The following is a 57,671-nucleotide window of genomic DNA, read 5'->3' as shown; positions in this document are numbered from 1 at the left end:
CGGCAGAACGCCTGGCCGGCACTGACTCTGGGAGCCATCGCACTGGGCATCAGCCTGTTCGCAATTTCCTTCTATTCCGTGCTGACGATTAAGGAAATTCAACTGAACCGGCGGCAGTCAAACTTCGTTGACAGTGTCACTCACGAATTGAAAACGCCCATCGCCGCATTGCGGTTGTACCTGGATACTCTGCAGATGCGGCAGTTGACGGACGACGACCGCAGCGAGTTCTACGGCACAATGAATACGGAGCTGGAGCGGCTTGACCAGATGATTAGCCAGTTGCTGGAAGTCGGCCGCCTGGATGCTCTTGGCAGCCAGACCGATCCCGAACACGTCGACCTGACAAAGCTGCTGCGAAATGCCGCCGAAGCCGCATGCGCCCGACACAAGTGCGATCCGGCCGAAGTGTTCACCTTCGACCTGGCTCCCGTTGCAATGCACAGTCGGCGGATGGTGCTGGAAATGATCTTCGGGAACATTATCGACAACGCCGTCAAATACGGTGGCGAACCGCCGGCAGTGACGGTGACGTCGCTGCCTCGCGGACGCGATCGCGTGGTTGTCCGAATTCGGGACCAGGGATCCGGAATCCCCGACGAACTGCGGACACGGATCTTTCAGATGTTCTTCCGGGGCAACGACGAACTTCAGCGAACACGCAAGGGCACCGGTCTGGGACTGTACATCGTCAAGACGCTGGTCGGGATTCAGAAGGGACGCGTGACGGTCCATGACGGCCCCGGCGGCGTCGGCACTGTATTCGAAGTCGTGCTGCCGGGACGAGCGGTCGTGGCGCAGGATCCGGCCGGCGCGTTGCAGCCGTCGACCGGAAAACTTTCATTACAGCAGGAGCCGGGAAGAGCAGTCGGAGCGGCACAGAAATGAGAATTCTGGTGGTCGAGGATGAGTCCTCAATGTCTCGCGGCCTGCGGTTCAATTTTGAACAGGAAGGCTATCAGGTTGATGTCGCCGAAGATGGCCCGACAGCGCTCAAGCTTCACGAAAACGCCAACCCGCCGTATGACCTGATCGTTCTCGATCTGATGCTGCCGGAAATGAGCGGCTATGAAATCTGCCGCAATCTTCGCCGGACGGACGAAGACGTCCCTATCCTGGCTCTCACGGCAAGAACGCTGGCCGAAGACAAAACGCAGGCATTCGACTGCGGTGTCGATCAGTACATGACAAAGCCCTTCGCGCTGCCCGAACTGCTCAGCCGGGTTCGCAATCTGCTGGACCGCCGGCGCCGCTCGGCACTGAAAGGTGCCTCCGTGCGGCGGGCGGACGACACCGACCGGTTCGGCACCGTCACCGTGGACTTTGACCGCTTTGAACTTCGCAACGGCGAATCCACACACACGCTGACGACGCGCGAACAGGAGCTGCTGCGTTATTTCCTGCAGCATGACGGTGTCGTGCTGTCTCGCAGCCGGCTGCAAACGGAAGTGTGGCGGGATTCCGCTGAAATCTCCAGCCGATCCATCGACAACTTTGTGATGCGGCTGCGAAAGATGATCGAACTGGACTCGGCAAATCCCCGCCACCTGCTGTCCATCCGCGGGACCGGCTACCGGTTCGTCCGCGAACCCGACGATAGCGAACCCGATTCGTCCTCCACGCGATCGACATGAATCGAAGCCCCGGATCGCTGTCCGGTTCTCTGTCGCACAGAATTCGATGCCAGCAGATGCTCTCGTCGTCCTACCTGGTCGTGAGAGCCTCTGATCGCCAGGGCTCGCACCACGATCGCGCGGTGTGCAACTCGCCAGTCGTGATTCCATTGAAGCACGGTTGGTAGAGATTCGCAGCTAAGAGCCCGCCCGCGTCATCGGTGGACGGAGCGGCACACGTCCGCGTTCGCTGCGTTTGTCGGCGGCGTGCGGTGATGAGCGCGGACTGACGTCGCGCAGGTCGCCCGGGGGAAAATGGGCAGCCGATGCTGGCGAACGGGTGGCTTGCGCGGACGGTGGGTTCCCGCCACCCGACGACTCGAGTGCAGGCTGCGCGTGAATGACGGAATTCTGCTGACTGCATCTTCTGCGGCCGGCGGTGGTGAGCGCGGACTGACGTCGCGCGGCTCGCCGGGGGGAGAGGTTCGGGGTTGGGGGGCGCGTGAAAAAAGCGGTCACTCTGCGAAGGGGGCTGAATGACCGCTTTGGGGAAAATGTCTGGCAGAGAATGCGTGTTTGTGAGTTTTGGTGCCCGAAGCTGTGGTTTGATGGACGGTCGGGATGATCTGCCGGAGCAGATTCATCATCGGAGACATCATTTCTGACGTTTCCGACGCCGGTCACCGAGGTGGCCGGCCGGCCGTGATTTATCCTTAGAAAGGAGGTGATCCAGCCGCAGGTTCCCCTACGGCTACCTTGTTACGACTTAGTCCCAATCACGAAGTTCGCCCTAGGCACCTGCCTCTCCGAAGAGTTAGCACAGCGACTTTAGGCGCCCCCCGCTTTCGTGGCTTGACGGGCGGTGTGTACAAGGCTCAGGAACATATTCACCGCAGTATAGCTGACCTGCGATTACTAGCGATTCCAGCTTCATGCAGGCGAGTTGCAGCCTGCAATCCGAACTGAGCAACACTTTTTGAGATTAGCTCCCCCTCGCGGGTTGGCTGCCCTTTGTATGTTGCATTGTATGACGTGTGCAGCCCTGGACATAAAGGCCATGATGACTTGACGTCGTCCCCGCCTTCCTCCGGTTTGACACCGGCGGTCTCCTTAGAGTCCCCAACTGAATGCTGGCAACTAAGGACAAGGGTTGCGCTCGTTAAGCGACTTAACGCGACGTCTCACGACACGAGCTGACGACAGCCATGCAGCACCTGTGCACGTTCCACCCGAAGGCGTGGCTCTGCTTTCACAGAGTTAATCCGTGCATGTCAAGTCCAGGATAAGGTTCTTCGCGTTGCCTCGAATTAAGCCACATCATCCACCGCTTGTGTGAGCCCCCGTCAATTCCTTTGAGTTTCAGCCTTGCGACCATACTCCCCAGGCGGAGCACTTAATGCTTTCGCTACGGCAAAAAGAAGCGAACTTCCTCTCGCCCAGTGCTCATCGTTTACAGCCAGGACTACCGGGGTATCTAATCCCGTTCGCTACCCTGGCTTTCGTGCCTCAGCGTCAGTCATCCCCCAGTATGCCGCCTTCGCCACTGGTGTTCCTGCCAATATCAACGCATTTCACCGCTCCACTGGCAGTTCCGCATACCCCTGGAATACTCAAGTTAACCAGTTTCAAGCGCCGTGCCACAGTTGAGCTCTGGCATTTCACACCTGACTTGATTAACCGCCTACGCACCCTTTAAGCCCAGTGATTCCGAATAACGTTCGCACAGTACGTGTTACCGCGGCTGCTGGCACGTACTTAGCCCGTGCTTCCTTTGAGGCTCTGTCAACTTCGGAGGAGAACCTCCAAAGATTTCATCCCCTCTGACAGCGGTTTACAACCCAAGGGCCTTCATCCCGCACGCGGCGTCGCTCCGTCAGACTTTCGTCCATTGCGGAAGATTCTCGACTGCAGCCACCCGTAGGTGTCCGGACAGTGTCTCAGTTCCGGTCGTGGGGGCCATGCTCTCACACCCCCTAGACATCTTTGCCTTGGTAGGCCATTACCCCACCAACAAGCTAATATCACGTAAGCCGCTCCTGAAGCGGAATCACACCTTTGCTCCTCGGAGATCATCGGGCATTACCCACAGTTTCCCATGGCTATTCCCGACTTCAGGGTACGTACCTACGCATTACTACGCCGTTTGCCGCTTTCCTTTGATCTCTTCGGCCGAAGCCTCCAATCACAAATTCTCGCTCGACTTGCATGCCTAATCCACGCCGCCAACGTTCATTCTGAGCCAGGATCAAACCCTTCAGAAATATGCTTTAACCACAGCACCACCAGACCATCACGCCCGCAAAGCAGACGCTCACGCCTGCAAAACAAACGCAACAGCCCTTCGGCCGTGCCACAGCAATCAGCAAGAAAAGAGTGATACCTGTTTGCCGTTCCGGTCAAAGAACGGCCAACCAGCTCCGTTAGCCAAAACTCACAGACTCACATTCTCTGCCAAATTGTCAAAGATCGACGCGCTGGATACGTGGCCGGAGCCCTTCAGTCGCGTTCGACTGGACGTAACCAAAGCGGTGCGCCTGAGTTCAGGCGAGCGGGGAAGTTTATCGACGGGGAATTGGCTGTCAAGGTCTCAGCCGCCGTTATTCGAAACTTCTGTTCGGGATCCCTCTCGTCGTCGCACGGTCGAAGCCTCCGACGCTCCGGTCCGGTCGAAAAAGCAGTCCAGCGACAGCCACAGAGACCGGGCAAATCGAAAGAAAACCAGCGGAAACACGACGCAAAACGACAGCAACACGGGCAGCAGGAATTCTTTGGGAACTCGGTACACGAACCGCAGGACCACGAATGCTGCCGTCGACAGGCCCGCGGTCACAGCGTAGTTGATGTAGGTGGATCCCAGGAAGTATCCGGGAGCACGCTCAAACGTGAAGCCGCAGTTTTCGCATTCCGAATGCATCCGGAACCAGCCGCGGAACAGCCGGCCTTTCGCACAGATCGGGCAGCGCAGCCGGATTCCCCGCGACACGGCCTGCTCAATGCTGAGCTGCGGAATCTGGCGAGGCTCATCGGGGGAAGCAGTCATGTGAAATCTCGCTGGTTGGGAAAGCATCCGCTGCGTCGTTGACGATTCGGATCAAACAACGGAGGGTCGGCACCGAATACGGACGGCTCAAGCGCTGGCCACCACATCGGCGTCACTTTTTGAGAGCGGAATTCGTGAGGATGGGCAGGTCGTGGAAAAGGCCTGCCGGCAGTCTGCCGACGGTTTTCAGCCGCCTGCCGACATCCCATGCGGAATTCCCGACGGCCCGTCTATGAATACACCGTCAGCGGATCTGATTCCATTCGGCTGGCAAATGATTCGATTTCGGGAAACCTGTGACCAATGACTTCCGCCAGACGTTCCACGGCGGGCCGTTCGCTGGAATAATGGCCGACGAGGACAAGATTGACGCCGGCTGCCCGGGCTTCCAGCGCGGAATGAAAACGAGCCTCGCCGGTGACGAACGTGTCGCATCCCAGCCGAACCGCGTCCCGGAGAAACTCGGCCGCCGACCCGCACGCGACGGCAACGGTTGAGACAGACGATTCCCGTTCGCCGGAGAACTCCAGATACTCCGCTCCGCAGACTTGCTTCACGCAGCTCAGGAATTCGTCCAGCGAGGTGTCGGCATCCAGCTTTCCCCACCGGCCGCCGCCGAGCCCCGCGACGGAAGCGGATTCGCGAATCGCCTGGATCTGCCGCAACCCGAAGGATTCGGCCAGTTGCTGATTAATCCCTTCCGCGGCGCTGTCGAAGCGTGTGTGAGGGCTAAAGACGGCGATTCCGGCTTCGATCAGCGTCAGCAGCACGTCGCCGTCCGCGGTGTCCGATGTCACTTGCCGGGTGGCTCGAAACATGACCGGGTGATGTGTGACGACTAACTGCGCTCGCTCCTGAACCGCTTCCGCCGCGACGTCCGAGGTCAGCGTCAGACACGTCATCACTCGATCCACGCTCGCTGTACGACGGCCGACCAAAAGACCTGCGTTGTCCCAGTCTTCCGCAAGTTCCGCGGGAGCGAATTCGTCGAGAAAGCGGATGATTTCGGCAACTGTGAGCACGATGGGAGTCTCGCTATCATGGGTGACGGGCAATCAGCCGGTTGAATTCCGTGTCACGAAACAACAGGTTCGGAACGGCGACAACCGAAGCTGCCTGTCGTCGGCAACGATCGACTGGTGGAGGTTGACAATTCAGGCTGAGCACTTCGATCTTGGTCATCAAGTTTCAGGAATTTCTCGGATCATGTCACTTCGACTGGCGGTTGCAACGGAAGATTTCGGCGCGTCGCTTCGGAGAGCGATCGTCCAGGCAGCAAAGGCGCAGGTTCGCGGAATCCGCCTGAATGCTCGCACCGAGGTCAACCCGAAACACACCACCGATTCCGCATTGCGGCAACTGGCGCATTATGTCGGTGAGCAGCAGATGCAGATTGCCGGGCTGATCTGTCCGACGAAGCATGCGTTGAGCGACCCGGAATTCCTGGAAGAGCGGCTGGACCTGATCCGCCGAGCGATGGCGCTGGCGCGAAAGCTGAACACCGTCGAACTGCTGATTCGATGCGGAAGAATCCCTGATCCGGAAACGTCGGAAGAACGCGAACCGCTGCCGTCGAATTCCGATGTCGAAAGTCTGGCCAACCCGTTTTCGTTTGCCGGTTCGACGGGCAGAAGCACGAAGACGGTCGCTTCGTCATCGCAGAAGTTTGCGATGCTGTCGGAAATCGTCAGCGATCTGGCTCGGCACGGAAATCACGTCGGCTGCGTGCCGCACCTGCAGTTTGCGGCGTACGATGTGGCGCTGATCCGAAAGCTGCTGGCATCCGTGAACACCGGACCGGTTGCGATCGCGTTTGATCCGGCGACCGCAGTAATGACGGGAAGCGACGTGGTTACGGCTTTTCGTGATCTTTACAACGATGTCGGCTATATTCGAGCTCGCGACGCCATCCGCGACGTTGATGGAGCCGGCGTTGAAGTTCCCGTCGGTGACGGCAATGTCGACTGGACGGAGTTTCTGCCGACGCTGGCGGAAGCCGATTTCTCCGGCTGGGTCTGCGTCGAACGGACTGGCGGCGACGACCGTGCCAACGACGTGCTGGCCGGTGTCGCGAGAATGAAGAAGCTGATTCCGCAGGCGGGGAGTTGAGAGCTGAGAGACCAGAGTTGAGAGCTGAGGGTTTGGTGGTCTTGGGATGAGTAAGAATCCGTTTCTTGCGATGGCTGTGCTGGTGTCCGCCACGGCGGCTCTGGCGGGAGTCATGCTGTTGTCCGGGAAGGACGATGCGTCGTCGGCATCCGCGATTGCGCGCGCCAACGACGCTGATTCTTCTGACAATGACAACGCCGGCGAGGTGACCGGCGGCAACGGCGGAGCGGCGTCTTCCGGTACTGAATCGTCGGTCTCCCCCGAATCCTGGGCGACTCGCAATGTCTATCTTCCGCCGAATCCGGAACCGGACATTGATCGGGAGGCTCTGGCAAGGCAGACCGAGTCTCTGAAACGCGCTGTGCCGAAAGCCGTCACCGAGTCGCTGGTGACGGAACAGCCTTCCGTTGACGATCCTTCGCGGCTGGACGGCATGGTCTGGATTCCCGGCGGAGTGTTCGTCATGGGAAACGACTTCGGTCCGCCGGATGAAGCTCCTCGTCACGCCGTCGCACTTGACGGGTTCTGGATGGATTCACACGAAGTCACAAACCGGCAGTTTCAGGCATTCGTCGACGCGACCGGATACGTGACAACCGCCGAACAGCCGCCGACATTTCGCAGCATCCGGCCCGGTTCCCCGATGCAAAACGCGGCCATCCTGGAGGAATACAACCAGCCCGGTTCCATCTGCAGTCTGCAGATCAACAGCGAAGCCGACATCGACCCGGTCAAGGGACCCTATAGTTGGTGGGACTATGTCGTCGGAGCCGACTGGAAGCATCCGCTCGGGCCGAAAGACAGCATTGACGACTTCATGGATCACCCGGTTGTCCACGTCAGTTGGCTGGACGCGAAGGCGTACTGCGACTGGGCCGGGAAGTCACTGCCGACGGAGGCTCAATGGGAATATGCGTCTCGCGGCGGTCACGAAGGCCGAGTCTATCCGTGGGGCAATACTCGCAACCCGGATGGCACCTGGCTGCACAACATCTGGCAGGGCAATTTTCCGCTGGAAAACACTCTGGCCGACGGCTTCGAACGTACGTCTCCCGTGGGCCGGTTTCCCGCCAACGATTTCGGACTGTTCGATATGTCCGGCAACGTCTGGGAATGGTGTGCCGACTACTATCAGCCGGACTACTACTTCAACAGCCCGATCAAAAATCCGCCCGGTCCGAAGGACAGCTTTGATCCTCAGGAACCGGACTACATCAAGCGCGTCCAGCGAGGCGGCAGTTTTATGTGCAGCGAACAATACTGCATCGGCTACCGTGTCGCATCACGAATGAAAGGCGAAGAAGATACGGGCGCGTTTCATACAGGATTTCGGTGCGTCGTGAATGTCGGTTCCGACAGCCCCGACCGGTAGTGATGCGCTGGGCTCGACGCGCCGAAGGCCGACACGCGACCGATGCGCGGGAGGGCGCATGTCCGGGAGGGCGAGGCTCCTGCCGAGCCGCGCGAGCCAAAGGACGTCGATGGTCGCAGCGGCTCGGCGGGAGCCTCGCCCTCCCGATGGTTGCGACATGCACCGCATGATGGCGGTAGCGCGTTCGATAACGCTTTCCGACGGCGGCGCCGCACAACTTCTGCGAAGATGTGGTACCCGGATTGGTCGGCGTTATTCGCGGCGAGTTCCTCCCGGCTGTTCGAACGCAGCCGGCTGAACCTGTGAGTCCTTGATTCCCGAACTTCCGCGCATGGCACCACGGATACCCAGCAACTCGGGATGACGCGCGACTTTGTCACTGAACACCTGCAGGTCCGCCACAACCGGTTGCAGATTCTGCAGCAGCGCCGCCAGCGACGATGCGGTGGAATTCAGGTTGCGGTACATCGCCGGATCGGTGATGAGTTTCTTCAGCGTTCCGTCATTCTGATTCATCAACTGAGTGATCACGGCCAGTTCGCGGGTCATCGTCTGAATGTTGGCCATCGACTGATTCAGCTGGGTCACCAGCGATTCACTTTGAGCCGCCAGTGGCCGAGTCGCGGTGTTGAGATTCGCGACGGTTGTGTCGACCTGCTGAACGACGCCGTTGACGGCTCGCAGCGTCGACTGAGTTTCGTTCAGCAGCTCCGGCAGCGCGACCAGCGTTCGCTGCAACTGCTGTTGATAGCGAGGATCGTTCAGCAGTCCTCCCGCAGCAGCCAGTGTGTCTTCGGCGGTTTTCATTGTGCGAGTAAACTGTTCCAGTGCAACGGCCGACTGTTCCAGCGTGCTCACGCCGCCAGGCCCGGACGATTCCAGAATGCGGTTCAGGTTGTGAGCCAGCCGGCCCCATTCCCGTCCCGTCGTTTCAAAGGAATGCAGCGTGGCCGACAGGCGGTCTTCGAGTCGTGAAATTGATTCGCCGGGGTCGCCGACGGAATTGCCGACGATCCGGCTGCCGTTCTGAATCGGCGTCGCGGAATGTCCCGGCGAGATTTCGATCGATCCGTCGCCCAACAGCGATCGCTGGACCTGCGCGACCGAATCGTCCGGAAACGTGTACCCGGCGTTCACCAGCGTCTGCACCAGAACGCCGCGGCCTTCGGGCAACAGAGTCACCTTTTCCACATGACCAATCCGCAGGCCGCTCATCTTTAGCGCCGTGTCGGGGACGATTCCGGCAGCGGTCGGCAAAATGATTCCGATGCGAGTTCCTGATTTCCAGGACCGCCCGATCGCTCCGAACTGAAACACCATGATGACAATGGCCACCATCGCGGCGACGACCATCAGGCCAACTCGAAATTCCTGCCTGCGTTCATCCATGATTCTGAATTCCCTGGCTGGCCTAGTTACGATCCGGCAGTCTTCAATCTCGTGTCGCGAGCCGGTGTGAAGACGACGTGGCGTGTCGCCGGAGCGTGTCTTCGCGGCTGGCCGCAACGCCGCTGGTTTCGATCGAACAGCACTATGCGGCTCGCACGTCGCTGAGTTCTTCGGCGACAAACTCTCTCACTCGCGGGTCATCACATTCGGCCAGCTCCGTTACGGTGCCGTCAAAGATCAATTGCCGGTCATCGGGCTGCAGTCGCCGCAGCGGGTAAAGCATCACGACGCGATCAGCAACTCGCCGCACGGTTCTCAGATCGTGAGTCACGATGATGCCCGCGACGCCGCGGTTTCGTCTTACGGATTCGATCAGATCATCAATGCGGCGACTGGTGACAGGGTCCAGCCCCGTCGTCGGTTCGTCGTAAAACATCACGTCCGGGCTGAGTGCCAGCGCTCGAGCCAGCCCGACTCGCTTCTGCATCCCGCCGGAAATTTCCGACGGCCGTTTCCGGGCGACATCCTCCTGAAGACCGACTTCCCGCAGTCGTTCGAAAACGACGTCGCGGATTTCGTCGCGGCTGAACCGCTGGTTTTCCTGAATTCCAAACGCCACGTTTTCGAAAATGTTCAGGCTGTCAAACAGCGCGGCTCCCTGAAACAGGTAACCCAGCCGAAGCTGCTGCTGCAGCCGTTCGCCCGGCGGAATGGCGGTCACGTCGCGGCCAAACCATTCCACACTTCCCGACGTCTGACGAATGAGCTGCATCATGACTTTCATCGTCACGCTTTTTCCACAACCACTTTCGCCGATGATTGCCAGAGTTTCGCCGGCGGAAATCCCCAGCGTCAGATCTTTCAGGACGTGCTGCGACCCGAACCGGCAGCCGACGTTCAACAACCGGATGACGTCGTCATCGCCTCGCGTCACCGCGGAAGCCGCCGTTTCGGATGTTCGATTCGCTTGCATGACTTCCCGGTCATTCACCACATCCAGCGGCTGCCGCCGCAGGACTCTTTCCCCCCGTTCGCAATATCTTCACCCTCCCGCACCCTCCCCGCACCTTCACCCTCCCGCGCCGCGGGAGGGTCGATGTCGCACCGCCGTTCAGGCGATGCGACGAGGGAGGGCCGACCGCGCAACCTTCCGCCCGACGCGAAGCCGCCTGCGTCGTGAGCTCCCTGTGTTTGATCCGCTGAACGCGAATCAAACAGCGACCCTCCCGCGGCAGCGGAGGGTGAAGGTGTCTGGTCGATCCTCAACGAAATCCTCCGCACGCAAGGGAGACCGTCTGAGGCCAGATCAGGTAGTACGTGCTGTTCAGCAGCACTGTTAGAACGAAGTCCATTCCCAGAATGGCGATGAACGACAGGACGAACGCTTCGGTCGCCGCGCGGCCGACTCCTTCGGCGCCCGCTCGGCAGTGAAAGCCGCGGTGGCAGGCAATGATCGCGATGCTGCAGCCAAAGAAGATGCTCTTCACCAGCCCGGCCGACACGTCCCAGCCGGTGACGTAGTTTTCCGCATACAGCCAATAGCGATAGCTGTTCACACCCAGCACATGAGTACTGAACGCCCAGCCGGAAATGATGCCGACGGCATCAGCGAAGGCCGTCAGCAGCGGAATCAGGCACACGCACGCCAGAAACCTCGGGACGACCAGGTATCGGATGGGTTCGGAACCGAGAGCCGTGATGGCGCTGATCTGTTCGGTGACGCGCATCGTCCCGAGTTCCGCGGCCATGGACGACCCGACTCGCCCGGCCAGCATCGTCGCGGCCAGCACCGGTCCCAGTTCCGACACAAGCGTCATGGTAATAATGGCGCCCAGTCGCGATTCCATGTGCATCATTTTGAATTGTGTGTGCGTCTGGACGGCCAGCACCATTCCAATGAACGTCCCGGTAATCAGCACTACGGGGACACTGCGAACACCGACCTCATACAGAATCGGCAGCAGCACGCGCCGCGACGGTAACCCGCGCATGACGCCGTGCAGGATCTGCGAAAAGAAGATTCCCACCGCGCCGAATCCGGAAACCGCCGCAATCACGGCACGCCCCAGCAGGCTGATCGGATTTGGAATGGTTGCCGAAGTCATCAGGCCAGCGTCCTTGCTTCGCCCAGTGTATTTCAGACGGGCAAAATGCGGCGAGACCAATTCGCAAACCGCAGAACGGCGGGCATTTCGAGCAAACGCACGCGAAGTCGCTCAGGCCGCGGCTGCGTCCTCGGGGTCTCTCCGTGCTGCCGGTCCGGGAGTGGTTCAGCTCAGACTTCGACCAGTTCACGGACGTCTGCCAGGACCCTGTCGGCATCGGTGTCGGACGGTGTTGACTGCTTCAGACGTCGGATCATCCGATTAAATGTGTCCGGCACTTCGTCGCACAAGTCGCCGTCCCGAAACTTCAAGTCCGGAACATTCTCTTCGCCGTCGGCGTGGCGCTGCATTGTCATCGTCAGGCGGTAAATGGGCCCGGCCACTCGGTTGCTGAACCGCAGCATGTCGCGCACAAAGATCGGCAGCATGCAAAACAGTGCCAGCAGCGTCGGAGCACTGTTTTCCCAGCAGGCCGCGAGATTCGCGCGAAAGCCGGCGTACGGATCAGAAACGTACTGTCCGATCAGCCCCAGCATGCCGGCGGCAAACAGGAACATCGCCGCATGCAGCAGCGTGCGAGACGCAATCGCCCACTGCAGCTTTGTCAGGATTACCAGCCTAACACGCTTGTGTTTCACGTCTTTCATAACGACCTCGGTCCGCGGAAATCTTTCATGCATGTGATGGTGGCGTCACAGCAAAGCCTGCTGCAGCAATTTGTGGATTGCGTCCTGAGTCCCGTAATTTCTTCGAAGAACTCGTAAACGCCCATTCGGCGTGTGACGGTTGTTGCACATCCGCCCGAACGCATGTTCCGTCACCGTTCACACATTGACGGCCGGTTTTTCCAAGACCTGCAATCCGTCAATTCAGGCGTGGATAAACGTGGCACGCACCTTGCGATCAATGTCATCGGCGATGGCTGTTCGCCCGGCGTGCCCACGGCCCGGTTTCGGAGAAACCGGGCGACGGCAGGGAACTCGTCAACGGTTGCCCGCACACGACACGCGGTGATTGTTTGGAAGCCGCCGTTTCCAATTGACCACACGCCGTCAACTTTGGAATTCGGAAAACCCGCGGTTAGGACATTTCTGGCAACGTCGAACGCAAGACGGTGCATTTCACGGTCCAGGGTTGATTGAACATTCGCCGAAGTCTCGGCACCAACGGTTTCAGCGCCAACGGGAAAAGAAAATGAAACTCATTCGAAGGCACCGCAGTTCACAATCCCGCAATGAAGATCGCCGAGGCGCTGCGATGGTGGAGATGGCCGTCTGTTTTCCGGTGTTCATGCTCATGCTGCTGGGCATTATCGAATTCGGCCGCGCTCTGATGGTCTCCCAGCTTCTGACAAGTGCCGCTCGCCAGGGATGCCGCGAGGCAATCATCGATGGCGCGACGAATAACAGTGTTACCAGCGACATCAGGACGGCCGTTGTCAATACGGTCGGCTGCCGGCCGGAGGATGTGGGAATCGAGATTGTGGTCACATCTGTTGCTGATGACTCCGAAGTTCCGCTGCTGGCGGACGCAGAGCAGCGCGACCTGGTGGAAGTGGAAATCAGCATCGCGTTCAACGCGGTGAGTCTGACTTCGGGCAAGTTTCTCGCCGGACAAATGCTGCGAGGACGATGCTCGATGAGAAAGGAGTGACGCCGCCCCGGCAGCCCTCTGACCGTCCGACCTTCCGCTCACTTTCACACCTTCCAGTTGTTTACGGGGAACCTGCAATGAACACAAGATCTGCCATCGGTCAGTCCTTTGCCGTCATTTTTGCGTTGGCGCTGGCAGTGCTGCCTGCGTGCGCCGTTGCGCAGGAAGCGCCGACAATTGTTCGCATCGAAGAAGACTGGGTGGCGTATATTCGCAACCCGGATGCCGCTGTCACGGCGCCGCAGATCGTGAATGTCATTTCCCCGGCAGCGACAACCGACGCCGCGTTCGGAATTATTGAACTGAATCACGCCAGTCAGCCCGACTTCCAGAGCGGAGGTTTCCAGGTTCAGAGCTGGGTTGGTTCGACTCGCAACGAATTCGTGTTCTCGTCATTCAATGCGCCGCTGATGCATGCATACGACAAGCTGACGTACACCGTGTCGATGGAGATTGCGGACGGCCAAATTGCGTTCGGACTGAAGGATGGCCGGTCACGCACGTGGGGACGATTCGCGCAGACGGCTGTTCGCGCGCGCTGTCCCGCGGAAGGTGTTACGCTGGCGGACTATGATCCGCAGTTTTCGGTCGACAATACCAGCATCAATGTCGGTGCACACCGCGTTGAAGTGCTGTATCAGACGGAGACCCGGTACTACTCCGCAAGCGGCCTGGAAAGCACGGACACCACGGACCGTGTAATTCACAGATTCCGTGAACTGGTGCAGTATGTCTCACTGGAGGAATACGAACAGAATGCGGACAACTACAACATTGAAATCACGGAATAGAATCTTCTGCCCGAACGGTCTGACGTATTAGAGAACGTCAACCTGCCCTTCGTGATGAGAGCCGTTGGTTGTTGCGGATCAATGGCACTCTGATCCCCTCCTCCCCGCCGCACTCTTCACCTGGTGACATCCTGACTCGGTAATTACCGGAGGACGCGAACGATGAAAAAACTGAATGCCATCCGATGCTGTGAACACGGCCCGACACAATCCAGAAAAGGCGCCGTGATGGTGTTTGCCGCGGCGATGCTGATTGTTGTCATTGCGTTTGCCGCCTTCACGGTTGACTTTGGAATGGTGACATTGACCAAGGGACAGATGCAGAACGCAGCCGACTCCGCGGCGCACGCCGCTGTATTGGAAGTTTCGCGAGCCTACGGACCGGGAGCCGAAATGACGCAGTCCCAGGCGGAAAACATCGCCCGTCAACGAGCGGTCGAGATGGTCAGTCGATTTCGCACGGGTGATGTGGAATCCACTGTTGCCGACGAAGTCCGTGACGTGCGAGTCGGTCGCAGGTCGTGGGACGACGCAGCCCAGGAGTGGGTTCAGGAGTGGGGAGTCAGCCCTTACAACATGGTCGAAGTCACCGTGCGGCGAACCAACGCCGAAACAACCTCACTTCCCATGACATTCGCGAGGATCCTGGGACGTGACAACTTTGAACTGACCACAACCTCCGTTGCCGCCATGTATCCTGGCGTCGGGTTTGTGCTGAATCCCAACCCTGATCCACCACCACACAGCGATCCGCCGAACGACTGCATTGATATTCTGCCGATCGCTCTTGACCTGGAGTCCTGGACGAACCTGCTGGATCAGCACTATCACGGCACGAATCACGGCTACGACGATGACTATTCCTGGTCGAACTCCAATGGCGTGAATCACTGCCGGGGTGACGGAATACCGGAAATCAACATCTATCCTGACCTGAACAGCGGTCTGGCGCCAGGAAACCGCGGCACGGTCGACCTGGGTTCTGCCAACAACAGCACGAACGACATCAAGCGACAGATCATCCACGGCCTGAATGCCTACGACATGTCGTTCTTCCCGAACAACAGGATTGAGTTCGATGCCAACGGAGCACTCTATCTGAACGGTGACACGGGCATCAGCGCCGGCATCGAAGATGCGCTGCAGTCCATCATCGGCCAGGTGCGAGCAATTCCGATCTTTATTGAAGTGACCGGACAGGGAAACAACGCAACGTACACGATTGTGAAGTTCGTCGGGATTCGGATCATTGACGTCAAGTTGAGCGGCGGTCCCAACAAGCGGCACCTGACTGTTCAGCCTGCTGTGTTTTCCGATTCGCACGTGCTGCGCGGCAACGTGGACGTCAATGTCGATTCGATCCTCAGCCAGCCGGTCGTCATTCACTGACGAGATTTTCGAAAGCGCCGCGTCACTCACTCGTCGGTCGTGGCACGAATTCAGATCGTCGCACAGCGGAAGCAAACATTGTCCGCGAGCGGTGGACGACAATGGCTCGTGATGCATTGAACACACAGGGGCACAGAGGCGCGGAGAGGCGGGAAGCTTCGCGGCCCCTGCGTCCCGGTGTTTTTATGTCGCGAGCGGGGAAAAAACGAGGCATTCAGGTTCGCACCGTAAGGCGATCGGCAGATGAGAATTTACCTATGCAGAACGGTATTACTTAACCCTCCCGTAGAACGGAGGGTCGCCGATCGAATGCCGTTCAGGCGTTCGATCGCGGGGAGGGCCATGCACGGGAACTCCCGGTTGCGCGGACGCCTCCCCGCTTGATCGCCTGCACGGCGATCGACTTCGACCCTCCCGTTGAAACGGGAGGGTATGTTCTCATCGGCCGCAGGCTAAGAGTTGCGAAGAGCATCAGTATCCGCCGCGGCCAGAATGTCCTTCCGCGGCGGCACTGACGCAGCAGGCACTGCGTTTCACCATGCGAAAGCCAGCATGTTGGAATTTGTTGAGCCAGACGACCGGCGACGAACATCTCGAGGGCTGCGGTGGCTGAGCCACATACGTCCCGCGATCAGCTGCTCGTCGCGTTTCACGCATATCGAAATCATTGCGTCGTCCAGCTAGAATCCGACCTGACGTGACTGGTTCCCGCCAGGCGGCAACCAGTCACCGTCTGCGGCTGTGCATCGGGCGCGTAGCCGGCGGACGCGCGATCCGTCGCCGGACACCGGTCGTGAAGTCTGCCCCTGTACCTCGTGCGACGCGTACCGGAATGTTTCCCCTTGCCTCAAGACGGATTGTTGTCAATGAAATTCTGTCACACGCAATCTTTGCGGAAGTACCCGGCGGTCGGGTTGATGCTGGTCGTTGTGACATTCAGCGGCTGCCGCGATCCGATTGCCGAAAGCAGTCCTTCGATTCCGCAATGGATGCAGGAACGGATTACGCAACTGCAGCAGGAACGCGATTCCAATGTCCCGGCGTTTGCTCAGCGAGCGACGTATGACGGCAGGACTGTCTACTACACCTCAGCCGCCGTTCCGGACGGATTCGGGTCGCTGTATGACGAAGACGGCACGCTGCTGGGACATCCCGATGGAGGCCTGAACGGAAAGGGCGACGGGCGCTGCAGTGACTACTTTGAAGCCGCGACGAATGTGACAACGATCTGGAAGGCGGGTCCCTGAACGTACGGCGACGGAATGCAACACCGCAGGACGGCAACGAGCGGCGGTGCGACGCAAGTGCAACCTCTGCCGGCGTCATCGATGGTCGCGCCGGTGTCAGCCGGAACTACAGCCTGCCTGTCGACTGAGTGTTTTCGAAAAACCTGTCGACAGGCTGTGAACCAAACCGAGCTGTAGTCAACGGTCGAGCGGCGCGGTACGATCTGACACTTCCCGCCTGTTTCTCCGTGCCTCCTCCGGAGCCTGCCATGCTGACGATTCGCGGTGCCGCACGTCGCACCTGCTGCGGACCGACGCGACGAGACATTCTGACCGTCGGCGGAACCGGACTGCTGGGTCTGTCACTTCCACAGTTGTTTGCCGCGGACGAAGCCAACAGCGGCCGTGCCGCGCGAGCCAGATCGGTCATCTTTCTGATGCTGTTCGGCGGGCCGAGTCAGTTGGAAACGTTCGACATGAAGCCGGAGGCACCGGAGGCGATCCGCGGGCCGTTCAAGCCGATCGCGTCTCGCACGCCGGGTCTGCTGATCAGTGAGCATCTGCCCGGAATCGCGAATGTGTCGGATCGAATTGCCGTGATCCGCACGATGTCGCATTCGTTCAACGACCACAGCGGAGGCGGCCATTATCTGCAGACCGGCAAGCGCTGGCATATTCCCGTCGGCGGCGGCTTTTCGCCGACTCCCGATGACTGGCCGTCGATGGGATCGATCGTTGAATACCTGGATCAGCAGCGCAACGGAATGAGTTCTCCGCTGCCGGCCTACATGGTCGTCCCGAATTCGCTCGGGCGGCTGCAGGAACAGGGTCAGTACCCGCGCCCCGGTGAACATGCCGGCTGGCTCGGGCATCGCTACAACCCGCTGACGACTCAGATCGACAAACAGTCACTGACCGACAATCCGTATTGGCGCGACTGCAGCGACGAGGAACTGACGTTCGAAATCGCGGGGATGGCGGGACGGGAAGGGATCACGATCGACCGGCTGCGTTCTCGCGAATCCCTGCTGTCGCAGTTCGACATCGCTCACCGAAAGCTGGAATCCGCGCGAGCGACTTCCGGGTACGACGCGTTCCGGCAGCGAGCGTTCGCACTGGTGACGTCCGGACGCACGCGCGATGCGCTCGACATTCGCGGCGAACAGGATGAATTGCGAGACAGCTACGGTCGGCATTTGTTCGGTCAGTCCTGCCTGATGGCTCGGCGACTGATCGAAGCCGGAGCCCGCTTTGTCACCGTGCATTACGACTGCGTCGACGGCTATAGCTGGGACTCGCATCGCAACAGCGACGATGTGAAGAAGCACCTGCTGCCAACCTTCGACCAGGCCTACTCGGCACTGATCCGCGATCTGGACGAACGCGGTCTGCTGGACGAAACGCTGGTTGTCGCCACCGGCGAAATGGGCCGCACACCGAAAGCCAACGCCGAATGGGGCCGCGATCACTGGAGCACGCTGTTCTCATCCGTGCTGGCCGGCGGCGGCATCGCGGGCGGACGAGTCATCGGTGACTCGGATGCTCACGCCGCCTTTTCGCTGAACGACCCCTGGTCCCCGGAAGACCTCGCCGCCACCGTCTACCACGCTCTGGGCATCGACCACGAAATGCGAGTCATCGACAAACAGGGCAGACCGGTCCCCGTCGTGGACAACGGCAGCCCCATCACGGAATTGTGGAGTTGAATCCTGCCGTCCGGTAGCGACAAACAATCGTCGCCTGGATTTTCCAAAACCAGGCCGTGCATGCTGGCCGAACTCCTTTCACCAGCGCTTTGTTCGCAGGGACCGCGTCACGTGAATCAACGCTTTTCCTGACTACTGGCAGGTTTTGGAAAAACCTGCCGACGGCTGTGAACGGTAACCGCTGCATAGCCGCAGAAACTGATGGCAAAGCATGCTGCTACCAGCATCTCTCGCGTATTCAGGGGAAGTCAAAGGGCGATGTTGTGAGGCTTGATCAGATGAAAACGGAAACCAGCCAACTGGCAAACAGGATGGCAGGGAAGAGGAAATCAGATTTCATAAACACAGGGATTTTGACCAATTGCATCGCAGCCAGTATCAGCGGATGGGGAACCTGACGGTAAGTTTGATCGTCCGGAACGAAATTCTCCACAAAAATCAACAGCGGAAACCCGATCAGCACGACCAGTGCGATTGTCAGGAACAAATACGGTCCAGGTCCGTACTCGTATCGCGTCGAAATCCAGCGGGCGAGCCGCATCACGGCGGTCAGCACAACAAAGCTGGAAGGCACCATGATGAGAGCTTGCGCTCGATGCCAGGCAAGTTGTTGACGTTGTACTGTGGCGAGAATTTCGGACCGATACGCAGGAGAAGTCAGATGCAAGAGGCGGTCAGAGAATTCAACGGCCCGCTTGAAACGATCTCGCATTTCAGCATGTGTGTCCCTGCGGGTACGGTGCTTCACTGCATCAGCATAGCTGTCTATTCCCGCAGAGAATGTCTCATTGACGCATTTGGCGGACGCACCGCAAACGACGCATGCTCCGTCGCGGACCTTTCCGGAACAGATCAGGCAGCGCCTTCCGCGATTTCCCGATGCAGTCGGCATTGGAATTCACTTTCCAGGAAACGAATTGCGAAAATGTCGCAACGTTTTCGCCGCGCCGTTTCTCGCGGGATGCGACCTCGATGCCATCATCCAAATTCTATGCGTGCACAGAGATACGGCCAATGATTGCACGCTGTTCCGGACACTGCCCCGTCAGTGAGTGCCGTCCGGCGGGTTGCGATTGGCAGCGAAACGCACGCGATGAATTACAGGCCATGAACACTTTCACGAGCTTTCATCCGTGGACCGGTTGAGTCGTGGAAACAACATTCGGTGGCTGATAATCTGTCAGCCGTAACGCGACCAATGACAATCGCAGGGGCTACACATGAATCATTTGCATCGGCTCGCGCGGAGCATTTTCTCCCGACACAACTCCAACTGCCATTCGGTGGCCGATGTCCGGCAGCGCCGATTGAAGCAGATACCGATCGCTGAGGTGCTCGAAGTCCGCTGTTTGCTGTCCGCCATCAACCCCGCGACCGGAGCATTTCAGGCCGGCGGGTTCGGATCACCTGTTCCAGAACCGATCGCGTCATGGCAATTTGATGAAACGGCAGGAAGCACAGCGGTTGATTCCGTGGGCGATAGCGATGGCACTATCGAAGGAGCCGCACGGACCCACGGAGTGACTGGCGGCGGCCTGCAGTTTGACGGCGTGAACGACCGCGTCACTGTCGGAACAGGAGCTTCACTGGGGGGCAGGGCAGACTTTACAGCGGCTGCGTGGATTCGCACGTCAGCGACATCGGACGGCGTTGTGGTTCAGCAGAGGGATAGCGGCTTCAACGGAGAATACCAGGTGCTGGTACAGAGTGATGGCTACATCACTTTTTTCGTTTATGGCAACTTCCGCACGCAATTCACTTTCTCGTCAGTGCGGACGGTCAATGACGGAGAGTGGCATCACGTCGCCGCGGTCAGATCCGGCGCTCAGGGGCTGATCTACATAGACGGCCAACAGTCTGGTGTTGCGACTCATCCGGAACTTCAGTTGTTGTCCCCATTTCACAGTGTCAGCACCAGTCGAAACAGTGTTATCGCAGTATTGAAATCGGCGGACAACAGGCCGGCGACGTCATCGCGATCATAGTGTGGCTTGACTGGAAATTCGGACATTGCCGCTACAACAGCAACGGAATGATCGTCCATCCAGGTGGTGTCCACCGGGGACAGGGCCGAGAGAATTTCTTCGAGAGTCTGGCGGTACCGCTTCATTGTCCGACGATCAGGTACTCAACAACCTGGTTGCGCGATGCCTTGCTGTGCGTCCCGAAATGGTACCGGTGTGATCGCTGATGGACGTCAACGGTGCCCTTGTATCTGCCCAGCATTTCCTTCAGTTGAGTCAGATCGGGGTACCCGTTGGAGGAATAGGAAAGCACGATTGTGCTGTCGGCAAAACTCGCGAACATTCGGTCGAAAGCTTCGATCGCAGTCCTTCTGTATGAGAACGGTGTGAAGGGTTTTGAGATCTTTTTGACACGGCTTGTTTCCATGATCTCAACATTATTCCAATAGCACGAGAGACCTTCCAGAAAGTGATATCGCTTCATGTAGCAGTTGTCGTCGGAACGGGGAACGTACGGCGGATCGAGGTAGACGAGATCAAAGCTGCTGCCCACTGAGAAGATGTCAGAGCGAATCGCCCGGTTGCTTCGGCCGTTGTTGAACACTGCCGCGTTGTATACGTCAACGTGTTCCAGAAAGTGTTCTTCGATACTCATCCTCAGGTCGCGGCGGTCGTCCTTGTATCTATCCGGATCACCCGCAACTGTGAAGACCCCCCGTGGCTGCCGTTTCGCGCAGGCACGAATCATCGCGGACGCAGCAATTGCCTGCTTGTACCTGTTGCCCAGCTTCGGCAGGTTCCAGCTCACTCGGTCAAGAAAGCGAAGGTCTTCAGTCGTAAAGAAGATGCCATTGAACGTCGTTTCAATGAACCGCCGATGTTTCGGGTCGTGCGCGAGCAGCAATTCGACTTCGTCCGGCGTCAGAGTTACGCCGGGATTCTCGATTGTCGCCGTTGCGATCACGGTTGGAAAATTCAGAAAGTCTGACGAACAGACTTCCTTCCCCATCGCCTTCAGCAGGTATCCGACACATCCGGAACCCGAGAACCCATCGAGGGCCTGATCGAAGTCAAGCTCCTGCAGAACGGAGTGAATCCAAGGCAGCAACCGAAACTTGCTCCCCATGTATCGCATCATCGGATACCCGCCGACGATTTCAGGCATTTCGCCGACATCGAACAGCTCCAGTTGATGGCCGCGGGCAGTTGTCATGCAATCTTTCCCAGGACATTTCCCGATTTTCAACTCCGTCGTCGCGCCGGAATCGGCAGTCGTCGAGAGCACACGACGTGTCACCGTACTTGAACGACTTTGACTGCGATTTGCCAGTCCTGACATTCAGTGTGGGCACCTGAAATGGACTGACTGAATTCGTGAGGACACGGAACGGCGAAAACGCGGCGTTCTGTGAGGACAGACGTGCCGTTCTCCGCAGCCGACTATATTCGCGCGGTGGCGGCGGGTGTTGCGGGTGCCGCCGCCTCAGAACGCTCGTTCGGCGGTGCCGGTGGGGTCGAGGGTGTAGGGGAGCCAGACCAGGACGACTCGTTCGACGTTCAGGTCCGATTTGCGGGGCTTGATTTCTTCCTGGCTGAGTTCCATCAGGTCCGGGTCGAAGGAGTCCTGAATCTGCCGGACTTCGGCTTCGACTTCCGCGTTCAGATCGGCTTCCTTCGTTTCCAGTGCTTCCAGAGCTTCTTCCGCGTGGCGGACGTCTTCGGCTTCGGCGGCGATGCGGCCGGCGGAGCGGATGGCCGTGCCGGCTCTTGAAACCGTGGCGGCACTTTTCAGTTTGCGGCCGAAGAGTGCTCCCGCGACGCTGGTCAAAATCGACAGTCCGGCGGACATCGTTTTCTGAGACTTCTGGGACTTTTCGGTTTCGATCTTCTGCTGAGCTCGCCGGATCTGATCCTGCAGTGTCCCGAATTTTGAAGCGTATTTGGATCGCAGTTTTTCCACCTGCAGATCACGTTCTTCGCGAGCAGCGTGTCGCAGGCGGATTCGAAAATCGGCTTCCGATTCATGCAGTTCCGAGTGTTCCTTCAGAGTCGGGCAGGTCCAGACCGCCAGTTTTCGGTTGCGGTACAGAAAGTCTTTCAGCGCCGAAGCCCACTTTCCATAGGATCGTTTTTGCAGCGCCGCCGACGGCAGGTCTCGAAAGGCGGCACCCGCTTCGGGAGCGGGGCGCAGTTCGGGCAGATTGTCTTCGTCCCATTCGTCGGCTTCCGTCCACAGGTCGGAATCGACATCGTCGCTCAGCAGACGCAGCAGCGTCACGTCTTCCCATTGATCCATGTCGTGCGATGATGACACAAAGTGGACCTTTGCTTCGCCCAGCAATGCCGGTCGATAGACAAGCTGATCGCTGTCGTAGTGAGCCGGAAGGAAGTATTCGTCGATATCCGGCGGCAGCACCGGACGCGCGGCCGCGTCGGTTCCGGAAGCTTCGGCTTTCAGGCCGAATGATGCGGCGACCGTGGTTATCGGACGATCGGACTTGTAGGGCGCCATCAGAGTTTCGATCTGCTGCCGCGACACCGGCCCGCACAGAAACGACAGAGCCCACCGGGTTTTGAACACGACCGGTTCGTCTTCGTGAACGTTGTTCATCAGAAACACGCGGCTGCCGAGCCCCGCCAGAGTCTGTTCCATTTTGGACCGATCGAAACCCGCGCCGGCGGACGCGGCGGCTCCTTCAAGTCCCTCCAGCACTCGCAGCTTGTCGCGTTCTGTCTGCAGGCGGCCCAGAAACCAGGTTCCCGCATTGGACAGGCCCTTGTAGTCCAGGTCGACGGGGTTTTGAGTCGCCAGAACGCAGCCCAGCCCGAACGCTCGCGCCTGTTTCAGCAGCGTCAGCATCGGCTGCTTCGACGGAGGATTCGCGGTCGGCGGGAAGTAGCCGAACACTTCGTCCATATAAAGCATCGCTCGCAGACTGGACGTGCCCGGCTGGCTTCTCATCCAGCCGATGACTTCGTTCAGCAGGATCGTGACGAAGAACATGCGCTCCGCGTCGGACAGGTGAGCAATGGAAATGATGGCGATGCGAGGCTTGCCTTCCGGTGTATAGAACAGCTTCTGAATGTTCAGCGGTTCGCCTTCCAGCCACGCCGCGAAACTCGGCGACGCCAGCATGTTGTTCAGCGACATCGCCAGCTTGAAACGTTCGGCGGCGGGAAAGAAGGATTCCAGATCCAGAAAACCGACGCGGTCAAAATCCGGCGCCTGAATCGAACGAATCAGCGTTCCCATGTCGACGTCGCGGTTCTGCTTCCAGGACGTTTCCAGAATCGTCGACAGCAGAATATGTTCGCGGCTGCTGATGGGATCGGCGTCGATCTGCAGCAGAGCCAGCAGTCCGGACACCGCCGCCATGATGCGTTCCCGCAGCGCTTCTCCGTCGGCCAGAACCGCGGGAGCCGGAGCGGTGAACGATTTCAGAACCGTCAGCGGCCGACCGGCGCTGCTGGCGGGTGTGTAGATCGCAACGTCGGCGGAATCCTTCAGCAACTGAATCCGGCTGGGTTCCTGGTTCCATTCAGCCATGCCTCGACGCCACGTTTCCGCGGTGCGCCGAGCGTATTCGGGAACGGTCATGCCGTTGCGGGTGGCGTCGCCGGGATCGATCCACGGCTGAAAATCTTCCGGCCGCAGTTGAGGAAACGTCAGCATCAGGTTTCCGAGATCGCCCTTGGGATCGATGGCGATGGCCGGAATTCCGTCAATGGCCGCTTCTTCCAGCAGCGAGAGGCACAGCCCCGTCTTCCCGCTGCCCGTCATGCCCACGCAGACGGCGTGAGTCGTCAGGTCCTTGGCGTCGTAATGCAGTTCGTCAGCCAGCGTCCGGCCGGATTCCAGATCATGTTTGCGCCCCAGATAAAACTGCCCAAGCTTTTCAACGACTGCCATGTTGTGTGTCTCGCTCCTGATGATCCGATCGTGTACGTGAACGCAATTCGAGGGGAGCACGAAGCTTTGCGGAATCGCCTGGAAGTGACAAGTATCGCCTGCAGTCGGTGGAAGCCGCCTTTCTGCCGCGAGCGGGATTCTCGGAACAATCTCCGATTTTTCGCGCGGAATCCTGAGAGATCTCCGGACGTCGCGGGGTAACGCTGTTGTGCCGAAGTCGCACCACCGCTGAATTCCGCGATTCTTTCAGGAGACGCCCGATGTTCCGTAAGACGCTTGCTCAAATCATTCGATTCGTATTCAGCCGTCCGCGGCGAAGGTCCGCGTCGCGAAGTCATTCCGTCATTTCCGGTCTGGAATGCCTGGAGCCGAAGCAATTGCTGAGCAGCACCGGGTGGGAACCGGGGCCGAATTTCGAACAGGAATTCAACGACACTCCTGCTGCCGCCGACACTCTGGCTGTAACCACCCGGTCGAGTCCCAACGCGGACGTCGTCATCACAGGCGGCATTCGCTCGGTCGGTGACGTCGACTACTACGAATTCACGCTACATTCCCGGGCCGAAGTGCAGTTGGATCTCTACAAGCTGCATCCGGATCTCTATGAGTTCCGCGGTGATCTCGATTTGAAACTTGAGAACTCCAGTGGCAGCACGATCGCTCGGTCGATCCGATCCGGCGGTCAACCGGAACGCATCGAAACGACGCTGGATGCGGGCACCTACTTCGCACGCGTCTACCTTTATGATGCGAGCGGTTTTGGTGAAAGCTACCAGGTGCGACTGCAGACCGATGCGCTGGCCACAACGGCGGTTCCGGGAACTTCGACGGTCACCGGTCCCGCGGACACTTTGGACAGAACGCCCACTTTCACCTGGACGTCCGCCGGGAACGCGACTCGCTATGAATTGTGGGTCACCAATCGCGACATCAACAGCCGTGTGATTCACGACGGGAACGTCACCTCCACACGGTTTACGCCGACCGGGGAAATCCCGGAAGGCACGTACACCGTGTGGGTCCGGGCCTGGAACGGCTCTGTTCCGGGGCGCTGGTCGGCGGGTCACTCATTCGAGCTTCAGGAAACGGTCCAGCGGCCCGGGGTCTCCAGAGTGACCGGCCCGACGGATACCAGCGACACGACTCCGGAGTTTCGCTGGACCGATGCAGAAAACGCAACGCACTACGAATTGTGGGTTTCGAACAGATCGATCGGCCGGCGAGTCGTTCTACGAGTCGGGTATCGCGGGGACGCAATTCCGGTCGGCGGCAGAACTTCAGCCGGGGCAGCATACGGTGTGGGTACGGGCGTGGAACGGCAGCCAGCCCGGTGACTGGTCGGCCCCACACAGTTGTGTCGTTTCCTCCCAGGCGATCCCGGCAACTCCGTCGGTGACCGGACCGGCAGACACTTCCGATGCCACTCCGACATTTCGCTGGACGGAAAGTGGGGGCGCGACTCACTACGAATTGTGGGTCAACAACCGAACGACCGGAGCCCGTGTCGTCTATCAGGGCAGCGTTGACGGCGCGTCGTATACTCCGACGGCGGATCTTGCTTCCGGCGACCACAGCGTCTGGGTCCGTGCATGGAATGGCAGCGGGCGAAGCAACTGGTCAGCGCGGTATGATTTCGTGCTGATGGCGCCGGCCGATTCCGATCCCAACGGAACAAACAATGTTCGGTCGGACGCAATCTGGCTGCCAAATCGCAGCACTACTGATCGGCTGACTTCAGACGATGAGACGGACTACTACTACGTGTCCGCCAGTGCTCGTTATCCGCGAATTCAATTTTCGTGGACCGTTGAAGTGACATCCGGCAACCTGTCAGACGTCGTGCTCTCGCTGGAAGACGGTCGCGGTGCCGAGATCTCCGTGGGCAACTACTCCGTCACACGGTCAGGCAACAGCGTCACGCTGTCGACGGGTGACAGATATCTGTTGATGAGACTTCGCGGCTACCAGGTCAACCTGAAACTGCAGCTTCTGCCGGGAGCTTCCGACGTTACCTACCGAGTGTCCAATGAAACGGACACCAGTGTCTGACCAGGGCGTGTTGGCGGTGCCGTTGTTCTTTCGATCCCCGCGATTGAGCGGCCGGCGAAATCTGTCGCCGGCAGCTCCTTCGTAAGGCGGTTTTGTTTAATTCTCTGCAGATTGCCAATAGTCTGCTCGCTTCACAGTCTGGCATCCACCGGGATTTATTCCCGGATCCCTCAAGCCGAGAAGCAGACTCATGGCCGACTCACTATTCACCGCAAGCGAGTCCGAGACGCTGGAATCGCCACACCTGACAATCGAAATCCTCCGCGCGCTGGTCGCGGGAGCACTTTCGGGGGAAGAACTGACTCGCGCGGAGTGGCACCTGGAATCGTGTCGCGACTGCCAGGACAAGCTGTCGGTTGTCGCAAACGAAATGCCGTCGTCCGCTGATGAGTTTCAGTTGGCGGCGACGGCCAGCAGCGACGGGAAACCCGAACTCGTCCGTCGTATCAGGGAACAGGCAGATCGCATTCATCAACCGACTGTCACCGCACCGGAAGAGTCAGCTGACTTCGACTGTTCCCTGATTTATGTCGGTCCGACTCTGAAAGGCGGCCTGGGAGAAGTCAGCGTTTACCGCGACACCCGACTGACTCGCCGAGTGGCACTGAAGTCTCTTCGTCGCGACCGGCCGGCATCGGCGGACCGGGTTTTTCGGTTTCGACGCGAGTACGAAGTCACCAGTCGTCTGCAGCATCCCGGAATTCCCGCCGTGTACGGAAAGGGGGAACTGCCGGACGGTCGCGAGTTCTATGTTATGCAATTCATTCAGGGCGCGACATTGCAACGGAAGATCGAGGCACTTCACGAATCGGGTCGGCCCGTTCTGAAACGCGGCGCTCCCGATTTCCGAACGATCATCGAGCAGTTCATCGACGTTTGCGACACGCTGCGTGTCTCCCATAAGCAGGGAGTTCTGCATCGCGATCTGAAGCCCGAGAATATCATCATCGACGAAAACGGCCGCGCTGTCGTGCTGGACTGGGGACTCGCCGGATTCGCTGATCGCTCGGAAGAATCTGTGTCCGGTACCACGAATTCCGCGGACGACGCGGCGCGCGGCGACGAATCCGATGACGCGCTGCGGCTGACGTCGGCGAAACAGTCGATGGGAACAATTGCCTGGATGTCGCCCGAACAGGCCGCCGGTCACACCAGCGAGTATGACCAGCAAACGGATGTCTACGGGCTTGGAGCCATCCTGTTTCACATTCTGACCGGTGTGGCTCCGCATTCGGATGCCGCCGGCAGTTGGCAGTCTACGCCGGCAGATCCCGAAGAGGATTCGAAACAGAAGTCGCTGCGAGTTCTGGACCGCCTGCGGCAAATCGCCAACGGCCGTCATCCGAAAGTCATGCATCCTCGGGGCGCGAAGATTCCGGCGGAACTGATTTCCATCTGCCGCGCGGCCATCCACCCGGACAAGTCGCAAAGGCTGAATTCTGCACGTGCCATCGCCGATGAAGTTCGCGCATGGCTGACGACGTCCGCGGTTTCGTCACATCGCTACACCGCAGCCGAGCGATGGTCCCGACTGCTGGCAAAGTACCCGGCCGTGATACTGCTGTCGGTCGCCATTCTGATGTTGGTGATGGCAGTGCTTTGGATAATGAGCGGAAATCGAAACCGTGAATTGCAGGCCGAATTGAACGGCAAGGCGAAGGCCATCGCCGCGACGTCGACAAGACTTTCCGGCCTTTACGATGACCTGGAACAACGCGTTCAGACGCTGTACCGGGATCTTCCAAAGGAACAGAGGCTACCCGGCGTGTCGTCGCCGGCTGAGCAGGCAGAGCAATCGTCAGGCACAGACGAACGCGACAACGTGCCGCCACCGGAACGGCTCGACCCGCGAATTGCCAATGGCGAATTCCTGCTGCGCGCCCTGGATATCGTTGGTGAGGCGTCCGACCGAGCGTCCGCCAGGAATGCGATTGAACAGGCCAGACTCCACGTCTATCTCGCGGGCATTCAGATGTTCGAGTACCGCAACTGGGACGCGGCCGCCGACCGGTACGACGCAGCATTCGCGGAGATTGACGACGCGATCGCCGCAGGACCGAACTCGCGGGATCTGTCATCCCTGCTGCTGGCGCGGACCGGCCTGGAAAACGGAATGTGCCTGCTGCGACTGCGACAGGGGAATGCGGACCAGGCCGAGAAATGGCTGCGAAAGGGCGAAAGCACGCTTGCGGAGTTCAGGAAGCATCGGCCCGCCGGCGATATCAACATCATTCGCGAAACCGTATCCATTCTTGAACGCCGGGCGGAACTTCAAATTGCGAAGGGGCTGCGCGCGCAGGCGACGGATGCATTGCTGGAAGCCTGCCGATTGCTGCCCGCCGAAGATGTCGTCCGCTGGAGGAGTCAGGATCTGTATGACAAGGCGTGGATACTTCGACAGGACCTGATCATCAATCTGCGGGAATCGGATCGGTTCGAGGAAGCGGCGGAGTATGTCACGGAACTGCGGGCGATTCAGGCCGGTTCTCCGCGAAGAGGTAAAGCGTCCGACAGCCTTGTGCATCGTCTGGACGAATGCCGGATCGATAAACTGGATGCCGATGTTCGTTTCGCCCGGGGTGACGTCGATGGGGCCGTCACGCTACTGCAGTCGACCATCAATCCGCTGAACGCCCTGATGAAAGCAGACCCCGATAATTCGGAGCCGCGTTATCTGCTGTCCACCGTTGAAAACAAACTCAGGCTTATACTGCTCGACGGCGACCGGCCCGACGAGGCGCTTACGCGCATCTGCGACGGGATGCGGAACTAGGCGGATCCAGTGCAGGCCACCGGCTTCAGCGATCCGCAGACCATCATTGACACGGCCTCCGTGACAGCTCGGAAACTGGCACAGTGTCACGCCACGCTGGATCAGCATGAAGAAGCGGAGGCTCGGTTTTCGTGAAGCGCGTGCTGCCCGATTCCGGATGCGGCAATGTCACGTACGCAGTACATCGCGTTGCAGACCGTGCTGCAGGCATGGGCCGACTATCACGCCGGGCGCGAAGAGTTCAGGTAGCCATAGCCTTCCGCAGAGGCTCGATCGCGCCGCCAGACCGTTTATGGAACAAGATCCCGGCAACCTGAAAAATATCGAAAATGTGGCTCGCAACCTGTACATGATGGGCATTTCCTGCATGCTGCTGGATCAGGCCGCGGCGGAGTCCGAGGCGAATCAACCCCGGAAGCCGCAGCGAACATCCGTCAGATGCTGGTAGAAGATTGTCGCTGCGCGTCGAAACCAGGAGCTACTGCGTGAAATCATCAGGCGTGTGGACAGCGATGACTTCACCGAACCGGCCAGCGAATCACCCGACGTTCTTCGCGCGTCATTCTGCAGGGACTCGGCACGGAAATCGAAGACCTGAAAAAGATTATCGATCAGTTGCCGCCCGCCGATGTCTGAGTTCCAGGCTCCGCCGGAAAACGTTCCTTCCTGGCGATCAGCCGTGCGGTCCTTCCGAATTCAGGCGTTCACTTCGTCGCGGAGAACTTCCATCACTCGGTTTTTCGCCACGTAAACCGCGTGCCGGCGAATGCGGAATTCGTCGGCAATTGCATCCGGCACGGAATCCGGTGCCTGCAAACGCACGAAGATTTCCCAATTGCGAGTGCCGGTTTCTGTACGCCGCAGCCTTGCTTCCGCGCTCTCGCATGCCGTCGCCAGCAATTCTTCGTCAAACAGCCGATTCAGTTCCTGTTCCAGCGGATGCCGGTCAACCAGTGCCTGCAGTGCTGTGTCTTCCATCGGGTGCATGCGCTTTCGGGCTTCGATAAAGTCGATTACTGCGTTCCGAGTCACCGCACGCAGCCAGCCGCGAAAAGTCAGATCCGGGTTGTAAGTCAGCGTCTTTAACCGCTTCAGCAGTTTCAGCATCAGATCCTGACAGACTTCCTCCGCATCTGCCTGACTGAGACCCATCCGTCGAGCCCAGCGATACATGCGAGGCGTGTAGCGTTCGTTGAAACGTTCCCAGGAGTACTCGAAACGCGACTCATCGCTGGAATCTCGCAAACCGCTCAGCAGGCTGGCTCGCGTGTCATGGGAATCGTACATCGGTGCGATCGGCGTGGGATGTCTTGACGGCGTGTGCCTCAACGGTCAACGGTTGCTCTTTAGACCGCAACTTGTCGGCAACCCCGCAAGGTGAGTCAAGCAGAATGCAAGGTGTGCGGCAGATGAGTTCGTACAAGACCGCACTCCGCAGGGAATTCGACATTTGCCAATCACCCGGGGCAACCCGCGTCCGTGCTGAGGATATTCCGAATTGCCGGCGAAGCCCCGAACCGGCAGATCCGGATATCGGGCCCGAAGTCGGCGCCGCCGTTGTTCACAACCCGCGCGAGGCGTAGCCTGTGCGATGACTTCGGGCTTGGTGTTGCAGCGATCCTGCCGCGTTTCCCGGCCATTGATTGCTTCGTGATCTTCGTGTGCTTCGTGGTATCCTGACCTGACCGAATCACGGTGGCTTCTCTTGAAAGCGTGAGATTGAAACGCTTTGTGCCTTTCATCATCGCAGTATCCGGCGGAGTGCTCATGGCGCTTCCGTGGCTGGACGAACGTGCGTTTGTGGCAGCCTGGATTGGTCTGGTGCTGGCGGTCGCCGTGTGTGATCAACAGCCGCCGCACGTGGCCTTTCGACGCAGTCTGCTGGCCGGAATCGTGGGGCTCGCGACGGCGTTCTATTGGTTTCCGGAAGTTGCGTCGGACAATCTGCACGTTAGTCTGCTGAGCGGCACTTCGTCGGCGGCTCTGGCGATCACCTGGGACGCGTTTCGATTCGGCGTCTTCGGGTATCTTGTCGGCTGGCTGAGACAACGCGGCGTGAATTCCGTGCTGACGCTGCCGGCTGTCTGGGTCGCTCTGGAATGGGGCTGGCCGCACATCTTTCCGTGGCGGATGGGACATTCACAGGTCGGGTTTCTGCCGGTGTGCCAGATCGCGGAATTCACCGGAGTCTACGGCGTCAGTTTTCTGATGGTGTGGGCCGCGGCCGTCGCGGCTGAATTCTGCAGCGCCGGACCAGTGCTGTTCATGCCGCCGCGAGAGATATCGAGATCCCGCATTCGTCGCGATGCGCTGCTGTGCGACGGTTGTGGTCGCCGGCAGGTTAGGGCTTCCTGCGAATCACGTCGCTGGAATCCGCGGCCGAACGTCAAGCTGCGAATCGCAATGATGCAGCCGGGGTCGCTCGGCGACGACCACCTGCAGCGGCTGCGAAACGCATCGCAGAGCGATCACCGAGCCGCCGGATCTTGTCGTCTGGCCGGAATCCTGCGTCGATGACTTTTCGCTGGTGCTGGACAGTTTCCGGGATGTGGACGAAGTTCGCGAACACTCCACCTTTGCAGATGACAGCCGGCCGTGTCCGGGGCTGGGCGTTCCTCTGTTGTGTGCCGGCGGAAGTTTTCCCGAAGGAGCGGCCGAGAGCGAGGCCGTTTTCAACACGGCGTTTCTGATCGATGCTCACGAAGACATCGCGGGCCGTTATCACAAGCGGTTTCTGATGCCGTGGGGAGAATACGTCGTCGGGCAGCAGTGGATTCCGGGAGTGCAGTCGCTGCTGGGAAGTTCCAACAACCGTGCGGGAAACTCCGCGGCCCCGCTGTCTCTGCCGGGCGGCCCGAAGCTGGGAGTACTGATCTGCTACGAGGACCTGCTGGCCGAACCCGTGCGTCAGACCGTTCGCGAAGGAGCGACCGTGCTGCTGAACCTGAACAACCTGTCGCTGTTCGGAGACTCTGCGGCGTTGTTGCAGCACCAGCAGATCGCTCGGTTTCGAGCGATCGAGAACCGCCGCTGGCTGCTGCGATGCGGCGTCGTCGGTTCGACGGCAGTCGTCACGGCAACCGGCCGAATCGAACAACAGGCGATTCCTCACCGTCCCCAGTCGGTGATTGTGGAATCGCCGTTGTTCGAACAGGAAAGCTTCTACACGCGTCGAGGCGACGTGTTCGCCTACGGCTGCATGCTGTTTTCAATCCTGATGTTCGTCCGACGACGACGTTCGTAGAAACCTACCCAATTCCCCTCGCCCGCAACGCGGGAGAGACCTCTGCGTTCAGCAGAAAAATCGGGGTGAACCGACGCAAGCCGCGCCAGCGGGCAGTGGCGCGGGGACGCCCTCCCCGCGTCGAAGCGGCTGAACGCCGCTGCGACGATGACGCTCCCGCGGCGCGGGAGGGTGAGGAAGCCACGCACCGGTCGCACGGGACTAAACGGATTCGCTGCCGGTTTCATCCCGCCGCCGCAGGTGCGACCGAGGACGAAGCCGGCCAGGCTCAGCAGCAACAGTCCCGTTGACGACGCCAGCATTACCGATCGATCATGCGAACGGTCGAGACTTCCGTGCCTTCGCCCGGTGTTTCACCCGGATCTTCACCAGGCGGATCGCCCGGGTCTTCAGGATTGTCGTTGCAGTCGCCGTCCTCAAGATCGAAGAACAGCACGTCGCTTCCAGCCAATGTGGTAGTGACATCGGCAATGGACCTGACCTTCCAATGGCGGCGGTCAGGCGGCTGACGAAAAGTCTGTCGCATTCCGCCCTTGAATCGGCGGTTCCAGGCCCCGCGCGCGAAGGCTGATTGTTTCAAAGTCGCTCGGGTCAGTCTTATTATTCCCCAGTTTGACACTCGGCGACGTCACCGATTCCATGGGTTCAAGGCGCGCAGTGGTCAGCAGCCTCGGACCGTGTCGAATCCACACTCGAATGGCAAACGGAGTCCGATTCGTCACGACAACTTCGCCACCGAACCTCTGTCGCGCAGCGCTGGCTTCGTCAGCCGCGGCGAACGCGAATGCCAATGTCGTCAGAACAGTAAATGTGAAACGCATGTGAGGTCTCCTGATTGAGGGTTGGGAAATGGCCTGTGAAGCAATTCGTTTCATGAGACTCGAGTCCGATGTTTAACCGCGACCCTCCCATGTTTAACCGCGAGCCCTGGCGAGCGCTGCGTTCCGACGATCGCCGAGGCTCCCGGACCACCTGGCAGCAAAGAGCATTCGCTGCCAATTGGATGGTCACGCGGCTGAGGTGTCAGGTGCCTCAGTCAGCACAGCGCTCCCCAGGGGTCGCGGTTAAACATGTGAGCGTTAGAGTTCTGTCACCTCACCGCCGGCGCGCGTACACAGCGCGCCGAGGATGCCGAGGTCCATGGATTCGGTCAGAAAACGGACCGATCCGTCGGTCATCAAAACGTAAGCACCGCCTGGGTGCCGGCTGTAGATTTCGCTCGACGGTGAGTTATTCACCGGGCCGTTGTCGTGAGCGACGCCGTTGTGACCATCACCCCAGCGGCCTCCTTCGTGAGCGTCGCGGTCCGCATCTTCGACCACGGAAATCGTGTTGCTGGCTCCGTCGCGGATTTCCGCCATCGTCACGGGCCGTTTGCGAAAGATGGTGCCGTAGGGAATTCGCACCACGAGCAGGACTCCGGCTTCCCAGCCCAGTCCGCGACTGAAGCCGGGTTCCAGGCCGGTGAGTGTTGTTCCAAAGTTGCCGCCGTAGTCGGACTTGCCAGACCACGATTCAACCGCCGACGGGCAGCGAAACACGGGAACGTCCGACTTGATGACCGGCACGTTCAGTTCGTGGTTCCAGGCGTGGCCGTAGTCGTAGCGATCGAAGACGTTTGCCTGATCCAGATACGGCAGCAGGGCCGTCGCCCACGAATGATGCCGCGCGTCGTAAGCATCCCGGCTGGGCGGAAGGCTGCGATGCGAGCTTTCGAATCCATGCAGGGCGACACCGATCTGCCGCAGATTGTTCTGGCAGCCCGTCCGACGCGCCGATTCCCGAGCCGACTGCACGGCGGGAACCGTCAGCGCCAGCAGCGCTCCGACGATTGCAATCGACACCAGTAGTTCGATCAGCGTGAACGCCGCTCGATGATGGTTGCGTTTCGTCATGGGGTTCTCCAGAGTGACGGGTACGGTCGTGGGACTGCGCATGGAACGTGGAGTGATTCGGAAGGTCAGTGTTTGCTGTATTCATAGTGTCGCGGGGCCGTCGGCACCTACACCCCCGTCATTCCCGCGGAGGCGGGAACCCAGTAGGTTCCGACGGCCCGTCAAGTACGGAAATATGCGGAATGACAAGTGAAAAAGGTGCCGGGCCGACGGCACCTATTTTCATGGATCGGGCTAAACCGGGGCGGTTTCCTTCGTGTGACGGCGCTGCGATCGAGGTTGTTGCACGTTGCAACATTGGAATCGAGACGAATGACGGCCCGTCAAAACCTGACGCAAAACGGATCACGGTGTGTCGTTTGTCGTGTCCGGACGTTAGAGTGCAGAGTGCGGCGCCGATCTGTCAGCAATTTCAAAAATCGTCGGTCGCAGTGGCCGACTTCGTTCGGGACTCCGCATGTCTCCCACACATCTCAGCCTACTGAAGCGTGCGCAGGCGGGGTCCGCGGAAGGGTGGCAGGAACTGGCGGATCTGTACTCACCGCTGATTCAGGGCTGGCTGCAGAAACGCGGCGTTGCACACCATGACGCGGAGGAACTGAGCCAGGACGTCATGGCGGTCGTGATTCGGGAACTGCCGCAATTCAAACATTCCGGACGTCTGGGCGCTTTTCGCAGATGGCTTCGCGAAATCACCGCGTTCCGCACGAAGCATTTCTGGAGAACTCGAAAAGCTCATCCGGAAAGCCCGGGCGGCAGCGAGTTCTCAGAGATCGTGAAGCAACTGGAAGACGACAGCAGTCCGGCATCGCGGCTCTGGGACCGCGAACACGACGAATACCTGCTGCGAGTCCTGTTTGCTCAGATTGAAGCAGAATTCGAACAAACCACGGTCGTCGCGTTTCGCCGGCTGGTGCTGGATTCTGTTCCGGTGAAGGACGTGGCGGCGGAACTGAATCTTTCGGTCGGCGCGGTGTACACGGCGAAGTCGCGAGTGCTGCGGAAACTGCGACAGGAAGCGGAAGGTCTGATGGATGATTCCACGTTTTGCTGACAGATTTCGGCCAGCGACGCACTTTGATGCTGTCGCTCGGTCGCTGCGCTTTCGTTTTACCCCAGCCAGCGGCGGTCAGCCCTCACCCCGATTTTTCTGCTGGATGCAGAAAAATCTCCCTCCGCGTTGCGGGCGAGGACGTGATTGCAGCTACGAACGCCGCCGGCGTCGGCGGACAACATCAGGATCGTCGACGATTCCTCCACCCTCCGCGTCGCGGGAGGGTCGTCGTTACGGCGGCGTTCAGACGCTGCGACGCGGGGAGAGCGGCCGCACGCTGGCTGGCTGCACGGCTGGCGCGGTCGGCCCTCACCCCGATTTTTCTGCTGGACGCAGAAAAATCTCCCTCTCCCGCGTTGCGGGCGAGGGCGATCCCCGTCGTCGGCGGAGAATACGAACGCCATTGGAGGCGGATGATGGGACAGCCGGATGTTCGGACGTCTTGTGAGACATTGCTGACGGTATTCCGCGATGCAACTGACGACATCCCATCCCGGAGAACGCGAGCTGCAGGACTTCGTGAACGGTCTGCTCAGCGGTCCGCGATCCGGAGCGATCAGCCTGCACCTGGAGTCGTGCGACGAGTGCTGCACTCGACTGGAATCGCTGACGGCCGCTCACAGCGACGATCGGCTGGTCCGCGCGCTTTGCGGCGCGATGGCGAATTCGGACAGCAGTGCTGACACGCTGATTCCGGAAGCAAATGCCGGTTCCGTTCTGCGTCGTGTCACCGGTCGAATCAACTCCGCCGGCGAATCGACGCATCCCACTGCAGCACCACAACGGCGGCGAACGCTGCGGCGTCCGCGAGTTCCCGAAATCAGCCGTTTTGAGTTTCAGGATTGGATCGGACAGGGCGCGTTTGGAGTCGTCTGGCTGGCGAGAGATCCGGTGCTTCGGCGAAATGTCGCGGTCAAGGTTCCTCGCGGAGGGGCGTTTCCGGACGACGCGCTGCGGGAGCGATTTCTTCGGGAAGCACAGGCAGCGGCAGCAGCTGAATCATCCGGGAATCGTGCCGATTCATGAAGCGGGCGAATGCGACGGCGTGTGCTATATCGCTTCGGCCTATTGTTCGGGCCCAAACCTGGCGGAATGGCTGAAGCGGCAGGATCGTCCTCTGGAAATTCGGCTTGTCGCGTGGCTGATGTCGCAGTTGGCGTCGGCGGTCCGGCACGCTCATTCGCGAGGCGTGCTGCATCGTGATTTGAAACCCGGCAACATTCTTCTGGAACCGGCTGGCGAAGCGCGAGATGCGTCGGACCCGCTGCGGCCGGCTTCGTTTCCGTTCGAACCGCGCATTTCTGACTTCGGACTGGCGAAGATTCAGGGGGAAGGTTTCGACACGACGCTCAGCAACGTCGTCATGGGAACGGCGGCGTACATGTCGCCGGAACAGGCCGGCGGCAAGGTCAGTCAGTGCGACGAAACGTCCGACGTGTATTCGCTGGGCGCGATCCTTTACGAACTGCTGACCGGCCGCCCGCCGCTGGTTGGAGAATCCGATCTGGAAACTCTGCAGCTCGTGCAGACGACCGAACCGGTTGCTCCGGCGCGACTTCGCAATCGGATTCCGAAAGACCTGGAAACGATCTGCCTGAAGTGCCTGGAAAAGGAACCTCGACGGCGCTATTCATCGGCGGCGGACCTGGAAGACGAGTTGCTGCGGTTTCAGCACGGTCAGCCGATTCTGGCCCGACCCGTCGGAACATTCGGGCGTCTGCATCGCTGGTGTCGCCGAAAACCCGGAGTGGCGGCTCTGTCGGCATCGCTGATCGCGGCACTGATGCTGATCACGATTGTCGCGACGGTGATGACCATCCGGCTCAGTCAGCAGGTTCAGCGAGCTGTCGCGGCGGAACAGGACGGACAGAGAAACCTGCTGGCGTCGCTGATTTCCGAAGCGCAGGCCAACCGGAATTCCAGCGTCGCCGGCCGTCGGTTTCAGGGACTCGATTCACTGACACAGGCCTGGTCGCTGGCCCGCGATCTGGATGCGGACGAGGCGACTCGCGCGAAGATCCGCGACGAAGTAATCGCCTGCCTTGCGATGGCCGACTTTCGCCTGCAGCGTCGCTGGCCGAACACGCAGGTTTCACGCGATCCCGCTCTGATCGCCTTTGACCGCCGGCTGCGCCGTGCCGTTCATGTCGACTTTGCGAACGATGTTGTGTTGAGTTCGATGAGCGACAGTGAACCCGCTTCGCGATTTCGTCCGCCGGACGGCCACGCCGCGCAGGTGGAAGTTTCGCCGGACGGTCGCTGGCTGCTGGTTCGTGCGGAACAGCCGGACGCCGTTTATCGCTGGGATCTGGCAAGTTCCGCGGAACCTGAGCGACCGGCCGTTTCCGGGCATCCGGCGGCCGTCTGTTTCGATTCTCTGTCGGAAACCGCAGCCGTCGTGAATCGAGACGGCAGCGTGTCACTGGTTTCCGAGTCGGGAGGCGTCACGACGATCTCGGCTGACGTCGAGTTCGAACCGTCCGGCTGCGTGTTCGCGCCGGACGATCGTCGCCTGGCGGTCTGGGGCGGCGATCAACTGAAAATCATCGACGTGTTGACGCAGAAAGTTGTGGGCTCACCAGGAGTTCGATCCGGCGATGAGCTGCAGGCGGCAGCCTTCAGTCCGGACGGCAACTGGCTGGCCGTTGGCGGCAGCCGCCATCTGGTCAGGCTGTTCCGGCTGTCGCCCGATGCCGATGCCGATGCCGATGAGGAATACGACAGCTTTGCGGGACACGAAGCCTGGATTACGTCCATTGCGTTCAGCCCGGACAACCGCTTGCTGGCGACGAGCGGCAGCGACGGCATCGTGCGACTGTGGGACGTGTTCGCTCGGGAAGAACTCGTTGCCGGTCTCGGCACCGCGGTTCAGTTTTCGGAAGACGGAAGTTCAATGGTCGGGATGATCGGCGAACACATCGCTCGCTTCGAAGTGGCGTCCGGAAACGTCTGCCGCAGGTGGCCGGTGGAAATCGACAAGGCAGCATTCGTTCCCGCCGGAGATCTGCTGCTGGGATGCAACTGGGAAGGACTTCACGCGTTCGACTGGAACTCCGGAGGTCACCGGTCATTCATCCCGAACGGCAACTCATACGACCTGCGTATGACAAACGGTACGCCGGTGGACGGCGCGTCATTCGACGGCGCGCCGGTGGACACTGCGCCGGTCGTCCTGCTGGCCTCCGACGACGGTGTTTCGCTGATCCCGCTGCGCGAAGTCAATGGTCACACGGTACTCGACGACGCGGCCGCTTCGGCGCTGCAACTGCCGTTTGAGTCCTGTCCGAACGGCATGTCTGATCTGCGACACGGCCGGGTTGCGATTCCGGAAGACGGACGCGTGGCAATTCTGGACACGAATGACGTTGCTTCGCCGACAGTGTTCGTCAACACCGGTGACACGCAGGACATGACCACGTCGCTCAGTCCGGACTGCCGCCTTCTGGCCACCTGCATCAGGACACTTCCAGGACTCGAAATTCGGGACATCACGTCGGGCGAACATCTTCGTTCGTTGTTTCCGGAAAGAGCCGTGCTGTCGGCGATGTTCACTCCCGACGGACGCTGGCTGGCGGTCGATACCAGGGAAGCTCTGGTGTTTCTGGACGTCGATACCTGGCAGGATAGTCATCGCACGATCTGGAAAGTCGACGATGATTTTCCGCCGCGAAACGGCACACAGATGTCGTTTTCCGCGGACGGCCGCGTCCTTGCCATCAGTCGTCCCGGCCCGGAAATCAGGCTGGTTCATGTTCCGGACGGTCGTGTCATGGCAACGCTGCCGGCTTTCGTCCACGAAGCCTGGGTCGCGATCAGCGCGGACGGAAACCGGCTTGCCGTCGGCGACCGCCTGTCGGGACTTCGCGCATGGGACATCGATGAACTGCGCCGCGAACTGCAGCGGCTGGGCATCGAAATGTAGCCGGCTTTCGATTCACGCAACCCGGCAGATCGGCGGCAGCGTTCGAGACATGTCGCTTGATTTGCGGTGCGACGCCCGGCAAGAATCCCGCGTCATTTGATTCGTTCGACTGAACAGGGACACACAATGCTGGGTGCGGCGCTCGATACGGCCGGGTACATGAATCGGCTGAATGAAGAATTGCAGCGAATTGATCAGGCCGCGATGACTCGCTGGGCGGACCTGGTGTATTCGGCCTGGGAAACCGGCAACTTCGTTTACATCATCGGAAACGGCGGATCGGGCACGACGGCCAGCCACATGGCCGAAGATCTCGGCAAGAGTTCACTGCGGGAATGCGACCTGAAAGACGAATCCCGCAAACGTCTGAAAGTTCTGAGCCTGACCGACAATGCCGGCTGGCTGATGGCCGTCGGAAATGATCTGGCCTATGACCAGATCTTCGTGCAGCAGTTGATGAACTACGGACAGCCGGGAGACGTCCTGTTGGCAATCAGTGGTTCCGGGAACAGCCCCAACGTGCTGAACGCCGTCGACTGGGCCAACCGGCACGGCCTGAAGACTTTCGGTCTGACCGGCTACGGCGGCGGAAAGCTGAAGGAGTCTCAGCAGGACGGTCTGCACGTGGCGCTGAACGACATGGGCATGGTGGAAAGCATCCACCTGTGTCTGTTCCACTGGGTGTTGAATGACGTGTTCGCAAGAATCAACCACGAAGGCCGGTACGCGGCGAGCGCATAGCCAGGCGTAGCTTGATGACTGCAGGTGTGCGACACTCGGGACGGCGGGAGCCTACGGGAGGGCGACAACACGGGAGGCCGCGGCTCCTGCCGAGCCACGTGTGCCAGAGGACGACCGGGGAGGCACTCGAGGCCGAGGCTCCTGCCGAACCGACGTCGAGTCAGGTCTCGACGGCCGACACTCGCGGAGGGGCGAGGCTCCTGCCGAGCCGCGTGTGCCAGAGGACGTCGATGGCGGCAGCGGCTCGGCGGGAGCCTCGCCCTCCCGATGATATTATCTGTGTGAATCTGCGAAATCTGTGGACGGCCAATTCGGACCGCAACGTTCAATGGAGTCAGCGCGTCTCATAACGCTTTCCGACGGCTGCCGCACAACTTCTGCGAGATGTGGTACCCATTCCGGACGCATGTTCGGGAGGGCGGGCTCCTGCCGAGCCGCGTGTGCCAAAGGACGTCCGTTGCGGCAGCGGCTCGGCGGGAGCCTCGCCCTCCCGATAATGGCGACTGTTCGTTCCATGTCCGTTTACCGTGTTTTCGTGCGACCGCATCGGACTCTGAATCAGGCGACGTGAATGTTCCTGGGAATTGAAATCGGCGGGACGAAACTGCAACTGGGCGTTGGCGACGGGACCAGTGCTCACTTCGCTGCGTTCGAACGATGCGACGTTGTTCCCGAGCACGGCGCGGAGGGCATTCTTCGTCAGATCCAGTCGACGGCGGGGCGTCTGGCGGAACGCTTTGAAATCCAGCGCGTCGGCGTTGGGTTCGGGGGGCCTGTGGACGGAGCCTCCGGGCGCGTCATTACCAGCCATCAGATCGAAGGCTGGACGGGAGTGCCGCTGGTCAGTTGGATTTCCGAGACGCTGGGACTGCCATCGGTGCTGGGGAACGACTGCGACTGTGCGGCTCTGGCGGAAGCTCGCTTTGGCGCCGGCAGAGGACATCGCACGGTGTTCTACGTGACGGTCGGAACGGGGGTCGGCGGTGGACTGGTCATCAATGGTCAGGTACACGGCACGGATCGGCCGTCAGCCGCGGAGATCGGTCATCTGCGTCCGGGAACTCACGCGGCTGATTCGCACGCGACCGTCGAATCGCTTGCCAGCGGCTGGGGCATTGCCGCGACGGCTCGAGCATGCCTGACGGATGCACCGCCGCGTTTGCAGGATCGACTGCTTCCCGAAGGTCGCCCGATCCTGGACGAAGCCGAACGCGATGAATTGCTTCAGCGGTGCGGCGGCGACGTCCGTCTGCTGACGACGCTGATGGTCGGCCAGTCGGCCTGGAGCGGCAATGCGGGTGCTCGCGGGATTCTGCGAACGGGAACGGATACGCTGGGTTGGGCGATCGCTCAGGTCATCGCGCTGGTCGCTCCGGACGCGGTCATCGTGGGAGGCGGTGTGTCGTTGATGGGCGACGACTTGTTTTTCAACCCGCTGCGGCAAGCGGTCGAACGATACGTGTTCGGTCCGCTTTCGAACCGGTATGTGCTTGTCGCTCCGCTGCTTGGGGAAGAGGTCGTTGTGCATGGAGCCGTCGCGCTGGCGAGTTCCTGATCGCAGCAACGTTTGATCGGCCGCCACAACTCTTCGGCGCGGCGTCCGCAAGACGAAAGGTTCCGATTCCATGAACAGTGGCATGACAACCGAAGGCGTCAATCCCGCGTCGGCGGAAATCGACCGGCTGTCGGCTTCGCAAATCGTGCGGCTGATGAATTCCGAAGATGCACGCGTCGCCGCGGCAGTCGGTCGGGAGGAAGCGTCGATCGCTGCGGCGATTGATGTGATCGCCGACCGGCTTCGTTCCGGAGGTCGGCTGATCTATCTCGGCGCCGGCACATCCGGCCGACTGGGTGTGCTTGACGCCACGGTGCCCACCCACGTTCAGCACGCCGCGGGGAATGGTCGTGGGGCTGATCGCGGGAGGCTACGACGGCTCTGCACAGCGGCGGAAGGCGTGGAGGATCATCCGGAAATCGGCGTCGAAGATCTGAAGCGGAACGAAATCACAAGTGCTGATGTCGTCGTGGGCATCGCGACCAGCGGACGAACGCCGTACGTCATTGGAGGCCTGCGGTACGCTCGCAGCGTCGGTGCGTTTGCCATCGGACTGGCCTGCAACGACGGCTCGGCTCTGGCCGAAGCGGCGGATCTGATGATCACGCCAATCGTCGGACCGGAAGTCATCAGCGGCTCGACTCGCCTGAAAGCCGGCACGGCCACGAAGATGGTGCTGAACATGCTGACCACCGGAGCCATGGTGCTGCTCGGCAAGACGTACGGAAATCTGATGGTTGATCTGCGAGCCACCAACACCAAGCTGGTCGCTCGCTCGCGACGGCTGGTGTGCCTGCTGACGGATGTCGATGAAGCGCAGGCCGATGAACGACTCGCGGAATGCGATGGAGAACTGAAAACCACCGTCGTTTCAATCCGACGCGGTGTGTCCGCCGCTGAGGCTCGGAAGATGCTGGAGGCAGTCCGGCGGACAACTTCGGGGGGCTCTGGAACAACAGCGTCCGGAGTGACGGCTGCGCACTGGACCTCATTCCGGAAGTGACGCGGGGACTGTGGCATTGGTGGCACAACATTCGAATCTGGTGCTGGGAATCGATGCCGGCGGAACAAAAACGTCGGCCTGGCTGGCGACGGTTTCCGATTCCGGTCACGCACAGGACGTGGTCGGCCGCGGCACAGCGGGTCCCGGAAACCCGCGCGGCTGTCGGGTTCGAAGCTGCGGAATCGAACATCGCTGCCGCCATCGCAGCGGCCTTTGCGGACGCGCGCGTAACGCGAGGCCCCGTCGCGGCAGCGTGCATCGGAGCCGCCGGGGCCGGGCGATCGACGGAACAGCAGCGGCTGCACTCGTGGGCTGAAAGCTCCGGCGTGGCCGAGGCAGTTTCGATCACCAGCGACGTGGAACTCATCCTGGCGGCTGCGTCGCCGGATCGTGTCGGCATCGCACTTGTCAGCGGGACGGGTTCGCTGGCGTTCGGCCGCAATTCGTCCGGCCGGACGGCTCGCGCGGGAGGCTGGGGACACTTCTTCGGCGACGAAGGCAGCGGCTACGCGATCGCCATCGCCGGACTTCGAGCGGCGGCTCAGGCAGCCGACAAACGCGGGCCGTCGACAGACCTGCTGCCGCGCCTGCAGGATCGACTTCAGACGACAACGCCGATGCAGCTCGTCGAACGCATTCACAGCGACTCCATGCGACTCGCGGATATCGCGGCTCTGGCCGAAGTCGTGTTTGCCGCGTCCGAAAGTGATGAAGTCGCACGTCGGATTGTCGTCGAAGCCGCGGACGCGCTTTCGACAATGGTCCGGACGCTGGTCAGGGAACTGGATTTCACCGCGGAGCCGTTCTCGCTCGCGCTGGCCGGCGGCGTGTTGGTTCGGCAGGACCGTTTTCGCCGGTACGTGACCAGTCGCTGTGGTGCGACCGATGACCACGTGACCATCGTCAGTGATCCGGTCACCGGCGCCGTTGCGATCGCCAGGAGCCTGATCGTCAGCGACGCACCGGGAATGTAGTACCCCGGCCTGCGCGCCTTGATGTGTGCCACTGACTGTGCCAGTGCGCCTTCGCCGGGAAGACCAGTGGCTGTGCCGTCCGCCGCGGAGATCACTGGCACAGCCAGTGCCACGCTGCTTATCAAGGCCGTGCCGGCAAAGCATTGGCCGCGTGAGCCGTCAGCCTTGATTTCCCGCCACGGGCGCATCACATTTCGGCAGCAACGATGATCGCTGCGACTGCGGGCCGGCAGAGCGCCTTCGGTTTATGTCACGCATCATTCTTGGGCTCGATATCGGGACAACCAGCATTTCGGGAGTCGCCCTGGACGATTCCGGGCGGTTGCTGCATTCCGTCACCTGCCAGCACCACGCGGCGGTGTCCGGGCTGCCCGAGGGCTATGCGGAACAGGACCCGGACACGCTGCTGACGACGGCTCACGAGGTTCTGCGTCAACTCGCAGCGGCGACTGTGCCGGCAGACATCAAGGCCATCGGGCTGACCGGGCAGATGCACAGCACGGTTCTGCTGGACGGCTACCAGGCACCGATCGGAAATGTCATTACGTGGCAGGACAAACGCGTGATGTCGGTCGTCGATCCGCGGGGTTCGGCGACGCTGCTGGATGAGTTGCTTGAACGAGCACCCGCTGAGGCGATTCGAAATTCCGGATGCCGCCTGGCTCCGGGGTATCTCGGCAGCACCGTCTTCGCGTTGCGGCGGCTGAGACAATGGCCGGAACACTGCGCGTCGGTCAGCTTCGTTGCCGACTGGGTGGGAAGTCAACTGACGGGAGAACCCGTGGTGACTGACCGGTCGCACGCCGCGTCTTCCGGACTGGCAGATCTGGCCGTCGACCGCTGGAACAGCGACCTGCTGCAGGCCGCAGACGTCAATCCCGACTGGCTGCCGAAGGTGCAGCCGTCCGGGCGACCAGTCGGCCGGCTGACGGAAGCGATGTCGGAACGCACCGGAATCCCGGCCGGGACGCTGGTTGGAAACGCACTCGGCGATAACCAGGCAGCCGTGCTGAGTTCTCTGCCGGACGATCCGAACGCGGTGCTGATCAACATCGGCACCGGAGGACAGATCGTGTGGCGCGTTCCCGAGTTCGTTCGAGTCGACGGGATGGATACTCGCTACCTTCCCGGCAGCTCCTCCCGCGACGACGACTTCCAGTTCATCCTTGTCGGCGCCGGTCTGGTCGGCGGGAATTCCATTGCCTGGGTCAACAGCACCGTCCGTTCGTGGCTGAATGCCTTTGGCGTCGATCGTTCCGAGGCGGAGATCTGGTCGGTGCTGCAGCAACAAATGCAGGGCGAACCGGATTCAAACGGCCTGATCTGCGAACCGTACTTTTCCGGGACTCGACCGCAGCCTCTGCGGCGCGGAGTGTTTCGGCAGGTTGGTTCGAAGAATTTCACCCCCGCCAGCGTCGCGGGAAGCATCCTGCAGGGAATCGCTCAGGTGATGCACGACGTTTACGTGGCCGCGAGTGCTCATCGTCCGACACCCGTCAGCCGCATTGTGATGTCGGGAAACGCGCCACGTCAGATTCCGTGGCTGGTGAAATTCGTGTCGCAGCGATTTGGCGTTCCTGTCGACGTTTCTCCGTTCACGGAAGAAGCCGCGACCGGAGCGGCAATGCTGACAGGAGTCCGGCTGGGCGTGTGGAAGAACCTTGCGGACGCGAAGGGTGAACGATCGAGCGGACAGTAATCGGCGGGCGATCGGCGATGGAGACTGGAGGACTGAGCGGCGGTGATTTCCGTTCCCAAAACAAAAAAAAGGGGAAGTTCACGTCGTGTGAACTTCCCCTCGAATCATCCTTCAGCGAGCAGTCAGACCGCAGGCGACTGTTGCCGCTTTGCTAGTTGCAACCGCCCATTGGAGCACCGCAGCCTGGTGCGACCGGTGCACCGCAGCTCGGCGTGCAGGGGTCACAGGGAACCTGTCGGCAGACGACTCGCGGTACGCAGCGGGTCATCGTGACGGGCACCTGGCGAGGAATGCACTTGGTGCGAGTGACCATTCGGGTTTCACACACCTGTCGGCACACAGTGTAAGGCACTTTGCGAGTACACTGTTGCTTTGTGACGCAGCAGGTTGTGTACGGAATCTTCTTCGTCACGCAGGACTTCTCCATACGGCAGGTTGTATAGGGAATCTGCTTTGTGACGCATTCGTTCGTCCAGGTGCAGGTTGTGTAGGGAACCTTCTTGTGGCAGGTTTCCTGAACCATGCAGCAGGTCGTATAGGGAATCCGCTTGGTGCAGGTTTCGTTGGTGAACGTGCAGGTTGTGTACGGAACCTTCTTCGTGACCGTCACCGGATAGCGGCGGCAGACCGTGTAAGGAACCTGCTTCGTGCAGCATTCCGGAACCATGCGAGTGCAGGTGATGGTCTTCTGCACGGTGCAGGGCACCCAGCGTCGGCAGCAGACGTTGCGGCCGGGGCACTGGCAGCAGACCTTCTTCATGCAGCAGGGGTTGCACGGATCAGGAACGCACTTTTCAACAACCGGGCCGGGAATGTACTTCGTGTAGGTTTCCCAGCGTCCGCTGCAGACATCGACAACCCGCGTGTCCGTCACCGGCTTGAAGACGGTGTAGGTGCAGTCGCGGTAGCATGTCTGAGTATCCGTCTTCCATTCCGTGCAGCAGACGTCGCGGTAGCAGGTATTGTAAACCGGCTTGCAGACGTTGTAGCACACATCACGGTAGCAGGTCTTGTAAACCGGCTTGCAGACGTTGTAGCAGACGTCGCGATAGCACGTGTTGTAGTGCGGCTTGCGAACGTTGCACGTAATCGTCTTGTAGCAGGTTTCATAAACCGGCTTGCACACCGTCTGCTGAACGCAGCGGTAGTGAGTCGTGTACACGGGCTTGCAGACCGTGTAGCACTCGTCTCGGTAGCAGGTGTCGTACACGTTGCGAGTGCAACTGACCGGCACCGTTTCCGTGCACGTGTCAATCACGGTTCGCATGCAGGTGTACTGCTGCTGTTCCCAAACTGTTTCCTGGACAGTGCGGTACTGCGGTGCGCAGCCACACTCAGCCGTTGTGAAATCGTTACAGCCGTTGCAGGCGGCGGTGGGACAGCATGAAAAACTGCCCGCTCCGCACAGCCCGGCCATAACCAGACCGCTGTTCAGCAGTACGGCAACTGCAGCAGCGGCTCCCAGCATGAGCCTCTTCATTGCCTGGTACCTCATCTTCTTGGGTTCGGTGTAAACGGAAGTCAGACCTGAAAGTCACTGATCGCTGAAAGATGTTTCGTCAACGCAGGCCCCGTAACTTCACAGGACGTTATGACTGGCGAGATTTGCCGCAGCGGAAGTCACTTCGTGAGGCAGATAACCGTCACAGCCGATACGCGTGGTGCGGTCAACAGGGGAGACTTTCGGTACACGGCCTGGTAAAGACGTCGCAGAGTCCCGTTCGGCCCCGGTGCCCGGGCCATCGTGTCTTGACGTGTGCCATCTGGCTGTAGATGTGCGTCCGCGCTGCGGAAACCGATCGCCGGGAACGGTGACGGTCGCGACGCGAATGTTGCACCGGCACGCCAGGATTGGACAGAATGGCGAGACGAGGAATATCATCGGTCACGCGGCCGATTGGCCGTCTTGCACACGATGGCGCTCAATCGCACGATGGCCGCCAAACGCGACGCCCGAGAATGTTGTGTTCATGTGTTTCGAGTGCGTGCGGAAAGTGTGAGTTCGACAGACATTCGTATGGGGAACGCCACGTGTCCTGTTCCGGAAGCCTGCAACACGCCGGCGCGAATCGACTTCGACCGACGGATAATCCGCCGGAAAGCGAGCGAGGTCCTCGGGATCACTGCATTCCCTGTCGAACGCTGTTGATCGTTATCGCGTGGCTTATCTGCGACGCCGGACACCTTCGAGCACAAACGCGCGACACGGACGCCGCGGAACATTTTGAAAACAACATTCGTCCGCTGCTGGTGGAACATTGCGTCAAATGCCACGGGCCGAAGAAAGCGGAATCCGGCCTGCGACTCGATTCCCGTCAGGCTGCGGTTGCCGGCGGTGATCGCGGTCCGGCCGTCATCGTCGGCGATCCGGCTTCAAGCCTGCTGGTGCTGGCGGTTCGCCACAGCGACGAGTTGGAAATGCCGCCCGACGAAAAACTCAGCGACGTCGAGCTGGCGGCTCTGGAACAGTGGATTCGCAGTGGAGCGGTGTGGCCGGGCGGTGCCATCGTCGATACATCCGGCCCGGCGTTGCGAGGCGGCCCGGCTCTGCGCGGCGGACCGATTACCGACGACGAGCGTTTGTTCTGGTCGCTGCAACCGGTTTCGAATCCGGCTCCGCCGCAGTCGGACGTGTCGATGGACACGAACAACGACATCGATCGGTTCGTGAATGCTTCGCTGGCGGCCGCTGGTCTGCAGGCTCGTCCGACAACGGACAAGCGAACTCTGATTCGTCGAGCCACGTTTGACCTGACAGGACTGCCGCCGACTCCGGCCGACGTCGACGCGTTCCTGAATGATGAGTCCCCCGATTCGTTCGCGGCCGTTGCTGATCGGCTTGAATCTCCGGCCTATGGCGAACGCTGGGGACGGCACTGGCTGGACGTCGTCCGCTATGCCGACACCGCCGGTGAGACGGCTGACTATCCGACTCCACATGCCTGGAAATATCGCAACTGGGTGGTTTCCGCGTTCAATGACGACATGCCGTACGACGGAATTCGCCCGGCAACAGATCGCCGGAGATATCCTCGCGAAGCAGTTGATCGAAAAATGCCATTGCCGCCGGATGCCGAGGTGCTGGATCAATACCGGAAGATGCTGACCGCCACGGGTTTCATCGCCGTCTCGCGCCGGTTCGGCTTCGACGTGGAGAACTATCACTATCTGACGATTCAGGACACGATTGATACCGTCGGCCAGGCGGTGCTGGGATTGTCGCTCGGCTGTGCTCGCTGCCACGACCACAAGTACGACCCGGTCAACACGCACGACTACTATGCCTGGTACGGCATCTTCGAAAGCACTCGCTATTCGTTTCCCGGATCGGAAGAAAAGAAGCGGCCGTATGATCTGTTTCCGGCCGTTCCGCCGGGGTTGACCGCCGCGGACTCGACATCTTCGGAAACGACACCGGCCGCGACCGCCGATCCATCAGACGTCATCTATGGCGCGATTGAACAGGATGTCGCGGCGGACGCGCGAGTGCAGATTCGCGGCGACAACCGCAAACCCGGTCCCGTCGTTGCTCGGGCAAATCTGGAGATTCTTGGAGGTGACCCTGTTCCCGAAAATTCCGGCAGCGGTCGCCTGCAGATGGCCGACTGGCTGACTCGCGATTCCAACCCGCTGACCGCGCGAGTGATGGTGAATCGTATCTGGCAGCAGCATTTCGGTCGCGGCCTGGTCGCCACGGAGAACGACTTCGGTGCTCGCGGCGATCGGCCGTCTCACCCGGAACTGCTCGACTGGCTGGCGACCCGATTCATGGAAAGCGGCTGGTCCGTGAAGTCGATGCATCGGCTGATCATGAACAGTGCGGCGTGGCAGCGGTCGAGTGAATTCGATGAGTCCGCCGCCGAGTCCGATCCCGACGCTCGGCTGGTGTGGCGGTTCAATCGTCGAAGGCTGAGTGCTGAGGAAATTCGCGACGCGATGCTGTTCGTCAGCGGTGATCTCGACCCGTCAATGGGCGCGGAACATCCGTTTCCGGACGTTGACACATGGGGGTTCACTCAGCACGCGCCTTACTACGGTGTCTATCCGACCGACCGGCGAAGCGTGTATCTGATGCAGCAGCGTCTGAAGCGGCACCCGTTTCTCAGCCTGTTCGACGGAGCTGATCCCAACACCAGCACGGCTCACCGGGAACTCACGACGGTGCCGACACAGTCGCTGTACCTGATGAACAACGAATTCGTCCACGAACGCAGTGCCAGTCTCGCGAAGCGGCTGATCGCATTGTCATCGCAAACCGAACAGCGCATTTCCGCTGCCTTCGAAATCACGCTCAGTCGGCCGCCGACGTCCGGCGAAATCACCGAATCGCGCGAGTTTCTGGCTGGCTACGAAGCAGCCATCGACGACACTCAAACTGATCGAGAACTGTTGACGTGGAGCGGATTTGCCCGAACACTGCTGATTCGCAATGAATTCCTGTTTGTGGACTGACGTGCCGAATGAATGGTCCTGCGTTATCGACACGGCGTGATGTCCTGAGAAACGCTGCCGGTGGATTTGCGGCGATCGCTCTGCAGGCGATGCTCGCTGACGAATCATGCGGCGCCGATCGTCCTGCTGACGGAACCGCCGCCGATCCTCTGGCCGTTCGTCCCGCGCATTATCCGCCGCGCGCCCAGCGAGTCATCTTTCTGTATATGACCGGCGGCGTTTCGCATGTCGATTCGTTCGACTACAAGCCGGAACTGTTTGCCGGACACGGCCGGCAGATCACCGTTGACAACTGGCAGGGCCGAACCGGTGAGTTCACGCGGTACCTGAAGCAGCCCAACTGGAAGTTCCGGCCCGGCGGCACCTGCGGAACAATGGTCAGCGATCTGTTCCCGCACATCAGAAACGTGGCCGATGATTTGTGTGTCATTCGATCGATGGAAAGTGACCACACGAATCACTACGAAAGCACGCTGGGGATGCACTGCGGTTCCTGGACGTTCGCACGGCCCAGCATCGGAGCGTGGGTCAGCTACGGGCTGGGCACCGAAAACCGCAACCTGCCGTCGTTCATGGTTGTCGCGCCGCATGCGCCGTACGCGGGGGCTCAGACGTGGGGCAGTGACTTCCTTCCCGGAGCGCATCAGGGAACCTGGATCATTCCGGGAGACAACCCGATTCCCGATATTCGGCCGCGAGTTCCGGCTTCCGAACTGCAGGAAATGGAACTGGCTCTGCTGAATCAGGCCAACGCCCGGCATCGGAAACAGCGTCCGGCCGACGCCGCTCTGGAAGCCCGCATTCGATCGTTCGAAACTGCCTTCGGAATGCAGCGGGAAGCGCCCGAAGCCATTGATCTGTCCGGCGAAACTCAGGCAACACTGAACATGTACGGACTGGCGCCGGGCCAGACAACGGGCTTCGGCTGGCAATGTCTGGTCGCCCGCCGGCTTGCCGAACGCGGCGTGCGGTTCATTGAACTGATCGACGTCGGTTCGTCGAATAACTGGGACGCTCACGGCGACATGGCGACGCATGCTCCGCTGGCCGGAAACGTTGACCAGCCGATCGCGGCGCTGATCCGGGATCTGAAACAGCGCGGCATGCTGGACGACACGCTGGTCGTCTGGACCACGGAATTCGGCCGGACTCCGTACCACGAAAACGCCGGTCACCCCGGACGCGAACATCATCATCAGGTGTTTTCGTCATGGATGGCGGGAGCCGGCGTGCGCAGCGGAATCGCCTACGGATCGTCCGACGAATACGGCATCGCGGTCGCCGAAGATCGCGTTCACGTCCACGATTTCCACGCCACGATTCTGCATCTGCTGGGCCTGGACCACGAACGGCTGACCTTCCGCCACGCCGGACGCGACTATCGACTGACGGATGTGCACGGCGACGTCGTCAGAAACATCCTGCTGTAATCCTTCTTTCCCGTGAGGCATCGCTATGTTGACCCGCAGAAATTTCCTGGGAACGGTCGGCGCCGGACTCGTCGCTTCCTCGCTGTCGTTCGCCGAAACCGCGGCACAGGAACGAAAACGCCTGGCGGTGGTCACAACGGAATGGCGCTACCATTCTCACGCATGGCACATGGCCGAACGGTTCCTGGTGGGCTATCCCGTCGGCGGACAATGGCATCGTCCTGCGTTTGATGTCGTCGCGGCTTACGTCGATCAGTTTCCCGACAACGATCTCAGCCGCGACCGGTCGAAGGAATTCGGATTCCCCATCTTCGAATCCATCGCCCAGGCACTGCGCTGCGGAGGCGACGAAATGGCGGTCGATGCCGTGCTGATCATTGGCGAACACGGCAAGTACGAAAAAAGCGAATACCAGCAGACGAAGTATCCTCGCTATGAATTCTTCAAACAGGTGACCGACGTGTTTCGAAAGGACGGGCGTTCGGTGCCGGTGTTCAACGACAAGCACCTGTCGTGGAAATGGGACTGGGCGAAGGAAATGGTCGACATCTCGCGGGAACTGAATTTTGCGTTCACCGCCGGTTCGTCGCTGCCCGTCACGTGGCGAATGCCGGCCATCGACATGCCGCTGGGAGCCGACGTGGAAGAACTGATGTGCGTCGCCATCGGCGGTATCGACAGTTACGACTTTCATGCTCTGGAAGTCATCCAGTGCATGGCCGAACGTCGTCGCGGCGGCGAAACCGGTGTCGTCTCGATGCAGGCCATTCAGGGCGACAATGTGTGGAAGGCCATGGACGCCGCTGACTGGTCGCAGGGCGGCTGGGATCCCAAACTGTTCGAAGCCTGCCTGTCGCGATGCCAGACTTTGGCACAACCGGAAACCTACAGTCACCGCTATCCGACTCCGGAACAAATGCGCCAATGGGTCGAAAATCCGATCGCGTATCGCTTCGAATACGCGGACGGCGTGAAAGCCACCATGCTGCTGATGAACGGACTGGTCGGCGACTTCACCTTCGCCGCGCGACTGAAAGGACAGGGTCAACCGCTGTCGACATTGTTCTACCTGCCGTCCGTCCCGAACGTCACCTATTCCGCGTCGCTGATGTCCAAAGCAGAACAGACGTTTCTGACAGGAAAATCTCCGTACCCGATTGAACGCACTCTGCTGACAACCGGCCTGGTGGAAGCGGGAGTCCGGTCACTGGGCACCGGCCAGAACCGAATTGAAACCCCGCACCTCAACGTTCGCTATCAGCCGACCGCAGAATCGACGTTCATCCGCACGTAACTCGCACCGGGTACCACATCTTCGAAGAAGTTGTGCGGCGCAGCCGTCGGAAAGCGTTTTGGGACGCGCTGCCGTCGGCGGACTTTGCGATCGCAAATGGCGTCCACAGATTTCACAGATTCACACAGATGACACCCTCGGGAGGGCGAGGCTCCTGCCGCCGCTGCCGCGATCGGACGTCCTCTGCCCACGCGGCTCGGCAGGAGCCTCGCCCTCCGCCATCGCCCTCCCGCGCCTTCGATCGCTGCGCGACACGCCTTGTGCGAAGAGGTGCCACCCGTCGACGATCGCTGCCTTCGTCGAGCAAAGATGTGCAGCCCGCCGAAAGGACGAGCGCAAAAAGGGGTTGCTTGTACTGCCTGCGGGTCCGTGGAATACTTCCGCCCGAACGCCCCGCCGAACGTCCGTTTCCAGCCGTGGAATACGGCCTCGGTACCGCGCCAGCACCACACAGGAACCGCTCTGAATGCTCTGGGAAGTGGAGATTCTGCCGTCGAAGGATGCTCGCGACCACGAAGGTCAGCGAGTTCTGGCGGACGCTCGAAGTCTGGGAATTCACTCGCTGACTGACGTGAAATCCGCGCGATCGTTTCTCATCCAGGGCGATCTGGACGAACAGCAGGTAAACGACGCGGCCCGGTTTCTGCTGTGTGATCCGGTCGTGGAACACGTGCGGATCGCGTCGCTGCCATCGAGCGACCAGGCGGAATCCGACTGCCTGAACGTGCTGCTGCATCCCGGCGTCACGGACAGCGTGGCCGACAACGCCGCGAAGGCACTGGCGGCTCAGAACTTCAGCGTCACCGCCGTCGCCACATGTCGCAAGTACTGGCTGACGGGAACACTTTCGGACATGGAACGCGCTCGAGTCGAATCGCGAGTGCTTTCCAACGACGCCATTGAACACGTCGTCGCCGGACCGCTGCGGATTTCGGACTTATCTGTCGGAACGGACTACCGCTTCGAACTGTCCACCGTCGCCATTCGCAACGCGGACGACGAAACGCTGCTGCGGCTTTCGTCGGAAGGTCAGCTTTACCTGAGCCTGACGGAAATGCAGACGATCCGCGACTACTTTCGCGCTCAGGACTGCGATCCGACGGACATCGAACTGGAAACGATCGCTCAGACATGGAGCGAACACTGTTCGCACAAGACGCTGGCCGGTCGGATTCACTACGTCGAAACGTCCGGCGGCGAAGTCGTGCGCGAGATCCCGTTTCAGAACATGCTGAAGGAAACCATCTTCCAGGCGACTGTCGATATCCGCGGCAAACTGGGCGCCGACGACTGGTGCCTGAGCGTCTTCAGCGACAACGCGGGCATCGTCCGGTTTGATGACAGGCAGGCGGTCTGCATCAAGGTCGAAACTCACAACCATCCGTCCGCCATCGAACCTTACGGCGGAGCGAACACGGGACTGGGCGGAGTCATTCGCGATCCGATGGGCACGGGTCTGGGAGCCCGACCGGTCTGCAACACTGACGTCTTCTGTTTCGCCCGGCCCGACTTTCCCGCCGATCAGTTGCCGCCCGGTGTGCTGCATCCCAGAGCTGTGATGAAGGGAGTTGTGTCGGGCGTCCGGGACTACGGCAATCGCATGGGCATTCCGACCGTCAACGGAGCCGTGTATTTTGACGATCGGTATCTCGGCAACCCGCTGGTTTACTGCGGCAACGTCGCCATGATTCCGAACGACCGGATTCACGGCAGTGTTTCTAACGGTGATCTGATCGTGGCCGTCGGCGGGCGCACCGGCCGCGACGGCATCCACGGCGCCACGTTTTCTTCGGCGGAACTGACCGAAGAGAGCGAATCCATCAGCGGCGGCGCCGTTCAGATCGGCAATCCCGTCACGGAAAAAATGGTGCTGGACGTGCTGCTGGAAGCACGCAGCCGCAACCTGTATTCCGCCATCACCGACTGCGGTGCCGGCGGGTTCAGCAGCGCGGTGGGCGAAATGGGCGAAAACACCGGAGCCGAAGTGTGGCTGGAAAAAGCGCCGCTGAAGTATTCCGGCCTGAGCTACACCGAAATCTGGATCAGCGAAGCTCAGGAACGCATGGTGCTGGCTGTTCCCGAAAAGCACCTGGCAGAATTCACCTCACTGGCGGAATCCGAAGGCGTCGAAGCCACTGTCATCGGAAAGTTCACCGACACCCGCGAACTTGTGCTGAAGTACGAAGACAACGAAGTCGGCCGGCTGAACATGTCGTTTCTCCACGACGGCCGTCCGCCCGTCATTCGCGAAGCCGTGTTCGACCTGAACCCGGCCGGCGCATCAGAACAGACCGATTCCGCGGATTCCGGCACCGCGCTGAACAAGCCGGACTACACCGACGATCTGAAGAAGATTCTCGGTTGCCTGAATGTGGCCAGCAAGGAAGCCATTATTCGTCAGTACGATCATGAGGTTCAGGCCGGCAGCGTGGTCAAGCCTCTGGTCGGCGTTCACAGCGACGGACCGTCCGACGCCGCCGTGGTCCGGCCGGACCTGCGTTCCAATCGCGGACTCGTGATTTCGTGTGGCATGAATCCACATTTCGGCGATCTCGATCCGTACTGGATGGCCGCCTCCGCAATCGATGAAGCGGTGCGGAACTGCGTGGCCGTGGGAGCCGACCCGGCGCGGATCGCGATCCTGGACAACTTCTGCTGGGGCAACACCGAACGTCCGGAAACTCTGGGCACACTCGTGCGGGCCGCCCTGGCCTGCAAAGACATCGCGACGGCCTACGGCACGCCTTTCGTCAGCGGCAAAGACAGTCTCAACAACGAATTCAGTTACGAAGACGCCGATGGAAACCGCCGGACGGTCGCCATTCCACCGACGCTGCTGATCACGGCGCTGGGACAAATGGAAGACGTCGAACAGGCCGTGACGATGGATCTGAAGGGCCCCGACAACGTCCTGTACCTCGTCGGCGAAACAAAAGAGGAACTCGGCGGAAGCCACTTCAACCTCGTCAATGGACTGTCCGGCGGCAAGGTTCCCACCGTTGATCCGGAACAGGCGCCTCAGGTTTTCGCCGCGATTCATCGAGCAATCAAAGCCGGCCTGGTCCTGAGCTGCCACGATCTCAGCGAAGGCGGCCTGGCCGTCGCCGCCGCCGAAATGGCCATCGCGGGAGACGTCGGTGTGACTCTGGACGCTGATGTCGGCGACGCCGTGAACCTGTTTTCGGAAAGTAACAGCCGGTTTTTGGTGGAAGTCAGGCGTTCACAGACTTCGGCGTTTGAAGACTGCATCGGTTCCGTCGCCCGAAAACTGGTCGGCGTCACTTCATCGACAAATCTCCTGATCGTATCGAGCACTCACGGCGTAGTGATGAATGCACCTGTTGCTGAACTGAAGGCAGCGTGGCAGGCGCCATTGAGTCTGTGATGAATAGCAAGTTGTGCCGAACGGACGCCGGCCCGGCGAACGACGATCCTGAATGAATTCCTGGCATAAAATCACATCAGCGATCGTTGCGGCAGGAACCATCGTGGCAGCCCTGCTTCTCGGAATCCCGTCCGCACAGGTCGCGAATGCCGATGAAGCAGGTTTGCCGAAACCCGCTGAGTCTGTGGCCACCCACACGCCCGGTGGCGATTCGCCCGGTGGCGATTCGCTGGCTGCCGATTCGCCCGGTTTCGCCCTGCCCGGCAGCGCCCGGTCCGCGCCTCACGGATACCGGCTGGATTCGTGGGTGGTGATGCTGATTGGGATTTACTGCACGCTGATTGTGCTCAGTTCACTGATCGGCGGCTGGCTGCCGGGAATGATTGAGCTGACTCATAACCGCATGCAGACGATGATCAGCTTCGTCGGCGGCCTGATGCTGGGTATCGGAGTGCTGCACCTGCTGCCGCATTCGCTGAAGGAACTGCCGTCCGTTGATCTGGCCGTCGGGTGGATGATGGCCGGAATCATCGTGATGTTTCTGCTGATGCGGCTGTTCCATTTTCACAATCACGGCGTCGCCGAAAGTGACGAAGGAACCCCCTGCGAACACGACCACGAACACAGCCACAGTCACCAGCATTCGCATCCGCAGACGCTGGCGCATCATCTGAGCTGGGTGGGGATTGTCATCGGTCTGAGCCTGCACACGCTGATCGACGGAATCGCTCTGGGGGCCAGCGTCGCGGCTGGTTCGTTTCATCCCAGCGTGCTGTCGCTTTACGGAGTCGGGACGTTTCTGGCCATCATTCTGCACAAACCGCTCGACGCTGTTTCGATCACAGCCCTGATGGCGGCCGGAGGCTGGAAGCATCGCGCCCAAAACCTGGTGAACACCGGATTCGCTCTGATGTGCCCGCTGGGCGCCGCGCTGTTTCTGATCTCCGCCAGCTACTTCACGTTTCACCAGCCGATGATCATTGGCTGCGGGATGGCGTTTTCCGCCGGGGTGTTTGTCTGCATCTCGCTCAGCGATCTGCTGCCGGAAATGGAATTCCATTCTCATCACAGACTGCGGCTTTCACTGGCTCTGGCTCTCGGAGTCGCCCTGGCCTGGGCCATCACGTTCATTGAGCCGCAGCATCTGCATTGAGGCCGGATGGTTGATTCGCCAACTACGATGAGCCTCGAAGTTCGTCGCGCGACCGGGAATGCGGCCGTTCCGGCGAATGGGGGTGTTGCTGAAGAATCGGTCGATGAAGGCTTGCTGATGTTCGCCCTCATTCCTGCGGAGACTTCGATCGGATCTGACGTTGCGATCCGACAGCCTCACGTTTCCGGTTGTTGGTGCCCGGAGAGCAGGCACAACGTCTGCCGGAGCCGATAGGCTCCGGACGCTGGTGTCTCCGCGTCCGCAGGCCTGAAGGGCCGACAAATCCGCTGCGGCCAAAGCTGTATCGCCCCTCCGGGGCTTTTGCCGGAAATCAGGCACCTGACCGGTGGCTCACTCCACCGGCAGAGGTTGTGTCGGCCGCCGGGCCTGAAAGGCTGTTCAATCAACAACCCCATTTTCCGGATGAGCCGGGAATGCTCCGGCCATTGGCACTTCGCACCACACCGGCCAGCCGTCATTCCCGTTCGGAAATCCGATGACTCCGTTGTTTGAGTTGACCGGCGGATTCCGCCGAAGCGCGGCGCGCGGAATGCGGCTGCGGCGTGCGAATTCGGTCCATCGGCAAAACATGAACAAAAGGTGACGAGCCTCACACAGTCCGGGCGACTTGCTTCCGATAACAAGGAATGTAACGCCTCCACAGCGAACGTCGCTGCTTTGTCGCCGCTGCCGACCACGGTTCTCCGACGTCCGGGACCGCAACCGCCAGCCGAATTCTGCGACCAGGATGCGGTTGCCGGTTCGGCAACGTACAAAGAAT

At 60.3% G+C, this 57,671-nt stretch carries 43 protein-coding genes and 1 rRNA gene (1 of these 44 only partly in view); 30 read left to right on the top strand and 14 right to left on the bottom strand.

Annotation, left to right across the window (positions count from 1 at the left end):
* Together R3C19_19360 and R3C19_19355 are read left to right on the top strand one after the other, a co-directional pair.
* On the top strand, positions 1-888 hold the 3' portion of the coding sequence (locus R3C19_19360; GenBank protein MEZ6062508.1) for a HAMP domain-containing sensor histidine kinase. It extends 111 nt beyond the left edge of the window; 888 of the gene's 999 nt are visible here — the last part of the coding sequence; its start codon lies off the left edge, out of view; the stop codon is at positions 886-888.
* Entirely contained in the window at positions 885-1,634 is a 750-nt protein-coding gene (locus R3C19_19355) for a response regulator transcription factor (GenBank protein ID MEZ6062507.1), read from the top strand. Before R3C19_19360 ends, R3C19_19355 begins: the two co-directional genes overlap by 4 nt.
* A gap of 696 nt (positions 1,635-2,330) precedes the next feature.
* On the opposite strand, the gene R3C19_19350 is transcribed toward R3C19_19355, so the two are convergent.
* From R3C19_19350 to R3C19_19340, 3 genes are all read right to left on the bottom strand, one after another.
* Positions 2,331-3,874, bottom strand: a 16S ribosomal RNA gene (locus tag R3C19_19350).
* 326 nt (positions 3,875-4,200) lie between these two features.
* Positions 4,201-4,653 (bottom strand): DUF983 domain-containing protein, encoded by a 453-nt coding sequence (locus tag R3C19_19345; protein ID MEZ6062506.1) that lies wholly within the window; start codon positions 4,651-4,653, stop codon positions 4,201-4,203.
* A gap of 230 nt (positions 4,654-4,883) precedes the next feature.
* Entirely contained in the window at positions 4,884-5,675 is a 792-nt protein-coding gene (locus R3C19_19340) for a Nif3-like dinuclear metal center hexameric protein (protein MEZ6062505.1), read from the bottom strand.
* A 184-nt stretch (positions 5,676-5,859) separates the two neighbouring features.
* On the opposite strand from R3C19_19340, the gene R3C19_19335 reads away from it, so the two are divergent.
* Both R3C19_19335 and R3C19_19330 read left to right on the top strand, forming a co-directional pair.
* On the top strand, positions 5,860-6,762 hold the full coding sequence (locus R3C19_19335) for a sugar phosphate isomerase/epimerase (protein ID MEZ6062504.1): 903 nt from the start codon (positions 5,860-5,862) through the stop codon (positions 6,760-6,762).
* A 46-nt stretch (positions 6,763-6,808) separates the two neighbouring features.
* Positions 6,809-8,134: a formylglycine-generating enzyme family protein gene (locus tag R3C19_19330; GenBank protein MEZ6062503.1), complete on the top strand. Its 1,326-nt coding sequence runs from the start codon at positions 6,809-6,811 to the stop codon at positions 8,132-8,134.
* Positions 8,135-8,386: 252 nt separating this feature from the next.
* On the opposite strand, the gene R3C19_19325 is transcribed toward R3C19_19330, so the two are convergent.
* The 4 genes from R3C19_19325 to R3C19_19310 all read right to left on the bottom strand — a co-directional run bounded on the left by R3C19_19325 (position 8,387) and on the right by R3C19_19310 (position 12,275).
* Complete coding sequence (locus R3C19_19325) at positions 8,387-9,523, bottom strand: MlaD family protein (GenBank protein MEZ6062502.1); 1,137 nt, start codon at positions 9,521-9,523, stop codon at positions 8,387-8,389.
* Between the two features lie 142 nt (positions 9,524-9,665).
* Positions 9,666-10,496, bottom strand: coding sequence for an ATP-binding cassette domain-containing protein (locus R3C19_19320; protein ID MEZ6062501.1), 831 nt, complete (start codon positions 10,494-10,496; stop codon positions 9,666-9,668).
* Between the two features lie 289 nt (positions 10,497-10,785).
* Positions 10,786-11,628 (bottom strand): ABC transporter permease, encoded by an 843-nt coding sequence (locus R3C19_19315; GenBank protein ID MEZ6062500.1) that lies wholly within the window; start codon positions 11,626-11,628, stop codon positions 10,786-10,788.
* 170 nt (positions 11,629-11,798) lie between these two features.
* Positions 11,799-12,275 (bottom strand): hypothetical protein, encoded by a 477-nt coding sequence (locus R3C19_19310; GenBank protein ID MEZ6062499.1) that lies wholly within the window; start codon positions 12,273-12,275, stop codon positions 11,799-11,801.
* A 547-nt stretch (positions 12,276-12,822) separates the two neighbouring features.
* Here R3C19_19310 and R3C19_19305 point away from each other — a divergent pair.
* From R3C19_19305 to R3C19_19285, 5 genes are all read left to right on the top strand, one after another.
* Positions 12,823-13,281, top strand: a complete 459-nt coding sequence (locus tag R3C19_19305; GenBank protein MEZ6062498.1) for a TadE/TadG family type IV pilus assembly protein — start codon at positions 12,823-12,825, stop codon at positions 13,279-13,281.
* A 77-nt stretch (positions 13,282-13,358) separates the two neighbouring features.
* Positions 13,359-14,072, top strand: coding sequence for a hypothetical protein (locus R3C19_19300; GenBank protein ID MEZ6062497.1), 714 nt, complete (start codon positions 13,359-13,361; stop codon positions 14,070-14,072).
* 162 nt (positions 14,073-14,234) lie between these two features.
* Positions 14,235-15,461, top strand: a complete 1,227-nt coding sequence (locus tag R3C19_19295; protein MEZ6062496.1) for a pilus assembly protein TadG-related protein — start codon at positions 14,235-14,237, stop codon at positions 15,459-15,461.
* An 866-nt stretch (positions 15,462-16,327) separates the two neighbouring features.
* Complete coding sequence (locus R3C19_19290; protein MEZ6062495.1) at positions 16,328-16,708, top strand: hypothetical protein; 381 nt, start codon at positions 16,328-16,330, stop codon at positions 16,706-16,708.
* A gap of 248 nt (positions 16,709-16,956) precedes the next feature.
* Positions 16,957-18,393 carry a DUF1501 domain-containing protein gene (locus R3C19_19285; GenBank protein MEZ6062494.1) on the top strand — a complete coding sequence of 479 codons (1,437 nt, stop codon included), beginning with the start codon at positions 16,957-16,959 and terminating at the stop codon, positions 18,391-18,393.
* A 274-nt stretch (positions 18,394-18,667) separates the two neighbouring features.
* Here R3C19_19285 and R3C19_19280 read toward each other — a convergent pair whose 3' ends face one another.
* Complete coding sequence (locus R3C19_19280; GenBank protein ID MEZ6062493.1) at positions 18,668-19,105, bottom strand: hypothetical protein; 438 nt, start codon at positions 19,103-19,105, stop codon at positions 18,668-18,670.
* 508 nt (positions 19,106-19,613) lie between these two features.
* Here R3C19_19280 and R3C19_19275 point away from each other — a divergent pair.
* Positions 19,614-20,378, top strand: coding sequence for a LamG domain-containing protein (locus R3C19_19275; GenBank protein ID MEZ6062492.1), 765 nt, complete (start codon positions 19,614-19,616; stop codon positions 20,376-20,378).
* Positions 20,379-20,499: 121 nt separating this feature from the next.
* Here R3C19_19275 and R3C19_19270 read toward each other — a convergent pair whose 3' ends face one another.
* Together R3C19_19270 and R3C19_19265 are read right to left on the bottom strand one after the other, a co-directional pair.
* Complete coding sequence (locus tag R3C19_19270) at positions 20,500-21,570, bottom strand: DNA adenine methylase (GenBank protein MEZ6062491.1); 1,071 nt, start codon at positions 21,568-21,570, stop codon at positions 20,500-20,502.
* Positions 21,571-21,840: 270 nt separating this feature from the next.
* Entirely contained in the window at positions 21,841-24,267 is a 2,427-nt protein-coding gene (locus R3C19_19265) for an ATP-binding protein (GenBank protein MEZ6062490.1), read from the bottom strand.
* A gap of 260 nt (positions 24,268-24,527) precedes the next feature.
* Here R3C19_19265 and R3C19_19260 point away from each other — a divergent pair, with 260 nt between their 5' ends.
* The 4 genes from R3C19_19260 (at position 24,528) to R3C19_19245 (ending at position 29,537) form a co-directional block, all read left to right on the top strand.
* A complete protein-coding gene (locus tag R3C19_19260; protein ID MEZ6062489.1) occupies positions 24,528-25,601 on the top strand; it encodes a PPC domain-containing protein in 1,074 nt (357 codons plus the stop codon).
* Between the two features lie 58 nt (positions 25,602-25,659).
* Entirely contained in the window at positions 25,660-26,316 is a 657-nt protein-coding gene (locus tag R3C19_19255; protein ID MEZ6062488.1) for a hypothetical protein, read from the top strand.
* Positions 26,317-26,506: 190 nt separating this feature from the next.
* Entirely contained in the window at positions 26,507-29,089 is a 2,583-nt protein-coding gene (locus tag R3C19_19250) for a protein kinase (protein ID MEZ6062487.1), read from the top strand.
* 292 nt (positions 29,090-29,381) lie between these two features.
* The gene (locus R3C19_19245) at positions 29,382-29,537 is read left to right on the top strand and encodes a hypothetical protein (GenBank protein MEZ6062486.1); all 156 of its coding nucleotides are present in this window, start codon (positions 29,382-29,384) and stop codon (positions 29,535-29,537) included.
* A 248-nt stretch (positions 29,538-29,785) separates the two neighbouring features.
* Here the strand turns inward: R3C19_19245 and R3C19_19240 are convergent, their stop codons facing one another.
* Positions 29,786-30,376, bottom strand: coding sequence for a sigma-70 family RNA polymerase sigma factor (locus R3C19_19240; GenBank protein MEZ6062485.1), 591 nt, complete (start codon positions 30,374-30,376; stop codon positions 29,786-29,788).
* A 408-nt stretch (positions 30,377-30,784) separates the two neighbouring features.
* Here R3C19_19240 and R3C19_19235 point away from each other — a divergent pair, with 408 nt between their 5' ends.
* From R3C19_19235 to R3C19_19225, 3 genes are all read left to right on the top strand, one after another.
* On the top strand, positions 30,785-31,606 hold the full coding sequence (locus tag R3C19_19235; GenBank protein ID MEZ6062484.1) for a hypothetical protein: 822 nt from the start codon (positions 30,785-30,787) through the stop codon (positions 31,604-31,606).
* Positions 31,557-32,333: an apolipoprotein N-acyltransferase gene (locus tag R3C19_19230; protein ID MEZ6062483.1), complete on the top strand. Its 777-nt coding sequence runs from the start codon at positions 31,557-31,559 to the stop codon at positions 32,331-32,333. The genes R3C19_19235 and R3C19_19230 overlap by 50 nt, the downstream gene beginning before the upstream one ends.
* Positions 32,334-32,398: 65 nt before the next feature.
* A complete protein-coding gene (locus tag R3C19_19225; protein ID MEZ6062482.1) occupies positions 32,399-32,623 on the top strand; it encodes a hypothetical protein in 225 nt (74 codons plus the stop codon).
* An 11-nt stretch (positions 32,624-32,634) separates the two neighbouring features.
* On the opposite strand, the gene R3C19_19220 is transcribed toward R3C19_19225, so the two are convergent.
* Both R3C19_19220 and R3C19_19215 read right to left on the bottom strand, forming a co-directional pair.
* Positions 32,635-32,859, bottom strand: a complete 225-nt coding sequence (locus R3C19_19220; protein MEZ6062481.1) for a hypothetical protein — start codon at positions 32,857-32,859, stop codon at positions 32,635-32,637.
* 553 nt (positions 32,860-33,412) lie between these two features.
* A complete protein-coding gene (locus R3C19_19215; protein MEZ6062480.1) occupies positions 33,413-34,228 on the bottom strand; it encodes a DUF1559 domain-containing protein in 816 nt (271 codons plus the stop codon).
* Between the two features lie 457 nt (positions 34,229-34,685).
* Here R3C19_19215 and R3C19_19210 point away from each other — a divergent pair, with 457 nt between their 5' ends.
* The 8 genes from R3C19_19210 to R3C19_19175 all read left to right on the top strand — a co-directional run bounded on the left by R3C19_19210 (position 34,686) and on the right by R3C19_19175 (position 45,176).
* Positions 34,686-35,282, top strand: coding sequence for a sigma-70 family RNA polymerase sigma factor (locus R3C19_19210; GenBank protein ID MEZ6062479.1), 597 nt, complete (start codon positions 34,686-34,688; stop codon positions 35,280-35,282).
* Between the two features lie 471 nt (positions 35,283-35,753).
* Positions 35,754-36,308 carry a hypothetical protein gene (locus R3C19_19205; protein MEZ6062478.1) on the top strand — a complete coding sequence of 185 codons (555 nt, stop codon included), beginning with the start codon at positions 35,754-35,756 and terminating at the stop codon, positions 36,306-36,308.
* Positions 36,295-39,204, top strand: coding sequence for a WD40 repeat domain-containing serine/threonine protein kinase (locus R3C19_19200; GenBank protein MEZ6062477.1), 2,910 nt, complete (start codon positions 36,295-36,297; stop codon positions 39,202-39,204). Before R3C19_19205 ends, R3C19_19200 begins: the two co-directional genes overlap by 14 nt.
* Positions 39,205-39,330: 126 nt before the next feature.
* On the top strand, positions 39,331-39,945 hold the full coding sequence (locus R3C19_19195; protein ID MEZ6062476.1) for an SIS domain-containing protein: 615 nt from the start codon (positions 39,331-39,333) through the stop codon (positions 39,943-39,945).
* Between the two features lie 571 nt (positions 39,946-40,516).
* Positions 40,517-41,500, top strand: coding sequence for an ROK family protein (locus R3C19_19190; GenBank protein ID MEZ6062475.1), 984 nt, complete (start codon positions 40,517-40,519; stop codon positions 41,498-41,500).
* Positions 41,501-41,570: 70 nt separating this feature from the next.
* A complete protein-coding gene (murQ, locus tag R3C19_19185) occupies positions 41,571-42,503 on the top strand; it encodes an N-acetylmuramic acid 6-phosphate etherase (GenBank protein MEZ6062474.1) in 933 nt (310 codons plus the stop codon).
* Entirely contained in the window at positions 42,500-43,477 is a 978-nt protein-coding gene (locus tag R3C19_19180) for a BadF/BadG/BcrA/BcrD ATPase family protein (protein ID MEZ6062473.1), read from the top strand. The genes murQ and R3C19_19180 overlap by 4 nt, the downstream gene beginning before the upstream one ends.
* 247 nt (positions 43,478-43,724) lie before the next feature.
* Positions 43,725-45,176 (top strand): FGGY family carbohydrate kinase, encoded by a 1,452-nt coding sequence (locus tag R3C19_19175; GenBank protein MEZ6062472.1) that lies wholly within the window; start codon positions 43,725-43,727, stop codon positions 45,174-45,176.
* A 151-nt stretch (positions 45,177-45,327) separates the two neighbouring features.
* Here R3C19_19175 and R3C19_19170 read toward each other — a convergent pair whose 3' ends face one another.
* Positions 45,328-46,656, bottom strand: a complete 1,329-nt coding sequence (locus tag R3C19_19170; protein ID MEZ6062471.1) for a hypothetical protein — start codon at positions 46,654-46,656, stop codon at positions 45,328-45,330.
* Between the two features lie 551 nt (positions 46,657-47,207).
* On the opposite strand from R3C19_19170, the gene R3C19_19165 reads away from it, so the two are divergent.
* The 5 genes from R3C19_19165 (at position 47,208) to R3C19_19145 (ending at position 56,890) form a co-directional block, all read left to right on the top strand.
* On the top strand, positions 47,208-49,628 hold the full coding sequence (locus tag R3C19_19165; protein ID MEZ6062470.1) for a PSD1 and planctomycete cytochrome C domain-containing protein: 2,421 nt from the start codon (positions 47,208-47,210) through the stop codon (positions 49,626-49,628).
* An 8-nt stretch (positions 49,629-49,636) separates the two neighbouring features.
* Positions 49,637-51,058, top strand: coding sequence for a DUF1501 domain-containing protein (locus R3C19_19160; protein MEZ6062469.1), 1,422 nt, complete (start codon positions 49,637-49,639; stop codon positions 51,056-51,058).
* A gap of 25 nt (positions 51,059-51,083) precedes the next feature.
* Complete coding sequence (locus R3C19_19155) at positions 51,084-52,352, top strand: hypothetical protein (GenBank protein ID MEZ6062468.1); 1,269 nt, start codon at positions 51,084-51,086, stop codon at positions 52,350-52,352.
* Positions 52,353-52,818: 466 nt separating this feature from the next.
* Positions 52,819-55,737 carry a phosphoribosylformylglycinamidine synthase subunit PurL gene (gene purL / locus R3C19_19150; GenBank protein MEZ6062467.1) on the top strand — a complete coding sequence of 973 codons (2,919 nt, stop codon included), beginning with the start codon at positions 52,819-52,821 and terminating at the stop codon, positions 55,735-55,737.
* A gap of 103 nt (positions 55,738-55,840) precedes the next feature.
* Positions 55,841-56,890: a ZIP family metal transporter gene (locus tag R3C19_19145; protein ID MEZ6062466.1), complete on the top strand. Its 1,050-nt coding sequence runs from the start codon at positions 55,841-55,843 to the stop codon at positions 56,888-56,890.
* Positions 56,891-57,671 lie beyond the last annotated feature (781 nt).

The organism is Planctomycetaceae bacterium (genome assembly GCA_041398785.1).
Taxonomy (GTDB): Bacteria; Planctomycetota; Planctomycetia; order Planctomycetales; family Planctomycetaceae; genus JAWKUA01.
The sequence above is the reverse complement of the archived record's forward strand: the minus strand, read 5'-3'. Positions and strand labels throughout refer to the sequence as shown.

Excerpts from the sequence above, each read along its gene's own strand:
- R3C19_19355 (MEZ6062507.1), top strand. The coding sequence starts at position 885 with ATGAGAATTCTGGTGGTCGAGGATGAGTCCTCAATGTCTCGCGGCCTG.
- R3C19_19345 (MEZ6062506.1), bottom strand. The coding sequence starts at position 4,653 with ATGACTGCTTCCCCCGATGAGCCTCGCCAGATTCCGCAGCTCAGCATT.
- R3C19_19335 (MEZ6062504.1), top strand. The coding sequence starts at position 5,860 with ATGTCACTTCGACTGGCGGTTGCAACGGAAGATTTCGGCGCGTCGCTT.
- R3C19_19330 (MEZ6062503.1), top strand. The coding sequence starts at position 6,809 with ATGAGTAAGAATCCGTTTCTTGCGATGGCTGTGCTGGTGTCCGCCACG.
- R3C19_19325 (MEZ6062502.1), bottom strand. The coding sequence starts at position 9,523 with ATGGATGAACGCAGGCAGGAATTTCGAGTTGGCCTGATGGTCGTCGCC.
- R3C19_19320 (MEZ6062501.1), bottom strand. The coding sequence starts at position 10,496 with ATGCAAGCGAATCGAACATCCGAAACGGCGGCTTCCGCGGTGACGCGA.
- R3C19_19315 (MEZ6062500.1), bottom strand. The coding sequence starts at position 11,628 with ATGACTTCGGCAACCATTCCAAATCCGATCAGCCTGCTGGGGCGTGCC.
- R3C19_19310 (MEZ6062499.1), bottom strand. The coding sequence starts at position 12,275 with ATGAAAGACGTGAAACACAAGCGTGTTAGGCTGGTAATCCTGACAAAG.
- R3C19_19305 (MEZ6062498.1), top strand. The coding sequence starts at position 12,823 with ATGAAACTCATTCGAAGGCACCGCAGTTCACAATCCCGCAATGAAGAT.
- R3C19_19300 (MEZ6062497.1), top strand. The coding sequence starts at position 13,359 with ATGAACACAAGATCTGCCATCGGTCAGTCCTTTGCCGTCATTTTTGCG.
- R3C19_19295 (MEZ6062496.1), top strand. The coding sequence starts at position 14,235 with ATGAAAAAACTGAATGCCATCCGATGCTGTGAACACGGCCCGACACAA.
- R3C19_19290 (MEZ6062495.1), top strand. The coding sequence starts at position 16,328 with ATGAAATTCTGTCACACGCAATCTTTGCGGAAGTACCCGGCGGTCGGG.
- R3C19_19285 (MEZ6062494.1), top strand. The coding sequence starts at position 16,957 with ATGCTGACGATTCGCGGTGCCGCACGTCGCACCTGCTGCGGACCGACG.
- R3C19_19280 (MEZ6062493.1), bottom strand. The coding sequence starts at position 19,105 with ATGCGAGATCGTTTCAAGCGGGCCGTTGAATTCTCTGACCGCCTCTTG.
- R3C19_19275 (MEZ6062492.1), top strand. The coding sequence starts at position 19,614 with ATGAATCATTTGCATCGGCTCGCGCGGAGCATTTTCTCCCGACACAAC.
- R3C19_19270 (MEZ6062491.1), bottom strand. The coding sequence starts at position 21,570 with ATGACAACTGCCCGCGGCCATCAACTGGAGCTGTTCGATGTCGGCGAA.
- R3C19_19265 (MEZ6062490.1), bottom strand. The coding sequence starts at position 24,267 with ATGGCAGTCGTTGAAAAGCTTGGGCAGTTTTATCTGGGGCGCAAACAT.
- R3C19_19260 (MEZ6062489.1), top strand. The coding sequence starts at position 24,528 with ATGTTCCGTAAGACGCTTGCTCAAATCATTCGATTCGTATTCAGCCGT.
- R3C19_19250 (MEZ6062487.1), top strand. The coding sequence starts at position 26,507 with ATGGCCGACTCACTATTCACCGCAAGCGAGTCCGAGACGCTGGAATCG.
- R3C19_19245 (MEZ6062486.1), top strand. The coding sequence starts at position 29,382 with ATGGAACAAGATCCCGGCAACCTGAAAAATATCGAAAATGTGGCTCGC.
- R3C19_19240 (MEZ6062485.1), bottom strand. The coding sequence starts at position 30,376 with ATGTACGATTCCCATGACACGCGAGCCAGCCTGCTGAGCGGTTTGCGA.
- R3C19_19220 (MEZ6062481.1), bottom strand. The coding sequence starts at position 32,859 with ATGCGACAGACTTTTCGTCAGCCGCCTGACCGCCGCCATTGGAAGGTC.
- R3C19_19215 (MEZ6062480.1), bottom strand. The coding sequence starts at position 34,228 with ATGACGAAACGCAACCATCATCGAGCGGCGTTCACGCTGATCGAACTA.
- R3C19_19210 (MEZ6062479.1), top strand. The coding sequence starts at position 34,686 with ATGTCTCCCACACATCTCAGCCTACTGAAGCGTGCGCAGGCGGGGTCC.
- R3C19_19205 (MEZ6062478.1), top strand. The coding sequence starts at position 35,754 with ATGCAACTGACGACATCCCATCCCGGAGAACGCGAGCTGCAGGACTTC.
- R3C19_19195 (MEZ6062476.1), top strand. The coding sequence starts at position 39,331 with ATGCTGGGTGCGGCGCTCGATACGGCCGGGTACATGAATCGGCTGAAT.
- R3C19_19190 (MEZ6062475.1), top strand. The coding sequence starts at position 40,517 with ATGTTCCTGGGAATTGAAATCGGCGGGACGAAACTGCAACTGGGCGTT.
- murQ (MEZ6062474.1), top strand. The coding sequence starts at position 41,571 with ATGAACAGTGGCATGACAACCGAAGGCGTCAATCCCGCGTCGGCGGAA.
- R3C19_19175 (MEZ6062472.1), top strand. The coding sequence starts at position 43,725 with ATGTCACGCATCATTCTTGGGCTCGATATCGGGACAACCAGCATTTCG.
- R3C19_19170 (MEZ6062471.1), bottom strand. The coding sequence starts at position 46,656 with ATGAAGAGGCTCATGCTGGGAGCCGCTGCTGCAGTTGCCGTACTGCTG.
- R3C19_19160 (MEZ6062469.1), top strand. The coding sequence starts at position 49,637 with ATGAATGGTCCTGCGTTATCGACACGGCGTGATGTCCTGAGAAACGCT.
- R3C19_19155 (MEZ6062468.1), top strand. The coding sequence starts at position 51,084 with ATGTTGACCCGCAGAAATTTCCTGGGAACGGTCGGCGCCGGACTCGTC.
- purL (MEZ6062467.1), top strand. The coding sequence starts at position 52,819 with ATGCTCTGGGAAGTGGAGATTCTGCCGTCGAAGGATGCTCGCGACCAC.